This window comes from Methylobacterium sp. E-016 (assembly GCF_022829745.1).
Classification (GTDB): domain Bacteria; phylum Pseudomonadota; class Alphaproteobacteria; order Rhizobiales; family Beijerinckiaceae; genus Methylobacterium.
The window spans coordinates 1-56094 of the sequence record NZ_JAKSYF010000103.1; the positions used below are offsets into that span (position 1 = coordinate 1).

Annotated in this window: 50 protein-coding genes and 1 pseudogene (1 of these 51 only partly in view); 28 read left to right on the forward strand and 23 right to left on the reverse strand. The window is 73.3% G+C overall.

Features of this window, described 5'->3' with window-relative positions:
* From MKK68_RS12510 to MKK68_RS12535, 6 genes and pseudogenes are all read right to left on the reverse strand, one after another.
* A pseudogene (locus MKK68_RS12510) lies at positions 1-198 on the reverse strand (hypothetical protein); the annotation flags it as partial.
* On the reverse strand, positions 188-655 hold the full coding sequence (cueR, locus tag MKK68_RS12515; protein WP_244030614.1) for a Cu(I)-responsive transcriptional regulator: 468 nt from the start codon (positions 653-655) through the stop codon (positions 188-190). The gene cueR and the pseudogene MKK68_RS12510, both read right to left, overlap by 11 nt.
* The gene (locus MKK68_RS12520; protein WP_279605329.1) at positions 655-3147 is read right to left on the reverse strand and encodes a heavy metal translocating P-type ATPase; all 2493 of its coding nucleotides are present in this window, start codon (positions 3145-3147) and stop codon (positions 655-657) included. Before MKK68_RS12520 ends, cueR begins: the two co-directional genes overlap by 1 nt.
* Positions 3148-4032: 885 nt before the next feature.
* Positions 4033-5010 carry a transporter gene (locus MKK68_RS12525; RefSeq protein ID WP_147842835.1) on the reverse strand — a complete coding sequence of 326 codons (978 nt, stop codon included), beginning with the start codon at positions 5008-5010 and terminating at the stop codon, positions 4033-4035.
* A gap of 560 nt (positions 5011-5570) precedes the next feature.
* Positions 5571-6314, reverse strand: a complete 744-nt coding sequence (locus MKK68_RS12530; protein WP_244030546.1) for a dienelactone hydrolase family protein — start codon at positions 6312-6314, stop codon at positions 5571-5573.
* A 202-nt stretch (positions 6315-6516) separates the two neighbouring features.
* Positions 6517-6936: a hypothetical protein gene (locus MKK68_RS12535; RefSeq protein ID WP_244030619.1), complete on the reverse strand. Its 420-nt coding sequence runs from the start codon at positions 6934-6936 to the stop codon at positions 6517-6519.
* 271 nt (positions 6937-7207) lie between these two features.
* Here MKK68_RS12535 and MKK68_RS12540 point away from each other — a divergent pair, with 271 nt between their 5' ends.
* A complete protein-coding gene (locus MKK68_RS12540; protein ID WP_313899228.1) occupies positions 7208-7678 on the forward strand; it encodes a DUF302 domain-containing protein in 471 nt (156 codons plus the stop codon).
* A 154-nt stretch (positions 7679-7832) separates the two neighbouring features.
* On the opposite strand, the gene MKK68_RS12545 is transcribed toward MKK68_RS12540, so the two are convergent.
* Complete coding sequence (locus MKK68_RS12545) at positions 7833-9431, reverse strand: gamma-glutamyltransferase family protein (protein ID WP_147860061.1); 1599 nt, start codon at positions 9429-9431, stop codon at positions 7833-7835.
* Between the two features lie 463 nt (positions 9432-9894).
* Between MKK68_RS12545 and MKK68_RS12550 the strand changes: the two genes are divergently transcribed.
* The gene (locus tag MKK68_RS12550) at positions 9895-11328 is read left to right on the forward strand and encodes a carbohydrate porin (RefSeq protein WP_147842845.1); all 1434 of its coding nucleotides are present in this window, start codon (positions 9895-9897) and stop codon (positions 11326-11328) included.
* Between the two features lie 41 nt (positions 11329-11369).
* Here the strand turns inward: MKK68_RS12550 and MKK68_RS12555 are convergent, their stop codons facing one another.
* Together MKK68_RS12555 and MKK68_RS12560 are read right to left on the reverse strand one after the other, a co-directional pair.
* Positions 11370-11630 carry a DUF6894 family protein gene (locus MKK68_RS12555; RefSeq protein WP_147728908.1) on the reverse strand — a complete coding sequence of 87 codons (261 nt, stop codon included), beginning with the start codon at positions 11628-11630 and terminating at the stop codon, positions 11370-11372.
* Positions 11630-12340 (reverse strand): Crp/Fnr family transcriptional regulator, encoded by a 711-nt coding sequence (locus MKK68_RS12560; protein ID WP_147728909.1) that lies wholly within the window; start codon positions 12338-12340, stop codon positions 11630-11632. Before MKK68_RS12560 ends, MKK68_RS12555 begins: the two co-directional genes overlap by 1 nt.
* Positions 12341-12617: 277 nt before the next feature.
* Between MKK68_RS12560 and MKK68_RS12565 the strand changes: the two genes are divergently transcribed.
* From MKK68_RS12565 to MKK68_RS12575, 3 genes are all read left to right on the forward strand, one after another.
* Positions 12618-13877, forward strand: a complete 1260-nt coding sequence (locus tag MKK68_RS12565; RefSeq protein WP_244030550.1) for a helix-turn-helix domain-containing protein — start codon at positions 12618-12620, stop codon at positions 13875-13877.
* A complete protein-coding gene (locus tag MKK68_RS12570; RefSeq protein WP_244030552.1) occupies positions 13874-14116 on the forward strand; it encodes a hypothetical protein in 243 nt (80 codons plus the stop codon). The genes MKK68_RS12565 and MKK68_RS12570 overlap by 4 nt, the downstream gene beginning before the upstream one ends.
* Before the next feature lie 140 nt (positions 14117-14256).
* The gene (locus MKK68_RS12575) at positions 14257-15789 is read left to right on the forward strand and encodes a cation:proton antiporter (RefSeq protein WP_147860059.1); all 1533 of its coding nucleotides are present in this window, start codon (positions 14257-14259) and stop codon (positions 15787-15789) included.
* A gap of 127 nt (positions 15790-15916) precedes the next feature.
* Here the strand turns inward: MKK68_RS12575 and MKK68_RS12580 are convergent, their stop codons facing one another.
* The 4 genes from MKK68_RS12580 to MKK68_RS12595 form a co-directional block, all read right to left on the reverse strand.
* A complete protein-coding gene (locus MKK68_RS12580; RefSeq protein ID WP_244030554.1) occupies positions 15917-16216 on the reverse strand; it encodes a helix-turn-helix domain-containing protein in 300 nt (99 codons plus the stop codon).
* Position 16217: 1 nt separating this feature from the next.
* On the reverse strand, positions 16218-16556 hold the full coding sequence (locus tag MKK68_RS12585; protein ID WP_244030556.1) for a type II toxin-antitoxin system RelE/ParE family toxin: 339 nt from the start codon (positions 16554-16556) through the stop codon (positions 16218-16220).
* 154 nt (positions 16557-16710) lie between these two features.
* Positions 16711-17655, reverse strand: a complete 945-nt coding sequence (gene gshB / locus MKK68_RS12590) for a glutathione synthase (protein ID WP_147729325.1) — start codon at positions 17653-17655, stop codon at positions 16711-16713.
* A 123-nt stretch (positions 17656-17778) separates the two neighbouring features.
* Positions 17779-18042 carry a hypothetical protein gene (locus tag MKK68_RS12595; protein ID WP_147729324.1) on the reverse strand — a complete coding sequence of 88 codons (264 nt, stop codon included), beginning with the start codon at positions 18040-18042 and terminating at the stop codon, positions 17779-17781.
* Positions 18043-18583: 541 nt separating this feature from the next.
* On the opposite strand from MKK68_RS12595, the gene MKK68_RS12600 reads away from it, so the two are divergent.
* From MKK68_RS12600 to metB, 3 genes are all read left to right on the forward strand, one after another.
* Positions 18584-18775 (forward strand): hypothetical protein, encoded by a 192-nt coding sequence (locus MKK68_RS12600; RefSeq protein ID WP_244030558.1) that lies wholly within the window; start codon positions 18584-18586, stop codon positions 18773-18775.
* 133 nt (positions 18776-18908) lie between these two features.
* A complete protein-coding gene (locus MKK68_RS12605; protein ID WP_409567235.1) occupies positions 18909-19733 on the forward strand; it encodes a hypothetical protein in 825 nt (274 codons plus the stop codon).
* 114 nt (positions 19734-19847) lie between these two features.
* Complete coding sequence (metB, locus tag MKK68_RS12610; protein ID WP_244030563.1) at positions 19848-21011, forward strand: cystathionine gamma-synthase; 1164 nt, start codon at positions 19848-19850, stop codon at positions 21009-21011.
* Between the two features lie 29 nt (positions 21012-21040).
* Here metB and MKK68_RS12615 read toward each other — a convergent pair whose 3' ends face one another.
* The 3 genes from MKK68_RS12615 to MKK68_RS12625 form a co-directional block, all read right to left on the reverse strand.
* Complete coding sequence (locus MKK68_RS12615; RefSeq protein WP_244030564.1) at positions 21041-21298, reverse strand: hypothetical protein; 258 nt, start codon at positions 21296-21298, stop codon at positions 21041-21043.
* 121 nt (positions 21299-21419) lie between these two features.
* On the reverse strand, positions 21420-23309 hold the full coding sequence (locus MKK68_RS12620; protein ID WP_244030566.1) for an alpha/beta hydrolase family protein: 1890 nt from the start codon (positions 23307-23309) through the stop codon (positions 21420-21422).
* A gap of 87 nt (positions 23310-23396) precedes the next feature.
* The gene (locus tag MKK68_RS12625; protein WP_244030569.1) at positions 23397-23846 is read right to left on the reverse strand and encodes a MarR family winged helix-turn-helix transcriptional regulator; all 450 of its coding nucleotides are present in this window, start codon (positions 23844-23846) and stop codon (positions 23397-23399) included.
* Between the two features lie 82 nt (positions 23847-23928).
* On the opposite strand from MKK68_RS12625, the gene MKK68_RS12630 reads away from it, so the two are divergent.
* The gene (locus tag MKK68_RS12630; protein WP_244030570.1) at positions 23929-25719 is read left to right on the forward strand and encodes a chloride channel protein; all 1791 of its coding nucleotides are present in this window, start codon (positions 23929-23931) and stop codon (positions 25717-25719) included.
* A 21-nt stretch (positions 25720-25740) separates the two neighbouring features.
* On the opposite strand, the gene MKK68_RS12635 is transcribed toward MKK68_RS12630, so the two are convergent.
* From MKK68_RS12635 to MKK68_RS12645, 3 genes are read right to left on the reverse strand one after another with little or no spacing between them, the layout of a single operon-like run.
* Entirely contained in the window at positions 25741-26430 is a 690-nt protein-coding gene (locus MKK68_RS12635; RefSeq protein WP_244030571.1) for a hypothetical protein, read from the reverse strand.
* Complete coding sequence (locus MKK68_RS12640; RefSeq protein ID WP_147859939.1) at positions 26418-27152, reverse strand: DUF1214 domain-containing protein; 735 nt, start codon at positions 27150-27152, stop codon at positions 26418-26420. The genes MKK68_RS12635 and MKK68_RS12640 overlap by 13 nt, the downstream gene beginning before the upstream one ends.
* A 5-nt stretch (positions 27153-27157) precedes the next feature.
* On the reverse strand, positions 27158-29425 hold the full coding sequence (locus MKK68_RS12645) for a transglycosylase domain-containing protein (RefSeq protein WP_244030572.1): 2268 nt from the start codon (positions 29423-29425) through the stop codon (positions 27158-27160).
* Between the two features lie 250 nt (positions 29426-29675).
* Between MKK68_RS12645 and MKK68_RS12650 the strand changes: the two genes are divergently transcribed.
* From MKK68_RS12650 to MKK68_RS12705, 12 genes are all read left to right on the forward strand, one after another.
* Complete coding sequence (locus MKK68_RS12650; protein ID WP_147728252.1) at positions 29676-30170, forward strand: YcgN family cysteine cluster protein; 495 nt, start codon at positions 29676-29678, stop codon at positions 30168-30170.
* Positions 30171-30335: 165 nt separating this feature from the next.
* Entirely contained in the window at positions 30336-32282 is a 1947-nt protein-coding gene (locus MKK68_RS12655; protein ID WP_405044261.1) for a YgiQ family radical SAM protein, read from the forward strand.
* A gap of 125 nt (positions 32283-32407) precedes the next feature.
* Complete coding sequence (locus MKK68_RS12660; RefSeq protein ID WP_244030574.1) at positions 32408-33967, forward strand: alpha/beta hydrolase domain-containing protein; 1560 nt, start codon at positions 32408-32410, stop codon at positions 33965-33967.
* Positions 33968-34070: 103 nt separating this feature from the next.
* Positions 34071-39395, forward strand: coding sequence for an alpha-2-macroglobulin family protein (locus tag MKK68_RS12665; protein ID WP_244030575.1), 5325 nt, complete (start codon positions 34071-34073; stop codon positions 39393-39395).
* A gap of 2 nt (positions 39396-39397) precedes the next feature.
* Complete coding sequence (pbpC, locus tag MKK68_RS12670; RefSeq protein ID WP_244030577.1) at positions 39398-41629, forward strand: penicillin-binding protein 1C; 2232 nt, start codon at positions 39398-39400, stop codon at positions 41627-41629.
* Between the two features lie 179 nt (positions 41630-41808).
* A complete protein-coding gene (locus tag MKK68_RS12675) occupies positions 41809-42081 on the forward strand; it encodes a hypothetical protein (protein ID WP_243933694.1) in 273 nt (90 codons plus the stop codon).
* A 3-nt stretch (positions 42082-42084) separates the two neighbouring features.
* A complete protein-coding gene (locus tag MKK68_RS12680) occupies positions 42085-42645 on the forward strand; it encodes a type II toxin-antitoxin system VapC family toxin (RefSeq protein ID WP_244030578.1) in 561 nt (186 codons plus the stop codon).
* A 248-nt stretch (positions 42646-42893) separates the two neighbouring features.
* Positions 42894-43628, forward strand: coding sequence for a histidine phosphotransferase ChpT (gene chpT, locus MKK68_RS12685; protein WP_147728838.1), 735 nt, complete (start codon positions 42894-42896; stop codon positions 43626-43628).
* Between the two features lie 256 nt (positions 43629-43884).
* Positions 43885-44394 carry a ferritin-like domain-containing protein gene (locus MKK68_RS12690; RefSeq protein WP_244030579.1) on the forward strand — a complete coding sequence of 170 codons (510 nt, stop codon included), beginning with the start codon at positions 43885-43887 and terminating at the stop codon, positions 44392-44394.
* Positions 44395-44602: 208 nt separating this feature from the next.
* Positions 44603-45454: an AAA family ATPase gene (locus tag MKK68_RS12695; protein WP_147843516.1), complete on the forward strand. Its 852-nt coding sequence runs from the start codon at positions 44603-44605 to the stop codon at positions 45452-45454.
* Positions 45455-45674: 220 nt separating this feature from the next.
* Positions 45675-46655: an aldo/keto reductase gene (locus tag MKK68_RS12700; protein ID WP_147728841.1), complete on the forward strand. Its 981-nt coding sequence runs from the start codon at positions 45675-45677 to the stop codon at positions 46653-46655.
* Positions 46655-47176 carry a histidine phosphatase family protein gene (locus MKK68_RS12705; RefSeq protein WP_147860067.1) on the forward strand — a complete coding sequence of 174 codons (522 nt, stop codon included), beginning with the start codon at positions 46655-46657 and terminating at the stop codon, positions 47174-47176. The genes MKK68_RS12700 and MKK68_RS12705 overlap by 1 nt, the downstream gene beginning before the upstream one ends.
* Before the next feature lie 60 nt (positions 47177-47236).
* Here MKK68_RS12705 and MKK68_RS12710 read toward each other — a convergent pair whose 3' ends face one another.
* On the reverse strand, positions 47237-47692 hold the full coding sequence (locus tag MKK68_RS12710) for an RNA polymerase subunit sigma-70 (RefSeq protein ID WP_243933690.1): 456 nt from the start codon (positions 47690-47692) through the stop codon (positions 47237-47239).
* A gap of 218 nt (positions 47693-47910) precedes the next feature.
* On the opposite strand from MKK68_RS12710, the gene MKK68_RS12715 reads away from it, so the two are divergent.
* From MKK68_RS12715 to hemC, 3 genes are all read left to right on the forward strand, one after another.
* Positions 47911-48774 carry a Kdo hydroxylase family protein gene (locus MKK68_RS12715; RefSeq protein ID WP_147729053.1) on the forward strand — a complete coding sequence of 288 codons (864 nt, stop codon included), beginning with the start codon at positions 47911-47913 and terminating at the stop codon, positions 48772-48774.
* A gap of 28 nt (positions 48775-48802) precedes the next feature.
* On the forward strand, positions 48803-49102 hold the full coding sequence (locus tag MKK68_RS12720) for an antibiotic biosynthesis monooxygenase family protein (RefSeq protein WP_147729054.1): 300 nt from the start codon (positions 48803-48805) through the stop codon (positions 49100-49102).
* Between the two features lie 225 nt (positions 49103-49327).
* On the forward strand, positions 49328-50251 hold the full coding sequence (hemC, locus tag MKK68_RS12725) for a hydroxymethylbilane synthase (protein WP_147729055.1): 924 nt from the start codon (positions 49328-49330) through the stop codon (positions 50249-50251).
* A 69-nt stretch (positions 50252-50320) separates the two neighbouring features.
* Here the strand turns inward: hemC and MKK68_RS12730 are convergent, their stop codons facing one another.
* Positions 50321-51388 (reverse strand): GSCFA domain-containing protein, encoded by a 1068-nt coding sequence (locus MKK68_RS12730; RefSeq protein ID WP_147860066.1) that lies wholly within the window; start codon positions 51386-51388, stop codon positions 50321-50323.
* 90 nt (positions 51389-51478) lie between these two features.
* On the opposite strand from MKK68_RS12730, the gene MKK68_RS12735 reads away from it, so the two are divergent.
* Positions 51479-52507 carry a WcbI family polysaccharide biosynthesis putative acetyltransferase gene (locus MKK68_RS12735; protein ID WP_244030581.1) on the forward strand — a complete coding sequence of 343 codons (1029 nt, stop codon included), beginning with the start codon at positions 51479-51481 and terminating at the stop codon, positions 52505-52507.
* A gap of 43 nt (positions 52508-52550) precedes the next feature.
* On the opposite strand, the gene MKK68_RS12740 is transcribed toward MKK68_RS12735, so the two are convergent.
* Positions 52551-52946 carry a response regulator gene (locus MKK68_RS12740; RefSeq protein WP_147729566.1) on the reverse strand — a complete coding sequence of 132 codons (396 nt, stop codon included), beginning with the start codon at positions 52944-52946 and terminating at the stop codon, positions 52551-52553.
* A 422-nt stretch (positions 52947-53368) separates the two neighbouring features.
* Here MKK68_RS12740 and pal point away from each other — a divergent pair, with 422 nt between their 5' ends.
* Positions 53369-53884, forward strand: a complete 516-nt coding sequence (gene pal, locus MKK68_RS12745; protein WP_147729567.1) for a peptidoglycan-associated lipoprotein Pal — start codon at positions 53369-53371, stop codon at positions 53882-53884.
* Here pal and MKK68_RS29745 read toward each other — a convergent pair.
* Positions 53785-54483, reverse strand: coding sequence for an SRPBCC domain-containing protein (locus MKK68_RS29745; protein WP_313899229.1), 699 nt, complete (start codon positions 54481-54483; stop codon positions 53785-53787). The genes pal and MKK68_RS29745 overlap by 100 nt on opposite strands.
* Before the next feature lie 188 nt (positions 54484-54671).
* On the opposite strand from MKK68_RS29745, the gene ybgF reads away from it, so the two are divergent.
* Together ybgF and tilS are read left to right on the forward strand one after the other, a co-directional pair.
* A complete protein-coding gene (gene ybgF / locus MKK68_RS12755) occupies positions 54672-55661 on the forward strand; it encodes a tol-pal system protein YbgF (RefSeq protein ID WP_244030582.1) in 990 nt (329 codons plus the stop codon).
* Positions 55658-56094: the 5' portion of a tRNA lysidine(34) synthetase TilS gene (gene tilS, locus MKK68_RS12760; protein WP_409567233.1), read on the forward strand. It continues 778 nt past the right edge of the window; the window shows 437 of its 1215 coding nt (coding positions 1-437); the start codon lies at positions 55658-55660; its stop codon lies off the right edge, out of view. Before ybgF ends, tilS begins: the two co-directional genes overlap by 4 nt.

The window sequence follows — 56094 nt, forward strand, 5'->3', positions numbered from 1 at the left end:
CATGCCTTCCACCGGCGGCTTGCGACGGGGACGGGGCGTCGCTGCGGGCGTGGCCGTGGTGGTGACGGTGACGCCGAGGCGGGTGGCCAGCGCAAGGGCGCGGTTCTCGGTCACCCGGAGATGGCAGAAGCCGTGGGCGCCTCGGGTATTGCCTTCGGCAGCGGCTCCCGATGCGGCGTCCGCCTCGTCATCCCTCATCGCGCCGATGCGCCGACCGACTGAGCCCGAACCGGGCGGGGCCGCCCGGTGCGCCTTCCGGAACAGGTCCGGCCTCCGCCAGATCCTCCATGATCGGGCAGTCCGGGCGGTCGTCGCCGTGGCAGCGTGCGGCGAGCGCGGTCAGCGTCCGGCTCATCGCGTGGAGCTCGGCCGCCTTCCGCTCCAGCGCGTCGACGTGCTCGTACGCGATGCGCTTCACGTCGGCGCTGGCCCGGCCCCGGTCGCGCCACAGCGCCAGCAGCACGCCGATCTGCTCCACGGTGAAGCCGAGGTCGCGCGCCCGGCGGATGAAGCGCAACGTGTGGATCTCCGCTTCGGTGTAGTGCCGGTAGCCGGCTTCCGATCGCGCCGCCCGGTCGATCAGGCCGGTGCTCTCGTAGTAGCGGATCATCTTGGCCGAGACGCCGGAGGCCCGTGCGGCCTCGCCGATGGTCATCATCGCCGCGCCTCCGCGGCCGGGCGCCAGCGGCGCAGCAGCAGCGCGTTGCCGACGACGCTGACGCTGGAGAACGCCATCGCGGCGCCGGCGACCATCGGGCTGAGCAGGCCGGCGGCCGCGAGCGGAATGCCGACGACGTTGTAGGCCAGCGCCCAGAACAGGTTCTGCCGGATCTTGGCGTAGGTCCGCCGGGCGATGTCGACGGCGTCGGCGACCAGCACGGGATCGCCGCGCATCAGCGTGACGCCGGCGGCGTGCATCGCGACGTCGGTCCCGCTGCTCAGGGCGATGCCGACATCGGCGGCCGCGAGCGCCGGCGCGTCGTTGACGCCGTCGCCGACCATGGCGACCCGACGCCCGCCGGCCTTCAGGCGCAGGATCGCCGCCGCCTTGTCCTCCGGCAGAAGCTCGGCCGTGACCGCGTCGAGGCCGAGCGCCTCGGCCGCCCGGGCGGCGCTGCCGCGATTGTCGCCGGTCAGCATCACGATGCGCAGGCCGCGCCGGCGGAGCGCGGCCACGGCCGCGGCCGCCGAGGGCTTCATCGCATCGCCGAACGCGATCAGGCCGAGGAGCCGCGGCGCCTGGTCCGGGTCGCGACCCGCCTCGGCGAGCCACGAGACGGTGCGGCCGTCCCGCGCCAACGCCTCGGCCCGCGCGGCGAGCGCCGTGAGGTCGACGCCGTCCTCGTCCATCAGCCGGCGGCTGCCGAGGCGCAGCGTGCGGCCCTCCACCACGGCGGCGACGCCGCGGCCGGGCAACGCCCGCAGGTCGGATGCGGCCGGCGGCGACACGCCCTCGGCGGCGGCCAGCGCCGCGACGGCGCGGGCGAGGGGATGCTCGCTGCCGGCCTGCAGCGCCGCGGCGCGGCGCAGGAGGTCGGCCCGCGCGATGCCCGGTGCGGGCTCGAGCTCGGTCACCGTCGGGCGCCCCTCCGTCAGCGTGCCGGTCTTGTCGAAGGCGACCGTGTCGAGGGCATGGGCCACCTCCAGCGCCTCCGCGTCCTTGATCAGGATGCCGTGGCGCGCCGCGACGCCAGTGCCGGCCATGATCGCCGTGGGCGTCGCCAGGCCGAGCGCGCAGGGGCAGGCGATCACGAGCACCGCCACCGCGTCGATCAGCGCGGCCTCGACGCCGACGCCGGCCACGAGCCACCAGCCGAGGAAGGTGAGAAGCGCCAGCCCGAGCACCACCGGCACGAACACCGCGCTGACCCGGTCGACCAGGCGCTGGATCGGGGCCTTGGCCGCCTGCGCGTCCTCGACCAGGCGGATGATCCGCGCCAGGGTCGCCTCCGCGCCGACCGCGACGGCCTCGACCACGAGCAGGCCGTCGCCGTTGATCGCGCCGCCGACGACCCGGTCGCCGGCCGCCTTGGCGACCGGCACGCTCTCGCCGGTGATCAGCGCCTCGTTGACCTGGCTCGCGCCGGCGCGGACGGTGCCGTCGGCGGGCAGCCGCTCGCCGGGGCGGACCACGACCATGTCGCCGACCCGGAGCGCCCCGACGTCGATCTCGGCCTCGCTGCCGTCCGGCCGGCGCAGGCGCGCACGCTCGGGGCGCAACGCCGTCAGCGCGCGGATCGCCGACGCGGTGCGCCGCTTGGCGCGGCTTTCCAGGCGCTTGCCGAACAGCACCAGGGTGATCACCACCGCCGAGGCCTCGAAATACAGGTGCGGCGCCGCGTGGCCGTGCGCCTCGGCCCGGACCAGCTCGACCAGGCTGAGGCCGTAGGCCGCCGAGGTGCCGAGCGCGACGAGCAGGTCCATGTTGCCGGCGCCGGCCCGCAGCGCGCGCCAGCCGGCCCGGTAGAATCGGGCGCCGAGCCAGAGCTGGATCGGGGTGGCGAGCGCCAGCTGCAGCCAGCCGGGCGGCATCCACGCGATCCCGAACGGCATCAGCAGCATCGGCGCGACCAGCGGCGCCGCAAGCAGGCCTGCGACGAGGAGGTGGAGCCCGTCGCGGCGCGCGGCGGCGTCCCGCTGGACGTCCGCGGCCTCGGCCCCGCCCGCGGTCGCCGCCGGGGCCGCCTCGTAGCCGGCCGCCTCGATCGCCGCGACGAGCGCGTCGGCGGTGACGGTGCCGGCCGCGACCGTCACCCGCGCCCGCTCGGTGGCGAGGTTGACCGCGGCCGCGGAGACGCCGGGCACGGCCCGCAACGCCGCCTCCACCCGCCCGGCGCAGGACGCGCAGGTCATGCCCGTGACCGCGAGATCGACGGTCTCGGCCGCGACGTCGTAGCCGGCATCCGTCACCGCCTGCGCGAGGGCGGCGGTCGGCACCCCGGCCGCGACGGTGACGCTGGCGCGCTCGGTGGCGAGGTTCACGGAGGCGCTCGCGACGCCCGGCACCGCCCGCAACGCCGTCTCGATGCGGCCGGCGCAGGACGCGCAGGTCATGCCCGAGACGGGCAGGGCGACGGTGCGGGTGGCGGCGGGCGCGTGCGGGTCTGTCGCGGTCGGGGTGAGCGTGTCGGCGTCTGCATTCAGCATGGAGCCGAGATGGGGCTTCCAACGGTGGGAAGGTCAAGGCCGGATGGTGAAGGCTGGAACGGCGCCGGATGCGGGGATCGGCTTTCAGCCGTCGGCGGTCAGGGGCGCGGCCGGCTCCGGTCGTCGCGGAGCCGCGGGCCCGCGCCGACAACGGCAGCGAGCCAGGTTCGGCGCTGCGCGATCAGCCGCGGCAGCGGACGCTCGACCCGCACGCTCGCGGACCGGGTCGCGCCGGCCCCCGGAGCGGCGCCCGATCGATCCGTCACCGCCCCTGCGATCCGAGGCGCTGTGGACCCTGCATGGCCGCCAGCCTGGCGCCGGCCGGCGGGCCGGTCGACCTCCGCCGCTTCAGGCCGTGCGGGGGCCGTCCGTTTCAGAGGTCGGGGGCGCCGATGCGCGCGCTGGGCCCGGGGAGCGCCGGATCAGTGCCGCGCATGCCGGCACCATGCCGATGCCGAGCGGAGCATGCTGCCGGGCTGCTGCCGATCCTTCGAGGGATTGCGAGGTCAGTATCCGGTTCGTTTTTCTCACTGAACGGATCGTCAAAACTGTAATTCCGTGCCAGAATCCGTGACTTATGAAATCAGACCTTGCTGTCGGGTCGGCGATCGATATGCTGTCGATCCTGAGAAGGCGAAGCTTCCGTTTCCCCTTTGCTTCGATTCTCACACTCAGCCCCGCCGGCTCGAGCCGCGCGGGGCTTTTCGTCGTGCCTCGCGGGCGACCGATCCGCCGTGATCGCTCCGCATCGGCCGATGGACGCGGTTCGCGACGATCGCGGCCACCCGACATGACGATGCCGGCTCACGGGGAGCCGGCATCGTCGGTCGATCGGTCGTTGGCGATCGGTGTTCGCGATCGGTCGTTGGCGATCGGTCTTGGCGATCAGTACTTGCGGACGAGCGGGGTGGGCGCGGCGACCGCGGCGGCGGCGGTGGTGTAGAGCGGCGCGATGAAGCGGACCCAGCCGCGGGTCTCGTCGGCGAACGGGCCGACGCCGCGGTCGGCGACGGTGCGGGTCACCATGAGCTGCGTCTTGAAGATGCCGAAGTCGTAGCCGATCAGGCCGCCGGCCGCGAACGTGCCCTGCTTCTGGTAGTTCGCGTAGATCGCCCGGTTCCGGTTCACCGGCAGGTCGGTGTAGCCGTAGGCCACGGCGCCGATCTCGAACTTGCCGAAGGTCTTGGTCGCGGTCAGGTCGATGTAGAGGCCGTCGGAATTCGGGATCGGGCCGAGGGCGGCGCCGACCTGGCCGCCGAAGCGCGGCGCGTCGTCCACCTGCAGGATGTGGGTGAGCGCGGCGGTCAGGTTCCAGCCTTCGCCGGTGTAGGAGATGCCGCCGGTGTTGCGGATCGAGGTGCCGGCGACCTGCGGCAGCACCGGGGTGGCACCGCCGGCGATGCAGGCGGCGCCGGGAGCGCCGTTGCAGAGCGAGCCGCGGTCGCCGACGCCGACATAGGCGCCGACGAGGTAGGCGGCGCTGATCTTGTTGCCGAGATCCCAAGCGAAGATGTTGCCGATGAAGGGGTTGTAGAAGTAGCTCTGGTCCTGGTTGGCGACGCCGGCCGGGTTGTTCGTGCCCACGAACACCGACGGGACCGCGATCACCGGCATGATGGTCGCGCCGAGCACCTTGTAGCCGGTCGACCAGACCAGGATCGGCACGTTGACGCCGACGTCCGGGCTGTTGCGCGCGTCGCCGCGGCCGGTGCTGAAGGTGTTGATCGCGTAGACGCCTTGCGGCAGCGGGCCGTAGGCGAGGCCGACCTGCTCGCCGGGCTGCGTGACCGGACCGGCCTGAACGGTGGTGCTCATGCCGACGGTGAGGGCGACCGCACCTGCGGCAAGCCAGGTCTTCATCATGTTCTCGTTCCTACCCCAGGGATCTCGAATGTCGGGCACGTCGCCTCGAGACCATCGTGCCGAAGCTCGCTTGTCCGGTGCGAGTTCTGTTCGGCGATGGCCCAAGCGCCGTCTTGCGGTCCGACCTCTTCCGTCTCAACCTGGAGAATTATTCTACAGCGTCGCCCAAAAAAATAGCGGTTTCAGGCACCTTAGTGCCAAGATTGGGCCGCCGTTGCACAAAGGCTGCACTTTCCGGGGGCGGCGGCCGGAGCCTCATCAGCACCGCCCGGACCTGAGCCCCCGATGTGATGCACATCGCCTCGACGCGCGGGCCCGCGACGGCTCGAATAGGATCGCGGACGGCCGATCGATCGGGGTTCGTCCGGGACGTCCGCACGAATAGGGCGGCAATAGGCGGACCCCGCGCGCCCGAGGGATCCGAACACGGGGGGGACCCGGCTCGCGGCCCGCGTCCGAGAGCGGGGCATCGATCCCCGGCGCAGGGGCCGGACCGCGCCTCGGGCGGGGGAGGGCGGCCGGTCTTTTCGGAAGGGCCCCGGGCGATCCGCGGCGCGCCGTTATCCGCCGCCGTGCAGCGTGCGGCCGAAGAGGGCGCGCATCGCGTGCCAGCCCTGCTCGGCGGCGTCGGGATCGTGGACGGGGAAATCCGGCATCATCCAGCCATGCGCGGCGGGATAGGTCCGCGCCGTGTAGCGCACGCCGGCCTGCGCCAGGGCGTGCTCCAGGCGCGCGGCCATCGCGGGCGGATAGCTGTCGTCGTTCTCGGCCGCGGCGATGTGGATCTCCGCCGTCAGCGCGGGCGCGAGCCTGTGGGGGCTCGTCGTCGCATCGGTGGCGAGGTTGCCGCCGTGGAAGCTCACCGCGGCGGCGAATCGGTCGGGGTAGGTGCCCGCCGCGGCGAGCGCCATGCCGCCCCCCATGCAGAAGCCGACCGCACCGACCCTGCGTCCCGCGACGTCGTCGCGCGTGTCGAGATAGGTCAGGACGGCACCGGTATCGTCCGCGGCCTTGATCGGGTCGGTCGTCGCCATCAGCGGGCCGAGGATGGCGCGGAAGCCGGCCGCCAGGACGTCGCGCGGCACGAACGGCCCGTAGGGGCCGTAGCGGTAGAACAGATCCGGGACGAGGACGACGTAGCCGGCATCGGCGAGCCGCCGCGCCATATCGAGCATCGCCGGGCGGATGCCGCCGGAGTCCATGTAGAGGATCACCGCCGGCCACGGCCCGCCACCGGCAGGCGTCACGACATGCGTCGGGCAGGCGCCGTCGCGTGTCCGGATCGTGGTCTGCTCGGTCGCCATCGAAGCCTCCTCGGCAGGACATCGGCGATGTCCGCGCCGGACCATCTACGGCCGCGGGCGGACCGGCCGCAAACCCGTCGACCCGGTCGAGTGAAAGGCGCGCGGCGCGGCGGCGCATCGGGCGGATCTGCAGTCCTGGCCGATGCGCGCGATCGGCCAGGGCTTCGCAGGGTTGAGGCTCGCTCCGCGGACCGGTCCCCGCTCACAGGGCCCCGAGCGTCACGGTGCTTGCGCCGACCTCGGCCGAGGCGGGGACATCGGGCAGCCAGCGCACGGCGCCGGCGGTCGCGAACCCGCCCTGCTTGAGGACCTGGGCGGCATTCGTGGCGATGCCGCGGGTTCGGTAGGCGACGGTGAAGGCGGCCGGCGCCTGGAAGCGCTCGGCCAACGCCTCGGCAACGGATGCGGGCCGCCACCGCGTCAGGTTCGGCACGAGAAGGCCGCCCTGCGCGCGGACGTCGGCGGCGCCGAGCGCCACGCCCGGCACGTGATAGCCCGCACCGAGCACGGCGGGCACGGCGACGGCGTTTCCGGTGGCGGTCGCCTCGGAGGCGGGGGCCGCGGCGAGGGTCCCGATGGTCAGGGCCAGGGCGGCGGCGAGGGTGATGGTGCGGTGGGTCATCCGTCGATCCTCAACTGTGACGGGGCTGCCCGTCGTTCGATGAGGCGAAGATGCGAACGGCCACTCTATCGATCAAACAGATGCGATCGATGCCAAGTATCGATGGCGTAAATATCGCTACCATCTTGCGGACGCCGTTCCGCGCCCTTCTTCAACCCGACGGCGACCGGTCGGCCGCAGCGAACGCAAGCGACGCGTCCGGCGCGCGTGATCGAGCCGGAACCCGAGGCCGGAAACCCGAGGCATCGATCCCATGAACGACCCGATATCCGTGACCCAGGTTACGATCGAGCACGTGACGCTGCGCTCCCCCAAGTCCTTCGAGGCGGTGCGGTCCGCCCTGGAGGCGTCGGTGCCGCGCCTCGACCACGCCTATGCCGAGCTGCTGCTGGACGGGCAGGTGGACGCGGCGCGCGACCTCCTCGAGCGCCAGGCGCCGCTCTCGATCTTCGGCGCCCGCGACCATGGCGGGCTGCTCCGCACCGCCGGGCTCGTGCGCAAGGCCGTCCAGTACGACATCGGCAACCCGCTGACGGCCGCGCGGATGACCCGGCACGTCCTCTCGGCCGCCCTGTACGCGCCGGTCCGGGTGCTCCTGCGCGAGGATGCCGAGGGCCGCGTCGCGTTCGAGTACGACCGCCCGGCCACCACCTTCGGCCAGTTCGGCAACCCCGAGGTCGACGGCGTCGCGCGCGACCTGGACGAGCAGCTCCGCTGCGTCCTCGCCGCGGCGGCCGCCTGATCTCGCCGGACGGGCACGGCGGCCGGCGCGGCCGGATCCTCGCCATCCGGCCGCCCCCGAGGGAGCGGCCGATCGCGGCCCGTGGGCCGACCCATCCGATCGCGCCCGGGTCCGCCGCGGAGGCGTCGCGGCGCGCCTCCGGCCGCCCGTTCCCTCACAACCCCAGCGCGCCGCCGTCCGAGCGCGGGTCGTGCGTCGCCTCGATCCGCCCGTTCCTGGCGTGGCGCACCAGCATGCCGGCGTGGCCGAGCGAGTCGATGTAGGCGCCGCCGAGCTCCTCGATCCGGTGGCCCATGCGCTCGAGGGCGCGGATGCAGGCCGGGTCGAAGCGGTCCTCGACCTTCACCGTCAGCGATTCCGCGCCCCAGGTGCGGCCGTAGAGCAGGCGCGGGGCGTCGACCGCGTCGGCGGGGCCGCGGCCGTAATCGGCGTAGCGGGTAAAGATCTGCGCCTGGAACTGCGGCTGGCCGTCGCCGCCCATCGAGCCGTAGGCCATCACCCGGCCGTCGTCGAAGCAGGCGAGCGCCGGGATCAGGGTGTGGAACGGGCGCCGTCCCGGCTCCAGCGGGTTCACGGCGTCGGCGTCGAGCGAGAACGACGTGCCGCGGTTCTGCCAGTGGATGCCGGTCTTCGGCAGCACGCAGCCCGAGCCGTATTCCCAGTAGATCGACTGGATGTAGGACACGGCCAGGCCGTCGGCGTCGATCGCGCCCATCCACACGGTGTCGCCCTCGCCGGGGTTCCGCAGCGGGATCGCGGCGGCGCGCGCCATGTCCACCTGCGCCGCTTCGCGGGCGAGGCTTTCGGGCGTGAGGTAGGTCGCCGGGTCCGAGGTCAGGCGGTCGTGGTCGGTCACCACCCGGTCGCGGATCGCGAAGGCGCGCTTCGTCGCCTCGATCAGCCCGTGGTAATGCGCCGTGGTCTCCGCCTGGCGGATGTCGAGGCGGTCGACGATGCCGAGGATCAGCAGCGCCGCCAGGCCCTGCGTCGGCGGCGGGAAGTTGTAGAGCGTCGCGTCGCGGCGGCGGATCGAGAGCGGCGCGCGCTCGCGCGGCTGGTAGGCCTTGAGGTCGGCCCGCGTCACCGGCGCGCCGAGGCGCTCGAGGTCGGCGGCGATCTCGCGGCCGACGTCGCCGCGGTAGAAGTCGTCGAGCCCGGCATGGGCGAGCTGCTCCAGGGTCGCGGCCAGCGCCGGCAACCTCCGCACGTCGCCCACCGGCCACGGCTTGCCCGCCTTGAGGAACGTCGCGGAAAAGTTCGGGGCGTCGTGGAGGGTGTCGAGCTCCTTCGGCACGTAGCGCCCCTCCGAGGGCGAGACCGGGCAGCCCTCGCGGGCGTGGCGGATCGCGTCGGCGAGCAGCGTCTCCAGCGGCAGCCTGCCGCCGAGCGCCCGCGACAGCTCCAGCGCCAGCCGCCAGCCGCCGACGGCGCCCGCGACCGTGACGCAGGCGTCGGGGCCGCGGGACGGGATCGCGTCGAGCTCGCGCTCTCGGTAGCGCGCCCGGGTGGCGAGCGCGCCGGCCGGCCCGCAGGCCTCGATGCCGCGCACCCGGCCGCCCTTCTCGCGCACCAGCCAGAACCCGTCGCCGCCGATGCCGTTCATGTGCGGGTAGACCACGGCGATCGTCGCGGCCATCGCGGTCATCGCCTCGATCGCGTTGCCGCCCTGCGCCAGCACGGTCTGCCCGGCCTGCGCGGCGCGGTGGTGCGGGGCGGCGACGGCGCCGTGGGAGAAGACGGGTGTCTCGGGCATGGTCTCGCTCACGGCTGGCGACGGATCGGCCGGCTGTACGAAAACCGTGCCGCGGGCGCAAAGCCGTGGGTCTCGACGAAGGGATCGCGCGAAGCGCCGACGCGGCCCCCGCTCCCGTCCGGGAGAGGTCGGGGTGCGACCTGTCCGGAAAGACCTGTCCCCTCACCGTGTCCCTCTCCCGCATCCAAGTCGGGTCTCTCCGACTTGGACACACGACGAGCAGGTTTGGGCACACGACGTGCAGATCTCGGGCAAGCCCCAGATCTGTGAGAGCGAGGAGATCCGCGCTTCACCGGCCCTCCGAAGCATCCCTTCGGCCCGGAACCCGGCCGGTGTGCTTAACCTGCACGGGACAGCCCCGTTCGGTGGGGCTAGGATCGGGCCACGAAGGCTTCAGGGTTCAGTCGTGTCGCGTCCAGCCCCCCTTCCGCGCAGCCGCCTGCTCCCTTGCCTCGTCGCCGCGATGCTCGGCCTCCCGACGCTTGCGCAAGCGCAGCAGGCATCGCCGGCGCCCCCGGTCATTCCGGTGATCCGCGAAGGCGCCGGCGGCGACGTGCGGACCTCGGTGGCGCAGCCCGAGACCACGAGCCAGACCTCGGGCGGCTATGCCCGCTCGGTCGAGCCCTATCTCGGGCCGCTCGGCGATCCGTTCGGCCTGCGCCCGGTCCTGAAGGAGCGGGGCATCCAGTACAGCCTCACCTACATCACCGACGTGCTCGGCAACCCGACCGGCGGGATGCGGCAGGGGGCGGTGGTCGAGGACCGGCTGAACCTGCGGCTCTACCTCGACCTCGACAAGCTCGCCGGCTGGCAGGGTGCGAGCGTGCACGCCAACGCCTACTTCATCCACGGCACCGGCCTGTCGCGCTACTACGTCGGCAACCTGCTCGACGTCAGCGTGATCGGGGCGCTGCCCGCGACCCGGCTCTACGTGCTGTGGTTCGACCAGCAGTTCCTCGACGGCAAGCTCGGCCTGCGCATCGGCCAGCAGGCCGCCGACACCGAGTTCTTCGTCAGCCAGACCGCGACGCTGTTCGTGAACTCGAGCTTCGGCTGGCCGGCGATCACCAGCGCCAACCTGCCTTCCGGCGGCCCGGCCTATCCCGTGGCGGCGCCGGCCGTTCGCGTAAAATTCGAGCCCGGCGGCGGCCTGTCGTTCCAGGCCGGGATCTACGACGGCGATCCGGCCGGCGCCAACCGCCCCGGCGACGACGCGGAGGAGCAGCGCCTCAACCGCACCGGCACGAACTTCCGCACGAACGACCCGGCCCTGATCGTGGCCGAGGCGGCCTATTCCTACAACACCGAGAAGGGCTCGACGGCGCTGCCGGGCACGGTGACGTTCGGCGGCTGGCAGCATTTCGGCCGCTTCGACGACCTGCGCCGCGACACGCTCGGCCTGTCCCTCGCCGACCCGGCCTCGTCCGGCGTGCCGCGCCAGCGCCGGGGCAATGCCGGCCTCTACGCGATGATCGACCAGAGCCTGCTGATCGAGCCCGAGAAGGACGACGAGGGCCTGTCGGTGTTCGTGCGCGCCTCGCTCTCGCCGACGCGCTCCAGCCTGATCTCGGCCTACGTCGATGCCGGCCTGGCCTACAAGGGCCTGATCCCGGGGCGCGACGACGACACGATCGGCGCCGGCATCGCCTATGCCCGCTACGCCGACGACGCCCGCCGGGCCGACACCGACACCATCCTGTTCACCGGCACCGCGATCCCGCGGCGGCGGGCCGAGACCGCGCTGGAGGCGACCTACCAGGCGCTGGTGGTGCCGGGCTTCACCGTGCAGCCGGACGTGCAGTACATCATCCGCCCGAGCGGCGGCGTCGCCGACGCGGACGGGCGCCGGCTGAAGAACGCCACCGTGCTCGGGGTGCGGGCGACCGTGCAGTATTGAGCCCGGGCGGCGCGCCGGCCCGCGGCCGCGAGGCCTGCGGGTCAGCCCGGGCCGTCCTCGTCCGGGACGGTGTCGCCGAACGGCACCGTGAGCACGCGCTCGCCGGCCTCGTCGGCGATCTCGAAGCTGCACACCATCCAGTCGCGGATCAGCGTCAGGCGGTCCTGCGCGATCATCCGGCGGGCGACGGCGAGCGCCCGCGCGCGGGCGGCCTCCACGTCGGCGAGCTCGTCGCCCTCCTCGTCGATCGCCAGCCCCGCCGGGCCTTCGCGGTGCCGGACATGGAAGAAGTACCGCGGCATCACAGGCTCCCGATCAACCGGGCGTACTCGCGCTCGGGCAGGCCGTAGCCGTCGTCCACGACCGCCTCCAGCCCTTCGCGGCTCAGGATCGTGATGCGGCCGCGCCGCGCGCGGATCAGGCCGTGCCCCTCCAGGGCCTGGACCGCCAGGGTCGTGCTGCTGCGCTGCGCGCCCAGCATCAGGGACAGGAACTCGTGGGTGAGCACGAGGTCGTCGCCCTCCAGCCGGTCGTGGCACATCAGCAGCCAGCGGGCGAGGCGCACGTCGATGTTGTAGGCCGCGTTGACGAAGGCGGTCTGCGCCGTCTGCAGCATCAGGATCTGGACGAAGCGCAGCAGCAGCCCGCGCAGGGTCGGGCTCTCGTCGACCGCGGCCAGCAGGTCCGCGGTGGCGATGGACAGCATCCCGCCCGGGCTCTGGACGAAGTGGTGGAACGGCGACCGGTCGACGGCGAGCAGCACCGGCGCGGCCCCGACCAGGCCCTCCCGCCCGATCACGCCGATCTCGACCCTGCCGGCGGCCCCGCTGACGATCGAGGCAAGGCTGTCCTCGGGGAAGTACAGCGTCCGGATCGGCTCGTCGGGCGTGATCAGGGTCTGTCGCAGCTCGGTCGCGACCGGCTGCAGGGCCGGCTGGAGCAACGCGAAGTCGGCGGGCGAGAGCGCCCTCAACAAGCGGTTGCGGACGCTGGATCGCTGCGGTGCCGGCATCGCTCGGTCCCGATCGGGCAAGAGCACGCGCTGTCTCCCAGGCGCCCGCGCCTCGTCTCCCCGGCAGGCGATGGGCCAGATGAGCGCTCGCCCGCGGCGAGGTCAATCGAAAAGTTTCGCGCCTCGATGTTTGTATGATTGCAGACAGACCCAAGTGTTGGCTATCGTACTGAAGCTCCCGTGCCTCTTCCGGGCGGCATTCGCGTATGTCTAGAATTCGAAACCTTGCTCTCTGCGCTGCCCGAAGGGGCGGCCGCCTTCGCGTCCGGAGATCCGAATGAAAGACGTGGCCCAGCAACCGGCGGTGCTGGTCGCCGAAGCCGACGCGATCGTCGCCATGGATCTGAGCGACGCCCTGGAGGGGGCGGGCTACCGGGTGATCGGGCCGTTCGCGACGGCGGCCGAGGCGCTGCTGTCACTGGAGCGGGAGGCGCCGAGCGTGGCGGTCGTCGACCTGGTGCTCAAGGAAGGACCCTCCGACGCCCTGATCGCGCGGCTGCGCCAGTGCCGGCTGCCCTTCCTCGTCCATTCCGGCCTCGAGCGCGACGACCCCGCCGCCCGCGACGTCCGGGACGAGCCCTGGCTGCGCAAGCCGGCGCTGCCCTGGGACGTGGTGGCCCTGCTCGATGCGCTGACCTTCGACGAGCCGGCCATCGACCAGCCCGCCCTCGACGAGCCGGCTTTGGCCGCCGCCGGATCGGCGCCGGCGCATGAGGGGGCGGTCCATGCGCCCCCGACCCACGTCGAGCCCGTCGGCCGCGCGCCCGCCGGCGATGCGCCGACCGCACCGGTCCGGCGGCTTCGGGCGGCGAGGGGCCGCAACCCGCTCGTGCGCAAGCTCGAGGGCTTCGCGGCCCTGTCGGAGGCCGACGAGGCGCTGCTGGAGCGGATCAGCGCCCCGTCGCGGATCGTCCCGTCGCAGACCGACCTCGCCCGCGAGGGCGACGCGCCGCAGGGCGTGTTCCTGATCCTGGAGGGCATCGCCTGCCGCCACAAGGTGCGCGCCACCGGCACCCGCCAGATCACCGCCTACCTGGTCCCGGGCGACCTCTGCGACCTCGACGTGGCGTTGCTGGACGCGATGGACCACTCGATCACCACGCTGTCGGCCTGCCGCGTGGTCCTGATCCCGCCGAGGACGGTGGTCGAGGTGATGGAGAGCCATCCCCGGATCGCCCGCGCGCTCCGGATGACCACGCTGGTGGACGAGGCGACGCTGCGCGAATGGCTGGTGAACGTCGGCTGCCGCTCGGCCCTGGAGCGGCTCGCGCACCTGTTCTGCGAGCTTCGCATCCGGCTGCAGGTGGTGGGGCTGGCCGAGGACGACAGCTACGACCTGCCGCTCACGCAGCTGGATCTCGCCGACACCACCGGCCTGTCGAACGTGCACCTCAACCGCACGCTGCAGGAGCTGCGCCGGTCCGGGCTCATCGAGTTCCGGGGCAAGCGGGTGCGGATCCTCGACCTGCCCCGGCTGAGGGCGCTGGCCGAATTCAAGCCCAACTACCTCCATCTCGGCGAGCGGGCCGCCGCATGAGCCTGTTCCTGCAGCCCGTGCAGGTCGCCACGGGAAGCGACGACCACGAGAGCCGGCTCGTCTTCTCCGACGGCTTCCTCGTCGCCGTGCTGGTGCGCCTGTCCAACCAGCACGAGGACGGGGCGGGCCGCTGGTTCCTGGAGGCCGGCTTCGGGCCGCTCGACGACCCGCGGGCCCCCGTCTTCGTCGACCTCGACGCGGCACAGGCCTGGATCCGCGACCGGCTCGGCAAATCCTGAGCTGGGCAAATCCTGGGTTCGACAAGCCCTGGGTTCGGCAAATCCCGAGCTTGCTCCGCCGGGGCGTGCGGGTCGCGGCGCGTTGCCGGACGGCTCGCCGTTTCGGCGCCGCGCCGCCCGCAGCGCCCTATCTCCGATCCATGATCATCTTCGATTGGGTCGTCGGCGTCCTGTTCGGCGCGGTGCTTCTGGCCGCTTTCGCGCGGCGGATCGGGGCGCCGTATCCGGCCTTCCTGGCGCTCGGCGGCGTCGGGCTGGCCTTCGTGCCGGGCGTGCCGAACCTCGAGCTCGACCCCGAGCTGGCGCTGGCGCTGTTCCTCGCCCCCGTGCTGATGGATGCCGGCTACGCCACCTCGCTGCGCGACCTGCGGGTGAACTGGCGCCCGATCGCCGGCCTCGCCTTCGGCGCGGTGGCGGTGACGACGATCGCCGTCGCCGTCGTCGCCAAGCTGCTGGTGCCGGGCATGCCGCTCGCCGCCTGCATCGTGCTCGGCGCGATCGTCGCGCCGCCCGACGCGGTGGCCGCGCTCTCGGTGCTGCGCCACGTCTCGCTGCCGCACCGCCTCACCACCATCCTGCGCGGCGAGAGCCTGCTCAACGATGCCGGCTCGCTGCTGATCTACCGGCTCGGCGTCGCGGCCGCCGCGAGCGGCGCCTTCCACGCCTCCGAGGTCGGCCCGACCTTCCTCGTCGGCGTGGTCGCGAGCCTGGTCGTCGGGCCGCTCGCGGGGTTCGCCTTCGTCGCCGGGATGCGGCGGGTGCAGGATGCGGCCAGCACCATCGTGCTGCAGTTCGTGGCCGCCTTCGGCATCTGGATCGCGGCCGAGCGCCTGGAGATGTCCGGGGTGCTGACGCTGGTCGCCTTCGCGATCACCGTGGCGCGCGGCACCCCCGGCATCACCGCGCCGCGCACCCGCATCATCTCCTACGCGGTCTGGAACACCGCGGTGTTCGTGCTCAACGTGCTGGCCTTCGTGCTGATCGGCATCCAGATCGGCCCGATCCTGCAGCGCCTCGCCGGCGCCGACCAGCTCGGCGCGCTCGCGCTCGCCGGCGCGGTCTTCGCCACGGTGGTGCTGGTGCGGATCGCCTGGGTGCTGCCGGCCTCCGCCCTGCCCGGCCTCGCCTTCGCCGAGCCCGGCCGCCACGCCTTCCGCGGCGCGATCGCGGTGTCGTGGGCGGGGATGCGCGGCATCCTCACCATCGCCACGGCGCTCGCCCTGCCGCAGGGCTTCCCCCAGCGCGACCTCATCGTGTTCGCCGCCTTCGGCACGGTGCTCGGCACCCTCGTGGTCCAGGGCCTGACCCTGAACCCGCTGCTCGCCCGGCTCGGCCTCGAGGACGACGACCCGGTCGGCCGCGAGGTGGGCCGCGCCCGGGCCGAAGCCTACCGCGCGGCGCTCGACAGCCTCGAGGGGGCCGAGGACGACGCCGGCACCGAGGCCCTGCGCGAGGAGCTTCGCGGCGCGCTCGCGGCGGCCGAGGACCACGACGAGGGCCGCGCCCCGGAATCGCTGCCCACCGACGGCCTGCGCCGCCGCGCCATCGGCGCCGCCCGCGACACGGTCATGCGCCTGCGCCGCGAGGGCGCGATCGGCGACGACGCCTACTTCGTGCTGGAGGAGGAGTTCGATTGGGCCGAGTTGAACGCGACGCCGAAATCGGAGACGTGAGACCTGAGGCTTCGTCCGCAGACGCCCGGCGTCGAGGAGCGCCAAACGATCCGGCCATCGCCGATCGACCGGATGCACGCCGGACCACGGACGTCGCGCGGGGACCTGGACGTCCCGGGGCGGTGCCTCACGCCTGGCGGCCCAGCGTCTCCTCCACCAAGCGCGGGTTCGTCGCGATCATCGCCAGAAGGACGAGCGCAGCGCCCCGCGGCTGCCGGCGCCGGGTCTCCCACTGACGCAACGTACCGACGGGGACGCCGATGCTCGCGGCGAAGGCCGGCTGGGCCTTGCCCGTACGCCGCCGGATCTCGGCGACGTCGATCGCATCGGGAACGTGGACGACCATGCCGGATACGGCCTCGCCCCCCCCATGCGCCGCCGCCTGCTCGAGCCCGGCGACGATATCGCCGAACACGTCGTTCGTCACGTCAATCATCGGCACGCCCTTCCTTGAGCTTCAGGCTCCACTGGCGCTTCAGGCTCTTGGTCAGGCCGTGCATGACCTCGATCTGCGCCTTGGTGAAATTGGCCTGCTGTCCTTTCGACAGGATCGACAGAAGATAGGCCGGCACCCTGTCGCCGAGATAGGCCACCATCACGCGGTACCCGCCCGAGCCGCCGAAGCGGACCTTCCGCACGCCGCCCGAGCCGCGAACCACATCGCCGCCGCTTGGATCGGCTGCGACCTGATCGACGATGCGCGCGCGTTCGTCCGGCGTGAGCCCGAGCCTGTCGCAGCGTGCGAGGTACGACGCCGTCTCGGACACGGTGTGCGGCGGCCTTGGCATGGTGCGATATAGGTCATTGACACCGTCAGTCAATGGCGCAGTCGCGGGCGGCAGCATCCGCTTCCGCGACAGTCCTTCGCGCCGGAATACGGCGAGGCTCCGCGACGGACGCGCCCCGCCGAGCCGCTTCGCCTCAGCCCGCCACGCGCGCCTCGATCGCGTCCCACACGCTCACGGCGAGGTCCGGGCCGCCCAGGCGCTTGATCGCGCGGATGCCGGTCGGGGAGGTGACGTTGATCTCGGTGAGGTGCCCGTCGATCACGTCGATGCCGACGAGGATCAGGCCGCGGCGGCGCAGCTCCGGGCCGATCGTGGCGCAGATCTCGCGCTCCCGCTCGGTCAGGTCGGAGGGCCGGGCGGCGCCGCCGCGGACCATGTTGGAGCGGATGTCGTTCAGGGCCGGCACGCGGTTGATCGCGCCCATCGGCTCGCCGTCGACCAGGATGATGCGCTTGTCGCCCTCGGTGATCTTCTCGAGGAAGCGCTGCACCACCCACGCCTCGCGGAAGGTGACCGAGAACAGGTCGAACATCGAGCCGAAGTTCGGGTCGGTCTCGGAGACGCGGAACACCGCCGCGCCGCCGTGGCCGTGCAGCGGCTTCATCGCCACGGTGCCGTGCTCGCGGCGAAAATCCTCGATCTCCGCCTTGTCGCGGGAGATCAGCGTCGGCGGCATCAGGTCGGGGAAGTCGAGGACGAAGAGCTTTTCCGGCGCGTTGCGGACTTCGGCCGGGTTGTTCACCACCAGCGTCTGCGGGTGGATCTTCTCCAGCATGTGGGTCGCGGTGATGTAGGCCATGTCGAAGGGCGGGTCCTGGCGCATCAGCACCACGTCGGCCTCCGACAGGTCGATCCGCTCGATCTCGCCGAGCGTCGCGTGCGCGCCCTCCACGTCCTGCACGGTCAGCGCCTGCACCCGCGCGGTGACGCGGCGGCCCTGCATCGAGAGCCGGTCGGGGGTGTAGTAGATCAGCCGGTGGCCGCGCGCCTGCGCCTCGAGCAGCAGGGCGAAGGTGGTGTCGCCGGCGATGCGGATCGCCTGGATCGGGTCCATCTGGACCGCAACGGTCAAAGCCATGTCGTCGGGCTCCACTCATGACGCGGCCGGCTCCCTGGGGAATCGCCGCATCCCCCCGGACCGAGCCGGCCGCTCGTCGTCCCCATCGTCGCTTCGGGCGCGTCGCGGACGCGCCCGGACCGCTCAATCCTCCGGCATCGACTTGCCGCCGGTGCGCTTGTCGTAGTCGCCGATGGCGTTGCGGCACTCGGGCGAGAGGCGCTTGCGGTTGCGCGTCATGCAGGCCTCGGCCGCCGGGCTGTTCGGGTCGACGCCCGCGCAGAGGCGGAAATAGTCGTTGGCGCAGCCGAGCTGCAGCCCCTGGTCCTCGCGCTGGGCCTGCGCCGGGCTGCCGGCGAGCGCCAGCAGGGCGAGCGGGAGGGCCGCCAGCGCCACGGGGCGGAGCATCCGGGGCAGCTTTGCGCCACGGGCGTGTCGAAACGTGTCCAGTCGCATCCAGCGTGGTCCTTGCTTGTCGGTCATGGAATCCCGGGCGGCGGGTCCGCGAGGGGCGCATCCGCGAATGGCACGGCATATCGGGCCCGACGGTCGCTAGGCAAGCGCCCTGACCGTGCGACGGTTCCGCTTCGGCCGCTCCGCCACCGCAACGCAGCATCGGCCGCGATCCCCCGGGCGACGGCGTCCGCCGGCACGGATCGGCCCGGCGCAGAAGAAGGGCCCCGCCCGGGTCGCGAGCAGGGCCCAGTCGTTGGGAGGAAACGCCCGCCATGGGCGGATCCGATCCTGCAAGGGGCAGGCCAACGGCGTGCCGGGGCCGGCACGCGCCGCGCGACGAGGCTCCGCACGCCGTTCTTGCGAGCGCGTCTCGGGGAAACGATGCATTAACCATGGCGTGCTGATCTGCCGGCCATCGACACGCCGTCGCCCTTGCCGACGCCCCGCCCCGGGGCCCGGGCGCGATGCCCGGATCAGCCGACAGGTGCCCCCCATGACCGTCTCCCGACCCGCCGCCCTCCGTTCCGACCCGCCGGCCGTCGACGACGTCGCGCCGCGCGTGCCGGCCGGCCGCGTGGTGCCGTTCCCCGTCGCGCCCCGGCCCCCCCGGCGTCCCGAGGCCGGCGAGCGCCGCGGCGAGATCCTGCTGTTCCTCGGCGTGCGCTACGAGCGCCTCGCCTCCTGATCCGGCCCCCGGCGGGCGACCCGCCGGCCCGACGATCCCCGCGTCCCACCCCATCGACACCCGAACGAGGCGGACCATGCCAAGTCAGGGCCGGCCGAGTCAGCCCCGGCCGAGTCAGGCCCGGCGCGTGCCGATTCCGATCGCCGGCGCCCGGCGCCGCGCGAGCCCGGTCGCGACCTGCGCGCTCACCGCCGCGCTCCTCACCGCGCTGCTGGCCGCCTGCGCCCAGGAGGGCGATTTCGGCCGCCCGAAGGCCGGCGCCTGGAACAGCCTGGTCGAGACCACCGGGACGCTGGCCGCCCGCGAGCGCGAGGAGCCGGCCTCCGCCTTCCCGCTGACCGACGAGGAGCAGACGCTGCGCGCGCGCGCCTGGCGCTTCCTGATGCCGGCGGCCCCCGAGGCCGCGTTCGTCGACGTGCTCGCCAACCTCACCCGCGCCCGCGTGCTGCCGCCCTCGTGGCGCCCGGGGGACGTCGCCGCCTATCACGACGCCCTCGTCGCCGAGCCCGCCCGCTCGCCGGTCTCGCGCTACCGCCGGCTGTCCGAGGACGCGACCGCCGACGCCCGGCTGATCCCGCCCTTCGTCGCGATCGCCGCGCGGGTGATCGACGCCGACGCCCTGCGGCTGCGCAGCCTTCCCTTCGCCCGGGCGCTGGACGATTTCGACGTGCGCAACGCCGCCATGCGGGTGGCCGAGAACCGATGCCTGATCGCCTGGGTCCGGCTCGAACTGGCCGAGCGCACCGCGCGCTACCGCTACGCGGTCGAGCACCTCGTCGTCGCGCTGCCCGGCCCGGAGGCCGTGGGGGCGGAACGCAGCATCGGCGTGCTCGCCGCCCGCCGCGCGCTGCTCGACCCGCTGCTCCCGCGCGAGGCCGCCTTCCGCTGCGGCCTCGTGCCCGGTGAGGAGGGGGCCGCGGCGTTGCCGCCGGTGCGCCCGCTGGTCGTGAAGGACTGAAAGGCGGCGCGCGACGCCACGTTCCGTTGTAAGATCGTTTCGTCCTCTATAAAGAACGCCTCGGCGGGGCCGTCGGATCGCACCGCGGACCGATTCCCGGGAGGAGGGGAAGCGATGACCGAACCGAAAGCAGCGCGCACGATCGCGGCCACCAACGGCGTGGCCGAGGACACCGCGTACGGCGCCGTCATCGCCCCGATCCATCTCTCGACGACCTACAAGTTCCCGGCCTTCGAGAAGCCGGGGCCGTACGACTACTCGCGGCTGGGCAACCCGACGCGCGACCAGCTCGCCGACACCATCGCCAAGCTCGAGGGCGGCGCCCGCGCGGTCGTGGTGTCGAGCGGCATGGCGGCCCTCGACCTGGCGCTGTCGAGCCTGCGGCCGGGCGACCTCCTGATCGCCCCGCACGATTGCTACGGCGGCACGCACCGCCTGCTCAGCCTGCGCAGCGCGCGCGGGCACTACACGGTCGCCTTCGTCGACCAGAACGACCCGGCGGCTTTGGCCGCGGCCTTCGCGAGAAGGCCCAAGGTCGTGCTGATCGAGACGCCGAGCAACCCGCTGATGCGCGTCGTCGACGTCCGCCGCGTCACCGGGCTCGCCCGCGAGGCCGGCGCGCTCTCGGTGGTCGACAACACCTTCCTGTCGCCGGCCCTGCAGCGGCCCCTGGCGCTCGGGGCCGACCTCGTCGTGCACGCGACGACCAAGTTCCTCAACGGGCATTCCGACGTGGTCGGGGGCGCGGTGGTCGCGGCCGACGCCAAGGTCGGCGACGAGCTCGCCGCCTGGGCCAACACCATCGGCGTCACCGGCTCGCCGTTCGACGCCTACCTCACGCTGCGGGGCGTGCGCACCCTGTTCGTGCGGATCGAGCAGCAGCAGAAGACCGCCAGGCGTCTCGCCGCGTTCCTGGCCGGCCACCCGGCCGTCGCCGCGGTGTACTATCCCGGCCTTGAGACCCATCCGGGCCACGCCCTCGCCAAGGCGCAGCAGAGCGGCTTCGGCGCCATGCTGAGCTTCGAGCTCGCGGGCGGGCGCGAGGCGGTGCGGCGGTTCGTGGCGGTGCTGCGGGTGTTCACGCTGGCCGAGTCCCTCGGCGGGGTCGAGAGCCTGATCTCGCACGCCGAGACCATGACCCATGCGGCGATGGATCCCGACGCGCGCGCGATCGCCGGCATCACCGGCGGGCTGCTGCGGCTGTCGATCGGGCTCGAGGCGGAGGACGACCTCCTGGCCGACCTGTCCCGCGCGCTCGACGCCCTCCCGCCCGCCTGAAGGTCCGCGCGGCGGCCGCCCGCGCCGGCTCAGCCGCCGCTGCCCGGGCGTTCCGCTTCGCCGCGCATCGCGTTGAGGACGCGGCGCCGGGCCTGGGGATCGCGGACCGAGAGCCAGAGCTGCAGCAGGGACGCCAGCTCGCCGAGCTCGCCGGCCGACTGTGCCCCGGCCTCTCGCTCTCCGGCCCCTTGCGCTCGGTCCCCTTGCGCTCCGGCCGCGAAGGCTTCCACGGGCAGCCCGAGGGCGTCGGCGATCGCTTGCAGGGAATGCACGTTGTCGTTGACCATGCCATCGGTACGAACGTACCGGTCGGAAGGTTGCCGGTTTGAATACAAAATCCATACAATTCGGCCGCGGATCGCCACACGCTTTCGTGAGGGGATCGCGTCGCGGCGCAGGCGACCGTTCTCAGGCCGGCGGATCGTCGCGCAGGATCCGCATCGCGCGTCCCTCGGCCTTGTGCCGGTGGATCGGCTCGACGCGGCCGCCGAGGTGGCGGCCGAGGAAGGCTTCGGCCCGGGCGTGGAAGGAGAGGCTGTTCTCCGGCCGGGCGAAGCCGTGGCCCTCGTCGGGGAACAGCAGGTAGGTGACCGGGATGCGCTTGGCGACGAGCGCCGCGACCATCTGGTCGGATTCCGCCTGCCGCACCCGCGGATCGTTCGCGCCCTGCGCGATCAGCAGCGGCACCTTGATCCGGTCGGCGACGTGGACCGGCGAGCGCGCGCGGATCAGCGCAAGGCCGTCGGCGGTGTCGGGGTCGCCCACCGCCCGGTACAACTGCGCCCGGAAGGATTCCCAGTAGGGCGGGATCGTCCGCACCAGCGTCTCGAGGTTGGCCGGGCCGACCACGTCGATCCCGCAGGCATAGGTCCCGGGGTTGCGGGCGAGCGCGGCCAGCACCGCGTATCCGCCGTAGCTCGCGCCCAGGATCGCGACGCGGCTCGGGTCGGCGACGCCGGCCTCGACCGCCCAGGCGACGGCGTCGAGGAGGTCGTCGTCCATGCGCCGGCCCCATTCGCGGTCGCCGGCGTTGACGAAGGCCTTCCCGAAGCCGGTCGAGCCGCGGAAGTTCACGTCGAGCACGGCGTAGCCTCGGTTGGCCAGCCACTGGTGGTAGATGTTGCAGCCGAACCGGTTGCGAGCCCACGGGCCTCCGTGGACGACGAGCACCATCGCGCCCGGCGCCTCGGCGCCGGCGGGCCGGGTCAGGTAGCAGACGAGGTCGAGCCCGTCGCGCGCGCGGATCGTCAGCGGCGCCATCGGCCGGAGCGGTGCCGCGTCGAGCTCCGGCTTGGCGCTGCCGAGCGCGTCGAGCCGGCCTGCCGCGCGGTCGTACAGGTAGGTCGCCCAGGGGCGGAGGTCGGATTCGGCGGCGATGAGCCAGATCCGGTCGTCCTCGCTGCGGCTCGTGACGTGCCAGTCGCCGATCGCCCGCGCCTCGAGGAAGGCGAAATCCGCCGCGACCCGGGGATCGAGGACGTGCCAGCGCCGGCGCGCGCGGTCGACCGCGTAGGCCAGCGGCTCGTGGCTGTCGACGTCGGTGAGCACCGCGCCGATGTCGGCCTCGGGGTGGTGGGCGAGGACCGTGGCGGCGCCGGTCGCGAGGTCGACGCGGGTGAGGGCCGCGGTGTCCCGCCCGCGGCTGTCGCGGCAGAACACGGCGCTAGCGGCGGCGTCGAGATGGGTCGCCCCCGAGACGCGGCTGTCCTCGGCCGGGAAGGTCAGCCACGGGGTCCAAGCGTCGCCGTCGGGTCGCATCAGGGTGCTCGCCCCGTCGGGCTCGGTCCGGATCGCCAGGCGCGCGGAGAAATCCTCGCCCACCAGGAAGCCGGCGAAGCCCGGGTTCTCCTGGACCAGCCTGCGCGCGCCGCTCGCGACGTCGATCGCGTAGAGGTCGTGGAAGCGCGGGTCGCGGGCGTTGATCCCGACGAGGACGCTGCCGTGCACGGCCTTGCTCCGCTTGGCCAGGTAGGCGGCCACGCCGGCGATCGGCGTCAGGTCGCGGCTGGTTCCGGTCAGCGGGTCGACCGCGTGGAGGTGGTGGTTCTCGTCGCCGTCCGTGTCCTGCAGGTAGAGCAGGTGGCGCCCGTCATAGGCCCATTCGTAGTCGCGGATGCCGCGGTGGCGGTCCGCGGTCACCGGCGCGCCGGAAGCCGGGTCGCCGGCCGGCCCGACCCAGAGGTTCAGCACGCCCTCGACCGGCGCGAGCCAGGCCAGCCGCGTCCCGTCGCGGCTGATCCGGTAGGCGGTCCGCAGCGGGTTGCCGAACAGGTGCGCCCGCGGGATCAGCTCGATCATCGAGGTCGTCCTCCCGCGCCGCCGGCCCGCGGCCGCTCCGCCCGGCATTCAGACCGGAGCGCCCCGGTTCCGCAAGCCCGGCGCTCCTCAAGGGCACCCGGCGTCGGGCCGGCCGTGCACGCGGTCGAGGGCCGTGGCCAGGGCGGTGGCCAGCGCCGGCTCCAGCGTCTGCAGCTCGGCGAGGTGGGCCGTCGTCAGCTGCTGCAGCACCGCCATCGCCTTCGGCGTCAGCGACAGCGCCATGCGGCGCCGGTCCCGGGCCTCAGCGGCCTTGGTCAGGAAGCCCTTGTCGACCATGCGCGCGACCAGCTCCGCCGCGGTCTGCGGCGCGATCAGCAGCTGCTCGGCCACGAACCCGACGGTGGGCGGCCCGTCATGCCCGGCGATCGCCAGCAGCGCCTGATGCTGCTGCGCCGGCAGGCCGACCTTGCCGGCCGCCGCCTCGCTGAAGGCGAGGAAGCGCCGCAGCTCCAGCCGGAAGCGCGCGATCGCGGCATAGGCCTCCCGCGAGAGGACGGGCCCCGCATCCGAATCCATCGGGCATCTCCGGTCAGGGGTTTAATATATCGTATTACGATATATATCGGGCGTCACCGCATCCTACAGGAGGTTCGACCGCATGCAGGCCACCCAGCCAGCCGCGCCCGCCGGGCGTCGGGCTCTCGGCGATTTCCGGACCGACCGACGCCTCGTCCGCCTCTGCGCCATGGCCGTGATCATCGGCCTCGGCAGCACGGTCGCGGCCTGGGCCCTGCTCGCGCTGATCGCCTTCGTGACGAACCTCGTCTGGTTCGGCCGGGTCGACGCGACGGCGACCTCGCTGGCGTGGGCGACGCCGTCGCTCTGGATGGTCTGCGTGCCGCCGCTCGGCGGATTGGTCATCGGCCTGATGGCGCGGTTCGGCTCCGAGAAGATCCGCGGCCACGGCATTCCCGAGGCGATCGAGGCGATCCTGATCGGCGGCAGCCGCATGTCGCCGAAGGTCGCCGTGCTGAAGCCGGTCTCGTCCGCGATCTCGATCGGCACCGGCGGCCCGTTCGGCGCCGAGGGGCCGATCATCATGACCGGCGGCGCCATCGGCTCGCTGTTCGCGCAGTTCTTCCACTTGAGCGCCGCCGAGCGGAAGACGCTCCTCGTCGCCGGCGCCGCCGCCGGCATGACCGCGATCTTCGGCACGCCGGTCGCCGCGGTGCTGCTCGCGGTGGAGCTGCTGCTGTTCGAGTGGCGCCCGCGCAGCTTCATCCCGGTGGTGGCCGCCGCCGTCACCGCCACGATGCTGCGGCCGGCGCTGTTCGGGTCCGGCCCGCTCTTCCCCTTCGCCGCCGACCCGGTGCTGCCGTGGTGGGGGCTCGCTGCCTGCGTCGCCGTCGGCGTCGTCGCGGGGCTGCTCTCGGGCGTGCTGACGACGCTGCTCTACGCGATCGAGGACGCGTTCGAGCGCCTGCCGATCCACTGGATGTGGTGGCCGGCGCTCGGCGGCCTCGCCGTCGGCCTCGGCGGGCTGGTCGAGCCGCGCGCCCTCGGCGTCGGCTACGACGTCATCGCCGACCTGCTCGGCGGGCACATGCTGGTCCGGGCCGTCCTGCTGATCCTGCTGGTCAAGGCGGCGATCTGGCTCGTCGCGCTCTCGTCCGGCACCTCGGGCGGCGTGCTCGCGCCGCTGCTGATCCTCGGCGGGACGATGGGCTGGCTCGTCGGGTCGGTGCTGCCGGGCGAGCCCGGGTTCTGGGCCCTGCTTGGCATGGCGGCGATGCTCGGCGGCACGATGCGGGCGCCGCTCACCGGCACGCTGTTCGCCGTCGAGCTGACCGGCGACGTCCACGCGCTGCCGGCGCTGCTGGCGGCGTCGGCGGCCGCCTACGGGGTGACGGTGCTGCTGCTCAAGCGCTCGATCCTGACGGAGAAGATCGCGCGGCGCGGCCAGCACATCACCCGCGAATACGGCATCGACCCCTACGAGCTCACCCGCGTCGCCGCGGTGATGGTGCCCGCGGTCGAGACGCTCGACGCCGGCCTGACGCTCGCCGAGGCGGTCGCGGCGGTGGAGGCGGGGCGCCACGACGCCTACCCGGTGGTGGACGGCGCGCACCGCCCCGTCGGCCTCGTCACCCGCGGCGACGCGCTGCTGTGGCGGGCGGAGGGGAACCGCGCGGGCGAGCGGCTGAGCGAGCGGGTCTCGGATGGGTCGCTGGCCGTCGTCCATCCGGGCGACGTCGCGGCGCACGCCGTCGACCTGATGCTGACGACCGGCCAGGGCCGCCTGCCGGTGACCGATGCGGAGACCGGCGCGCTGGTCGGGCTCGTCACGCGCAAGGACCTGCTGCAGGTCCGCGCCGCCGTGAACCGGTCGGAGGCCGAGCGCCGGGCCTACTTCGCGCGAAAGCGGCCGGCGCCGGCGCCGACGGCGTGACGTCGGCCGTTCGGCTCCACGTCAGCCGTTCGGCTTGGCGCGGCCGGCCGGCGGCGGGCTTGTCGGCGAGGGACTTGCGGGCGGCGGGCTCGCCGGCGGCGGGCTGGCCGGCGCCGGGTCGGGATCCGGCTCGTCCGGGCTGTCGGTGGTGCAGGAGACCGCCTGCACCGCGTCGTTGGCGGCCTGCCGCTGGCTCGGCAGGGCGGCGATGACGCGGACCACGACGAATCCCTGGTCGCTTGGGGCGACGATGCGCACGTCGCGGCTCGGCTCGTTCTCGTCGTCGCTGGCGAGCGCCGCGTCGTACTGCGCCCGGGTCAGCACCACGAGGTCGAGGGCGCCGCGCACCGCCGCCTGGTCGGTCACCGCGTAGAAGGCGCCCTTCCGCCCGTGCACCGCCAGCGACAGCATCATCGCGCCGGTGCGGGCCGAGACCCGCATCGGGCCGTCGTCCAGGTCGTAGGCGCAGACGCCGACCGCGACCGACGGGTCGGGGATCGGCAGCCACGCCTCGGCCGGCGCCGCCTCGCCGTGGGTCGCCAGCGTGTAGACCCGCTGCGGGTGCTCCAGGCTCTCGCTGGAGCGGGCGCGGGTGAGGGCGTCGGTCTCCGACAGGGCGGGAATCGCGAGCACCGTCGCCACGTGGACGATGCCGGCGAGCGCCAGCCCGCAGGCGGTGGCGTAGATGACGCGCAGGTTCACGAGGCGCATCCCGTCCGGGTGATGGCCGGGACGGCGTCGCGGTCGAGCGTCCCGGCGCTGGCGGCCACGGGGGTGTCGTAGAGGCGCAGCGCCAGCCGGATCGGCCCGCTGGCGCGCGGGCTCGGCAGCCAGTTGCCGGGCTCGACCTCGGGGCCGAGGAGGATCGCGAAGCGCCCGTCGGCCTCGCGCAGGATCTCGGTGGCGGTGAAGCCCTCGCGCACCGGCTGGCGGCCGGGCTCGGGCGCGCCGCGGCCGGCCACCGTCAGCGTCCAGGCGCGGGCCGGCGGGGTGACGCCGGCGATGCGGTAGGTGCAGGTCGCGTCGAGCGCCCGCCCGGCATCGTCGACCGCGGCGGTGAGCAGCAGACCCTCGCCGACGGCGAGCGGCACCTCGCCCCGGCGGGCGTTGACGGCGCGGGTATAGGGGTCGGCTGCGGTCGAGCCGGCCCGCGGCCACGCGGTCCAGGCCCCCACCGTGACGCCGCCGAACGGGTAGCCGCCCCGCGTCGCCCAGTCGGCGCTGGCGAGCCCGAGGCCGGCGCCGAGCGCGAGCGCGTACAGGGCGAGCGCGGCCGGCGAGGCGCCGGAGGCGAGCTTCCGCAGGCGGCCGGCGGCCGTGCCGGTGCCCCTGTCCGTGCCCCTGTCGGTGCCTTGCCGCGGGCTCGGCTCGCGCCGCGCGTCCGCGGCCTGCGGCGCGACCGCCGTCGCGGCCGGATCGATGCCCGACGCCATGGCCGTCACCGGGTCTCGAAGCGGCCGCCGACGGAGCGGGTGCCTTCGGCGACGTCGCGGGTCGTGGCGGCCGGCGCCAGGCTCGCGCCCGGGCGCGGCTCGCCGGCGGCGGGCTTGGCCTCGCCCGCATCGGGCCGGGCCCGCTCGACGGTGCGGAACAGGCCGTTGAGGCCGCCGATCACCTCGAAGCTCCGGCGCGAGAGCTTGCCGTAGCTGGTCGCGGCCGGATCGGTCGGGGCGGCGGCGGCGGCCTGGGCGGCGGCGGCGTTCGGGGCCTTAAGCCCCGGCAGGGGCTTGAGCTCGATGCCCTGGTGGGCGACCTCGAGCACGTCGTGCCAGGCGGAGGCGGGGAGCGAGCCGCCGGTCATCTTGTTGGTCGAGGTGTGGTCGTCGTTGCCGAACCAGACCGCGGCGACGTAGTTGCCGGTGTAGCCGACGAACCACGCGTCGCGGTAGGCGTTCGTGGTGCCGGACTTGCCCGCGACCTTCATGCCCTCGAGCTGCGCGCGGCGGCCGGTGCCCTCCTCGACCACCTTGTTCAGCATGTAGTTCATGTCGGCCACGACCTGGGTCGAGAGCACCTGCTCGGGCTTCTCGTCGTCGTGCCGGTAGATCACCTCGCCGCTGGAGTTCTTCACCTCGGAGGCCGCGTAGGGCTTCGCCTTGCGCCCGCCGTTGGCGAACACCGCGTAGGCCGCGGCCTGGTCGATCACCGTGACCTCGGCCGAGCCGATCGGCAGCGAGACGGAATCGACCAGCGGCGTGGTGATGCCCATGCGGTGGGCCGTGTCGATGATCTTGGCGCGGCCCGCCTTCGCCGCCGGGAAGTCGCCCTTGATCCCGAGGCCCTTGCCGATGGCGATCGAGACCTTGATCGGGATCGTGTTGATCGATTTGGCCACCGCGAGCCACATCGGCTGGCGCCCGGAATAGGAGCGGCCGTAATTCTGCGGGCACCAGTTGCCGAGGCAGACGGGGCTGTCGACCACCACCGTGTCCGGCCGGAACAGGCCCGAGCTCAGCGCCGCCGCGTAGACGTAGGGCTTGAACGACGAGCCGGGCTGGCGCAGCGCGTCGGTGGCGCGGTTGAACTGGCTCTCGCCGTAATCGGCGCCGCCGACCATCGCGCGCAGGGCGCCATCGGGATCGAGGATCACCATCGCCGCCTCGTCGACGTCGTAGGCCTCGCCGGACTTGCGCAGGATGTCGGCCACCACCTGGTCGGCGCGCTTCTGGATGCCGAGGTCGAGCGGCGTCTTCACCGTCAGCACCCGGTCGCTCTTGAACTTGCCCGCGTCGGCCATGGCCTTGATCTCGCCGAAGGCCCAGTCGAGGTAGTAGTCGGCGGTGATGTCGCGGGTGCGCGTCACCGGCGTCGCCGGGTTGCGCAGCGCCGTCTGGATCTGCCCCTCGGTGACGAAGCCGGCCTCGACCATGTTGTGCAGCACGTCGACGGCGCGCGCGCGGGCCGCCGGAAGGTTGACGCTCGGCGCGTACTTGCTCGGCGCCTTGAACAGGCCGGCCAGCATCGCGGCCTCGGCCAGGCTGATGTCCTTCAGCGGCTTGCCGAAATAGTAGTCCGCCGCCGCCACCGCGCCGAAGGTGCCGCCGCCCATGTAGGCGCGGTCGAGGTAGAGCTTCAGGATCTCGTTCTTGGTCAGGTGGCTCTCGAGCCACAGGGCCAGGAAGGCCTCGTTGATCTTGCGCTCCAGCGAGCGCTCGTTGGTGAGGAACAGGTTCTTGGCGAGCTGCTGCGTGATCGACGAGCCGCCCTGGGTGTTGCCGCCGCCGCGCGAGTTGTTGACCAGCGCCCGCATCGTGCCGATCGGGTCGATGCCCCAGTGCTCGTAGAAGCGCCGGTCCTCGGTCGAGACCAGGGCCTTGATCATGATGTCGGGGAATTCGTCGAGCTTGAGCGAGTCGTCGTGCTTGATCCCGCGCCGCCCGACCTCGGTGCCGTAGCGGTCGAGGAAGGTGACCGCGAGGTCCTGCTGCTTCAGCCAGTTGTCGCTGGTGAGGTTGAAGGCGGGCTGCGCCATCGCCAGCATCAGGATCGCCGCCCCGGTGCCGAGCGTCGTGGCTTCGCTCGTCAGGTCGAGCGCGACTCGCTTCCAGCCGCGGAAGGCGAAGACCTTCATCCGCTCCTGGAAGCGGCCGTAGGCCGCGCCGCCGGAGACGCCGCTGTCGTAGAGGCCCGCATTGACCCACGCGTCGAAGGCCAGCGACGCGTGCCCGATGCGGGTGAGGAGACGAGAGACGTTCGGCAGGCGCACGACGGGGTTCCGGCTCCTAGAGACGCCTCAACGGACCCGCGGACGACGGGGCCGTGCCCCTCTCTACCAAGCCGCGGGGCCTTTCGCGAGATGGAACGCGGCCCTCGCGGCGATGGGTCCGGCGGGCGCCCGAGAAAGGTCGCGTCAACCTTGATGCGGGATTGGGGCGGCCCCGGGGCGAGGTTGCGCGGCCGGCGCCCATGCGGCACAGGAGAGCGCTTCAGCCCTTGAGACACGAGAGGTGTTCCCGATGGGGAACCCCAAGCCCGCCCCCGCGGGTGCCGCCCTGCCGTTCTGGCGGGAGAAATCCCTCGATGCGATGACGCCGGCCGAGTGGGAGAGCCTGTGCGACGGCTGCGGCCGCTGCTGCCTGCTCAAGCTCGAGGACGACGACACCGGCGAGGTCCACCACACCGACGTCGGCTGCACGCTGCTCGACGGCCACCATTGCCGCTGCCGCGACTACGCCAAGCGCCAGGTCCGCGTGCCGGACTGCGTCCGCCTCACGCCGGAGGCGGTGCGCACGATCCCGTGGCTGCCGCCCACCTGCGCCTACCGCCTGGTCCGCGACGGCGAGCCGCTGTTCGACTGGCACCCGCTGATCTCGGGCTCGCGCAACAGCGTCCACGACGCCGGCATCTCGATCCGCGGCCGGATGGCCGGCAACGAGGAGGAGTTCTCCGACGACGAGCTCCCGGACCGGATCGTCGACTGGCCGACGGCGATGCCGGGCGAGGAGGGGTAGGGGCCGGGCTGGTCCGTGATGACCCGCCGCGCCGTTCGTTGAGGTCGCGGCCCCGGCGGTCTATGCACGGGCCCCATGGACCTCCTCCAAGCTTCCGCGAGTCGATCCCCGGCTCCCCTCGCCTGCAAGCGGCCGTCTTCCAAGGCGGCGGCGCCGTTCCTGCCCATGAGCCGCGCCGAGATGGACGCGCTCGGGTGGGAATCCTGCGACATCGTCCTGGTGACGGGCGACGCCTATGTCGACCATCCCAGCTTCGGCATGGCCATCATCGGCCGGCTGCTCGAGGCGCAGGGATTCCGGGTCGGCATCATCGCGCAGCCCGACTGGCAATCGGCGGAGCCGTTCAAGGCCCTGGGCCGGCCGGCGCTGTTCTTCGGCGTCACCGGCGGCAATCTCGACTCGATGGTGAACCGCTACACGGCGGACCGTCGCCTGCGCCACGACGACGCCTACACCGCGGGCGGGGAGGGCGGCCGGCGCCCGGACCGCTCGACCATCGTCTACACGCAGCGCTGCCGCGAGGCGTACAAGGACGTGCCGATCATCCTCGGCGGCATCGAGGCCTCGCTCCGCCGCATCGCCCATTACGATTACTGGTCCGACAAGGTGCGCCGCTCGATCCTTGCGGATGCGAAGGCCGACCTGCTGCTCTACGGCAATGCCGAGCGCGCCGTGGTCGAGGTGGCGAACCGCCTCGCGGCCGGCGCGGCGCCGCACGAGCTCGACTCCGTCCGGGGCGTCGCCCTGTTCCGCCGCGTGCCCGCGCACTACGCCGAGCTGCCCGCCGACGATCTCGATTCGGCCGACGAGGCCGCCAGCCGCCGCCCCGGCGAGACCGTGATCCGGCTCCCCGCCTACGACGAGGTCAAGGACGACAAGGAGGCCTATGCCCGCGCCTCGCGGGTGCTGCACCGGGAGGCCAACCCCGGCAACGCCCGCCCCCTCGTCCAGCGCCACGGCGACCGCGACCTGTGGCTGAACCCGCCGCCGATCCCGCTCTCCAGCGAGGAGATGGATGCGGTCTACGACCTGCCCTACGCCCGCGCCCCCCATCCCGCCTACGGCGACGCGAAGATCCCCGCCTGGGACATGATCAAGTTCTCCGTGACGATCATGCGCGGCTGCTTCGGCGGCTGCACCTTCTGCTCGATCACCGAGCACGAGGGCCGCGTCATCCAGAACCGGTCGGAAGGCTCGATCCTGCGCGAGATCGAGCGGATCCGCGACAAGACCCCGGGCTTCACCGGCGTGATCTCGGATGTCGGCGGGCCGACGGCGAACATGTACCGGATGGCCTGCAAGGACCCGAAGATCGAGGCGGCGTGCCGGCTGCCGTCCTGCGTCTTCCCGGACATCTGCCCGAACCTGAACACCTCGCACGACGACCTGATCCGGCTCTATCGCAAGGTCCGCGAGGTCAAGGGCGTCAAAAAGGTGATGGTGGCCTCCGGCGTGCGCTACGACCTCGCGGTCCGCAGCCCCGAATACGTCGAGGAGCTCGTGACCCATCACGTCGGCGGCCGGCTGAAGATCGCTCCCGAGCACACCGAGCGCGGCCCCCTCGACCTGATGATGAAGCCGGGGATCGGCACCTACGACCGCTTCAAGGAGATGTTCGACGCGGCCGCCGAGAAGGCCGGCAAGAAATACTACCTGATCCCGTACTTCATCGCGGCCCATCCGGGCACGACCGACCAGGACATGATGAACCTCGCCGTCTGGCTCAAGAAGAACGACTACCGCGCCGATCAGGTGCAGACGTTCCTGCCCTCGCCGATGGCGACCGCCACGACGATGTACCACACCGAGATCAATCCGTTGCAGGGCGTGCGGCGCGGCGGCAGCGAGCCGGTCGACGCGATCAAGGGGATGCGCCAGCGCCGGCTGCACAAGGCGTTCCTGCGCTACCACGACCCCGAGAACTGGCCCCTGCTGCGCGAGGCGCTGCGGGCGATGGGCCGCGCGGATCTCATCGGGCCGCGGCCGGACCAGCTCGTCCCGCTCTCGCAGCCGCCGGGAACGGGCCTGGGCAAGGCGGGCGGCCAGCCGCGACCCGGGCGCCATCCGGGCGCGCCGCGTTTCACCACGAAGGGCGTGCCGCTGCGGAAGTGACGGCCGCGCGCATCGGGCGTTCCATGTCGGGATCGAGCGCCGAGCGCGGTTCCATCCGCCCCCGGATCGTCCCCCCGGCCGGCACGCCGCGACGGCGTCAGGCTCTGCCGAAACGAGGGGTTCCCATGCCACACATCCTCCACGCCGCAGCCCTCCTCCTCGCCCTCGGCGCGGGCGCGGCCGAGGCCAGGGTCGTCCGCCTGGAGATCGCGTCCAAGCAGCCCTACGGCACGTTCGCGGCGGGGGCCTATGCGCGCTGGGAGGGGCGCGTCGTCGGCGATCTGGCGCCCGGCGAGGCCGGCATTCCCGATCTCGACAGGGCGACGCGCAACGCCGCCGGCAGGGTCGAGTACGCGGCGCGGGTGATCCTGTTCCTGCCGGTCGATGCGGCCGCCGGCAACGGCGCGCTGCTGGTCGACGTGCCCAATCGCGGCAAGGCCTACGCCCACGCGCTCTACAACAGCCCGCGGGCGCTGCCGATGGCGTCGGGCAACCTCGATGCCGGCACCGGCTTCCTGGAGGATCGCGGCTACCGGGTCGCCGAGGTGTACTGGGAGCTCGGCCAGGGCGCCGACCTGCCGTCCTTCACCGACGGCGAGGGACAGCGGCGCTTCGTCGAGGGGGTCGGCTTCGCCATCGTGCGCGATACGGCCGACTTCCTCGCCCACGCGGCGGCCGATGCCGCGGGCACGCCGAACCCGCTCGCCGGCAGCGTGAGCCGGACGCTCGCCACCGGCAAGTCGCAGGACGGGCGCTTCCTGAAGACCTTCCTGCTGCACGGCTTCAACCGCGCCGACGGCCGGCGCGTCTTCGACGGGATGCACGTCTTCGTCTCGGGCGCGGGGCTGCTGCCGATCCTGCGATCGGGCACCGGGCCGGGATCGAGCGCCGACGGCGCGCCGAATTTTGCCGATCCGGAGTTTCCCGGCGTCCACGACGGGCCGCTGACCATCGGCGCGATCGTCGCCGCGGCCGAGGCGCGGGGCGAGGTGGCGCCGAAGGCGATGCTCCTGAATTCGACCACGGATTACGCGTCGCTGCGCGCCTCGCTCGGCCGCACCGGCGCCACCGGCACCGAAGACCTCGCGCTGCCGGCCAACGTCCGGATGTACGACGTCGCCGGCGCCTCGCACGTCACCGTGGTCCGGGCCGAGGCCTGCAGCCTGCCGCCGGGCCGCCTCGACTGGGCTCCCGTGGCCCGGGCCACGCTCCAGCGCCTCGACGGCTGGGTCGCGCAAAACCTCGCCCCGCCCGGGACCCGGCTGATGCCGCTGGTGCCGGCCACCGGCGACGCGAGCGTGCTGCAGGCGCCCAGGACCCTGCAGGAGGCGGTCGTCCAGGTGCCGCGGCGCGACGCCGACGGCAATCCCGTCGGCGGCGTGCGCCTGCCCGACATCGCGGCGCCGCTCGGCGTCCACGGCCTGCAGAACGCGCCGCTGTCCACCTTCACCTGCTCGCTCGTCGGCGCCTACCGGCCCTTCCCGCGACGGGCGACCGAGGGCGGCCCGCCGTCGCTGGCCGAGCGCTACCGGAGCCAGGCCGACTACGTGAACCGGGTGCGCGAGGCCGCCCGGGAGGCCGAGGCCCAGGGCTTCCTGCTGCCGGAGGATGCGGCGGTCATCGTCGACGCCGCCGCCGCGGACCCGATTTTTGGCGGGACGGGGCCGACGGCGGCCCCGCGCTGATTGCGGCCGGCGGGGCGGGTGCTACGGTCCGCCCGGCATTTGCGCCACGCGAATCGCCGGTCGGCCCCGAGGGGCCGACCGGCGCGACAGGGCGAGGACGATCATGCTGGGATCGGGGTTCGGGCGTCGGATCGGCCTGCTGGCCGGGCTCCTGATCGCGGCGCCGTCGACGACGCCGTCCTTCGCGCAGGCGCCGGCGCCCGCCGCCCGTGCCGTCCCCAGGCCGGCGCCCGCGGCCCGGCCCGCACCGGCGATCGCAAGGACCTTCGTGCGCGAGGGGCTGGCGAGCGCGGCCGTGCGGCTCGAAACGTCGCTGAAGGGCGAGGCCGCCGGCGCGCTCAAGGGGCCCGGTCAATCCCGCCGCGCCGCCGAGGCGCTGCTCGCCGACGAGAAGGCCGCCGAGGCGCTGCCGCCCTTCGCCGCCGCGGTGGCGGCCGACCCGTCCGACGTCCAGGCCTGGCTCGGCTACGCGCGGGCGGCCGACGCGGTCGCCGGCGACGACGAGAACAAGGATTACGAGGGCCGCGCGCGCCTGCGCGGCCGGGCCCCGGCCGCCGCCTACCAGGCCTACCAGCGCGCGCGGACCGCGCCCGAGGCGGCCGAGGCCCTGGCGCTGCTCGCCGAGATCCAGGGCGGCCGGGCGGAGTGGCGCCCGGCGCTCGAAGCCTACGGGGCGAGCCTGGCCCTGAACGACGTGGCGTCCGTGCGCGAGGCCTACGAGACGATGCGCGCCGAGCACGGTTTCCGCATCCTCGACTACAAGGTCGACGCCGACGCCGCCGCCCCGCGGGTGTGCTTCACCTTCTCCGAGCCGCTGGCGGCCAAGGCCGACTTCGCCCCCTTCGTCGCGGTGTCGGGCGCGACCAACGCCGCGGTCACGGCCGAAGGCTCCCAGGTCTGCGTCGACGGGCTGAAGCACGGCGGCTCCTACGCCTTCGTCGTGCGCCAGGGCCTGCCCTCCGCGGTGGGCGAGAGCCTGCTGAAGTCGGCCGACTACGAGGTCTACGTCCGCGACCGCGCCCCCCAGGTGCGCTTCACCGGCCGCAACTACGTCCTGCCCCGCACCGGGCAGGCGGGGGTGCCGCTGGTCTCGGTCAACGCGCCGAAGGTCGACGTCGAGGTGCTGCGCATCGGCGACCGCGGCCTGCTGCCGTCGCTGCGGTCGGAGGAGTTCCTGGGCCAGCTCAACGGCGCCACCGCCCGGACCATCGCCGCGCAGAAGGGCGTCCAGGTCTGGAAGGGCACGCTCGACACGGCCAAGGCCGAGGTCAACCAGGAATCGGTCACCGCCTTCCCGGTGCTCCAGGCCGTGGGCCGGCTCGAGCCCGGCCTCTACGTGATGCTGGCGCAGGCCTCGGGCACCGCCGCGACCGCGGAGGGCGAGGATGGCGGCTACGAGGCCAAGGCGACGCAGTGGTTCGTGGTCTCCGATCTCGGGCTCACCGCCTTCAAGGGCCGCGACGGCGTCCACGTCTTCGCGCGCTCGCTCGCCAGCGCGACGGTGGTCGCGAACGCCGAGATCCGCCTGATCGCCCGCAACAACGAGGTGCTGGCCGCGCGCCGGACCGACGCGAGCGGCCACGCCGCCTTCGATCCGGGGCTCGCCCGCGGCGAGGGCGGCGTCGCCCCGAGCCTGGTGGTGGCGCAGGTCGGCGACGATTACGGCTTCCTCGACCTCGACCTCGCCGCCTTCGACCTCACCGACCGCGGCGTGAAGGGCCGGGCCGACGCCGGCTCGATCGAGGCCTACGTCTTCCCCGAGCGCGGGGTCTACCGCTCCGGCGAGACCGTGCAGATCACCGCGCTCCTCCGCGACGGGCAGGGCAAGGCGGTGCCGAGCCTGCCGCTGACCCTGGTGGTCAAGCGCCCCGACGGCGTCGAGTACCGCCGCGTCTCGGTGGCCGACCAGGGCCTCGGCGGGCGCGCCCTGCCGCTGCCGCTGCTCTCGGGCGCGATGCACGGCACCTGGCTGATCCAGGCCTTCACCGATCCGAAGGCGCCCGCCGTCGGCGAGGCCTCGTTCCTGCTCGAGGACTACGTCCCCGAGCGGCTCGAGGTGACGCTGAAGCCCGAGCAGCCGAGCCTGCGCCGGGGCGAGGCCGCCCGGGTCGCTGTGGCGGCGCGCTACCTCTACGGCGCGCCGGGCTCGGGCCTCGACGTCTCGGGCAGCGTCACCGTGCAGGCGGCGGCCGCGAGCGGCATCAAGGGCCTGGACGGCTTCTCGGTCGGGCTCGACGACGAGGCGATCGAGGCCTCGACCCAGGAGATCGAGGCGCGCGCCGCCACCGACGCCAAGGGCGAGGCCGTGGTCGCGGTGCCGGTGCAGGCGCTGGCCGCGCCGCGCCCGGTCGAGGCCAAGATCACGCTCGCGGTCGGCGAGCCCGGCGGGCGGGCGCTGTCGCGCAGCCTCACCCTGCCGATCCTGCCCGAGGGCCCGGTTCTGGCGATCCGCAAGGGCTTTGGCGACGACCTGCCCGTCGGCGGCACCGCCGGCTTCGACGTGGTGATGGCCGCGCCCGACGGCACGCGCCTGGCGCAGGCCGGCGCGACCTGGACGCTGTCGCGGCTGGAGCAGACCTACCAATGGTATCGCGCCGACGGCCGCTGGTCGTTCGAGCCGGTGAAGTCCGTGCGCCGGGTCGCCGACGGCACCCTCGACCTGAAGGCCGACGCGCCGGCCAAGGTGGCCCGGGCGCTCGGCTTCGGGAAGTACCGCCTCGAGGTCAGCGCGCCGGGCCGGCCGGGGGCTGCGGCCTCCGTCAGCTTCAGCGTCGGCTGGAGCGGCTCGGAGACGGCCGAGGTGCCCGACCTCCTCGACCTCACCCTCGACAAGGCGGCCTACACGGCCGGCGACACCCTCCAGGCGCGGCTGAACCCGCGCTTCAAGGGCCGCGCCACCGTCACGGTGGTCGGCGACCGGCTGCAGGCGGTGCTCGACGTGGACGTGCCGGAGGGCGGCGTCACGGTGTCGATCCCGGTCAAGGCCGAGTGGGGCGCCGGCGCCTATCTCGTCGCCACCGCCTACCGGCCGCTTGACCAGGCCGCCAAGCGCCTGCCGGGCCGGGCGCTGGGGCTGGCGTGGTTCTCGGTCGACCGGGCCGAGCGGGCGCTGACGGTCTCGGTCGAGGCCCCGGAGAAGACGCGCCCGCGCCAGGACCTGACCCTGCCGATCCGGCTCGCGGGGCTCAAGGCCGGCGAGGCGGCCCGCGTCACCGTGGCGATGGTCGACGTCGGCATCCTCAACCTCACCCGCTACGAGGCGCCGAACCCGGTCGCCTACTTCCTCGGCCAGAAGGCGCTCGGACCCGAGATCCGCGACCTCTACGGGTACCTGATCGACGGGATGCAGGGCACGCTGGGCGCGATCCGCTCCGGCGGCGACGGCGCCGGCGGGGAGCTGGCCGACGCGCCGCCGACCCAGGCGCCGCTCGCGCTCTATTCCGGCGTGGTGACGGTGGCCCCCGACGGCAGCGCCAGCGTCACCTTCCCGGTGCCGGCCTTCAACGGCACCGCGCGGGTGATGGTCACCGCCTGGAGCGGCAGCCGCGTCGGCCAGGCCTCGGCCGACGTGATCGTGCGCGATCCCGTGGTCGTCACCGGCACGCTGCCGCGCTTCCTCAATGCCGGCGACCGCTCCCGCGTCTTCCTGGCGCTCGACAACGTCGAGGGGCAGGGCGGCGACTACACCCTCGACCTCGACCTGTCGGGGCCGGTGCTGGTCGGGGCGCAGGCGGTGCGCACGACGATGCGGCTGGAGGCGGGCGCCAAGGGGCAGCTCGTGGTGCAGATCACCGCGGCCGGGCCCGGCACCGCGAGCCTCGACCTGACGCTCTCCGGCCCGGGCCTCGCCGCGGGCGTCGGCCAGCGCTTCACGCTTCCCGTCTCGCCCGGCACCGGCGCGCTGGTGCGGCGCGAGGTGCGCACGCTGGCGCCCGGCGCGAGCCTACAGCTCTCCGGGGACCTGCTCGCCGACATCCTGCCCGGCACCGGCACCGTCTCGGTGGCGGCCGGCGCGCTGCCGGGCATCGACGTGCCGGCGCTGCTGCTGGCGCTGGACCGCTACCCCTACGGCTGCTCCGAGCAGGTGGTGAGTCGGGCGATGCCGCTGCTCTACGTCAACGCGCTCGCGGCCAAGGACAGGCTGGCCCTCGACGACACCGTCGACGCCCGCATCCGCGAGGCGATCGAGCGGGTGCTGTCGCGCCAGGATGCGAGCGGCGATTTCGGGCTGTGGTCGGCGCAGGGGTCGAACGACCTCTGGCTGTCGGCCTACGTCACCGACTTCCTGACGCGGGCCCGCGAGCGCGGCTTCGCCGTGCCGCAGGTGGCGTTCGGCCAAGCCCTCGACCGCCTGCGCAACGCGGTCGCCAACACCACGGAGGTGCGCGACGGCGGCACCGACCTCGCCTACGCGGCCTACGTGCTGGCCCGGAACGGCCGCCCGGTGATGGGGGACCTCCGCTACCTCGCCGACACCAAGCTCGCCGACTTCGCCACCCCCCTCGGGCGGGCGCAGATCGCGGCGGCCCTGGCGCTCCTCGGCGACCGCGGCCGCGCCGCCAAGGCGATGGAGTCCGCGTTGACGGCGCTCCGGTCCGAGCGCGACAGGCAGAGCTACCGCGCCGATTACGGCTCGCGCCTGCGCGACGGCGCCGGCCTGCTGGCGCTCGCCGCCGAGACCGGTTTCTCGCAGGCCGCGCTGACCCCGGTCTCCGCGGTGCTTGTCGAGGAGCGCGCCTCCGGGCGGGTCACCAGCACGCAGGAGAACACCTGGATGGTGCTGGCGGCCCAGGGCCTGACGCAGGAAGCCGACGCGCTGTCCTTCACCGTCGACGGCGCGCCCCAGGCCGGCCCGCTGGCGCGGAGCTACCGGGCGGCGGCGCTGGAGCGGCCGGTGGCGATCGCCAACACCGGCCGGGCGCCGGTGCAGGTGGTGGTCGGCGTCTCGGGCAATCCCGTGTCGCCCGAGCCGGCCGACGCGCGCGGCTACGCCATCGAGCGGAGCTATCACCGCCTCGACGGCAGCGTCGTCGACCCCGCCCGCGGCATCCGCCAGAACGACCGCCTCGTGGTGGTGCTGAAGGTGACGGAGGCCAAGGCCAGCGCCGGCCGCCTGCTGCTGGTCGACCACCTGCCCGCGGGCCTCGAGATCGACAACCCGAAGCTCCTCGACGCCGACGCGCTCACCGGCCTCGCCTTCGCGAAGTCCGACGTGCAGCCGGTCCACACCGAGTTCCGCGACGACCGCTTCGTGGCCGCCTACGACCGCTCGCCCGAGCAGTCGGCCTTCTTCATCGCCGCCTACACCGTGCGCGCGGTCTCGCCCGGCACCTACGTCCATCCCGGCGCGACCATCGAGGACATGTACCGCCCCGAACGCTTCGGCCGCACCGCGTTCGGCTCGGTCGAGATCGGGGCGGCGAAGTAGGGATGGGCGGCCGCCCGCGCGTCCCTCCCCCCTCTGCGGGGGAGGGGACCCTGCGGAGCAGGGGGGGAGAGGGGACCGCGTCGTCCGGAGACAGCGCTCCCCTCTCCCGACCCCTGCTCACGAAGGGGCCAACCTCCCCCGCAGAGGGGGGAGGGAGGTGGCGCGTGTTTGTCGCCCTCGTCGCGATCCTCGTCGCCATCCCCCCCCTCGCCCTCTGGCGCTTCGCCGCCGCGCTGCCGCCCCTCGACCTGGCGCAGGCGGACCTGCGCTCCACCATCGTGGTCGACGCCCGCGGGACCCTGCTGCGCCCGTTCGCGACGCCGGACGGGCGCTGGCGGCTGCCGGTGACGGCGGCGTCCGTCGACCCGCGCTATCTCGCGATGCTCACGGCCTACGAGGACCGGCGCTTCGCCGACCATCCCGGCATCGACCCGGCGGCGACGCTGCGCGCCGCGTGGCAATGGCTGGCGCACGGACGGATCGTCTCCGGCGGCTCGACCCTGTCGATGCAGGTCGCCCGCCTGGTCGAGCCGCGCGCCGAACGCTCGCTCGCCGCAAAGCTGCGGCAGATGGTCCGCGCGGTCGCGCTCGAGCGGCGCTTCGGCAAGGCCGGCGTGCTCGACCTCTACCTCGCGCTCGCGCCCTATGGCGGCCCGGTCGAGGGCGTGCGGGCGGCGGCGCTCGCCTATTTCGGCCGCGAGCCGGCCCGGCTCTCGTTCGCCGAAGCCGCCCTCCTCGTCGCCCTGCCGCAGGCGCCCGAGACCCGCCGGCCGGACCGCTTTCCCGCCAACGCCCGCCGGGCGCGGGACCGGGTGCTCGACATCGTCGCCGCCCGCGGCGCGATCACGCGCAGCGAGGCCGCCGCCGCCAAGGCCGAGCCGGTGCCGGACCTGCGACGGCCGTTCCCGATGGCGGCGGCGCACGCGGCGGAGGCGGCCGTCGCCGTCGACCCGTCGGCGAGCGTGCTGCGCCTGACCCTCGACGGCCGGCTCCAGGCGAGCCTCGAGCAGCTGGCGACGGAGCGCGCGCAGGCCGCGGGGCCCGGCCTGTCGGCGGCGATCCTGGCGATCGACAACCGCACCGGCGCGGTGCTCGCCCAGGTCGGCAGCGCCGGCTACCGCGACGCCGCGCGCCGCGGCGCCATCGACATGACGCTGGCGGTGCGCTCGCCGGGCTCGGCGCTCAAGCCCTTCATCTACGCGCAGGCCTTCGAGAGCGGGCTTGCCCATCCCGAGACGCTGCTCGACGACCGCCCGGCCCGGTACGCGGCCGCCTACGCGCCCGAGAACTTCGACCTCACGTATCAAGGCACCGTCACCGCCCGCCGCGCCCTGCAGCTCTCGCTCAACGTGCCCGCCGTCGCGTTGATGGAGGCGGTCGGCCCGGCCCGCTTCATCGCCCGCCTCAGGGCCGCCGGCGCCGCGATCCTGCTGCCGCGCGACGCCGCGCCGGGCCTACCCGTGGCGCTGGGCGGCCTCGGGATCACGCTGACCGACCTCGCCCGGCTCTATGCCGGCCTCGCCCGCGGCGGCGCGATGCCCGACCTGATCCGCCGCGCCGACCGGCCGGCGCCGCCCGACTCCGCGCGCCGCGTCGCCGAGCCGGTGGCGGCCTGGTACGTCGCCGACATCCTGCGCGGCGCACCGCCCCCCGAGAACGCGCTGCCCGGCCGCATCGCCTACAAGACCGGCACCTCGTTCGGCTATCGCGACGCGTGGGCCGCCGGGTTCGACCGGCGGGTGACGATCGCGGTCTGGGTCGGGCGGCCGGACGGCGCCGCGGTGCCGGGCCTCGTCGGGCGCGCGGTCGCCGCGCCGATCCTGTTCGACGCGTTCGCGCGGTTCGGCGGCGAGCCGGAGCCGGTGGCGCAGCCGCGCGACGCGCTGGTCACCACGTCGGCCGGCCTGCCGCCGCCACTCCGCCACATCCGCCGCGACGCCCCCAAGACGCTGGCCGCCGCCGACACCGCGCCCCTGAAGATCGCCTACCCGCCCGACGGCGCCCGGATCGATCTCGGGCTTCAGGATCACCCGGGCGAGGCGGCGCAGCAGGCGCGCCTCGCCCTGAAGGCGCTGGGCGGCGTGCCGCCGCTGACCTGGATGGTCGGCGGCCGCCCGGTGGCCGATTCCCCCCGCCGCCAGTCCGAATGGGTCCCGGACGGCGCCGGCTTCGCCCGCATCTCGGTCCTCGACGCGACCGGCGCGAGCGACAGCGTCGTGGTGCGGCTGGAATAGGCGCGCCGGCATCCCGGTGCCGATCGTGCGCGTCGCACGCCTCCAGAGGTTTGCCGGGTCTGCGGGCGTGCTCGCCGAGCCGGGCGCATGGGACGGGCGCAGACCGCCTTCGCGACGAGCCTCCACGCGGAGGACCGAGCGGATCGGGCGCCCGATTGCACCGCGTGTCGCCCGATCCTATGGCGATCGTGGCGGCGGCCTCGTCCAAGGCGAAGGTTCAGGCCGTGCTGGCGCGGGCGCAGGAGAGCGGCCTGATCGCGAAGAAAGGCGGGCGGATTTCCGGGCGCGTGTCGCCGGAACTGATCGAGCGCGCGAAAGCCCGCACCGGCATCCGGTCGGACACCGAGCTGGTGGAGTTCGCCCTGGCCAACCTGGCGATCGAAGACGATTTCGCCGACGTGTTTCGAGCGTTGAGAGGCACGGTCGATCCCGGGCTGGACCTCGGATTCTAGCGCGTGGCGTTCGACTTCCGGTCCGCCGAGCGGGTTCGGAGGCAGGCTCCGGTCAGGACCCTGGGACGCCGACCCGACGACCGTCTTCCGTTTCTCGGGACGGAGGCATCGGCCGGGAACGGCCTTCTCCTCGATACCTGCGTCTACATCGACCAGATGCAGGGCAGGGCGCCCGCGATCGTCGCGGATCTGCTCGCGATCCGGCTGGTGAACCACAGCACCGTCGCCGTCCAGGAGCTGATGCATACGGTCGGCGTGCTGGATCCGGGCGTCGCCCGGACCGAGGGCGCCGTCGCGGCGATCGAAGCGGCGATCGATGCCATGCCGGCGCATCGCCTGTTCGTGCCGGATGCCGACATCCTCGCCCAGGCCGCCGTGTATGCGGGCATGCTCGCGCGGGTTCAGGGCTACGGCCGCGACGAGCGGATGAAGGCCCTCCACGACTGCGTGCTGTTCGTGCAGGCGATGAAGCACGGGTTCGCCGTGCTGACCCGCAACGTGCGCGAGTTCGACGCCCTGCTTCAGATGCGGGCGGACGGGCGGGTGCTGTTCTGCCGGACCTGAGGGGGCGCGCGGGGCGGCGGACCGAGCCGGGCGCCTGCCGCTCCGGTCCGAGGGCCGGCCGGCGATCGGCTTGCCGCGTCGCGCCTCCCCCGTAACCCTTTGCAAAGGCGGATGTGGCGTCTATCCGTTCGGGCAGGGCCGCCCCGCGGCCGAGTTCCGCGTCGCCAAGCCCGCGGCCGAGTTCCGCGTCGCCAAGCCGGACGACCAAGTCCGAAGACCAAGTCCGAAGAAAACGCCCGGAGCGTGCCATGAATGCCGTGACCCTCGACGCCCTCGACCTCTCCGCGCTGCTGTGCTCCCGCGTCTGCCACGACGTGATCAGCCCCGTGGGCGCGATCGTGAACGGGCTCGAGGTGCTGGAGGACGACCAGGACGAGTCGATGCGCGAGTTCGCCCTCGACCTGATCCGCAAGAGCGCGCGCCACGCCTCCGCCCGCCTGCAATTCGCCCGGATCGCCTTCGGCGCGGCGGGCTCGGCCGGCGCCTCGATCGACCTCGCCGACGCGGAGAAGGTCTCCCGCGGCATGTTCTCCGACGAGAAGACCCAGCTCAGCTGGAGCGCGCCGGTGGCGCTCTACCCGAAGAACAAGGTCAAGCTGCTCCTCAACCTCGTGATGATCGCCACCGGCGCGATCCCGCGCGGCGGCCTGCTCGACGTGACGGTGACCGGCGACGGCGAGGCGCCGACCCTGGTGCTGGTCGCCAAGGGCTCGCATGCCCGCATCCCGCCCCATGTCGAGGCGCTGATCGCCGGCACGCCCGAGAACGGCGTCGTCGATGCCCACGGCATCCTGCCCTACTATGCCGGCCTCGTCGCCCGCGCCGCCGCCATGAACGTCCGCTTCTCCATCGAGGGCGACACCGTGACGATCCGCTCGGAGCCGGTCGCCGCCGCGGTCGAGCCGGTGATCGAGACCGCCCCGGAAAGCTCCGAGGACGACCGCCCCTCCGACAGCGAGCCGTCCGACACCCTGCTCGCCTGAGGAGCACCGGCTTTTCCCTCCCCCGACGGATCTCGGGCCCGCCCGAGATCCGCACCCCGTGTGCCCGAGGCGGGCGAGCCCGGCTTGGGTGCGGGGGAGGCTTGGGTGCGCCGTCCACGCGCGAGACGCACGCGGGAGATCCGCCGCGCTGCGTCACATTGAGCGCGTGCGCGACTCCCGGGAAACTTGGCCGGCGGGCGCCGGGTCTCTCCCATAGGCGCGGCCGGGCTCCGGCCGCCGATCAGGAGATCCGAACATGGCCCACGACACGCGCGACATCTACGTCACGGCGCTGAAGAACACGCATGCCCTGGAGATGCAGGCGCTCCAGATCATGGAGCGTCAGGTCGAACGGCTGCAGAACTATCCCGAGATGGAGGCGGCGCTCCGCCGCCACATCGACGAGACCCATGGCCAGCGCACCCGCCTGGAGGAGGCGCTGCACGGCCTCTCCGAGAGCCCCTCGGCGCTCAAGGAGGGCTTTCTCGGCTTCGTCGGCAACATGATGGCGCTGGGGCATGCCCCGGCCCAGGACGAGATCCTGAAGAACGCCTACGCCAACCACGCCTTCGAGAACTTCGAGGTCGCCGCCTACACCTCGCTGCTGGCGATCGGCGAGGCGGCGGGCCAGCAGGGCCATGCCGCGGCCTTCCAGCAATCGCTGAAGGAGGAGGAGGGCATGGCCGCCAAGGTGCGCGAGCTCGTGCGCCCGACGACCCTGCGCTACATCGAGCTGACCACCGCAGGCGCCAAGGCCGACCGCTAGGCCGGGCGAAGACCGGACCGCGACGCGGTCGATCGCGTCGCGGTCCGGCTCCCCGCGACGGCGGGGCGGCGGCCCGCCGGACCTCATGGGTCCCGACCCACGGGCCTCGGGATGAGCGGGCCGCGTCCCTGGGGCGTTGCCCGCGACCGGCTTTGCGCCCTATGTCGGACGGGTCGGGCGTGCCGGCCCGCCAGGACGAAACAGCCCGATGCGCTTCACCGGAACCGAGTCCTACGTCGCGACGCCCGACCTCACAGCGGCCGTCAACGCCGCCATCGTGCTGGAGCGGCCGCTGCTGGTGAAGGGCGAGCCCGGCACCGGCAAGACGGTGCTGGCCGAGGAGATCGCCAAGGGGCTCGGCGCCGACCTGCTCACCTGGAACGTCAAGTCGACCACCAAGGCGCAGCAGGGCCTGTACGAGTACGACGCCGTCTCGCGGCTGCGCGACTCGCAGCTCGGCGATCCCCGCGTCTCGGAGATTTCCCACTACATCCGCCGCGGCAAGCTGTGGGAGGCCTTCACGGCCGACGCGCGCCCGGTGCTGCTGATCGACGAGATCGACAAGGCCGATATCGAGTTCCCGAACGACCTGCTGACCGAGCTCGATCGCATGGAGTTCTTCGTCTACGAGACCGGCGAGACGGTGAAGGCGGCTCGCCGCCCGGTGGTGATCATCACCTCGAACAACGAGAAGGAGCTGCCGGACGCGTTCCTGCGCCGGTGCTTCTTCCACTACATCAAGTTCCCGGACGCGCAGACGCTGGGGCGAATCGTCGAGGTGCACTATCCCGGCATCAAGCACCGCCTCGTCGAGGAGGCGTTGCGGGTGTTCCTCGAGACCCGCGAGGTGCCGGGCCTCAAGAAGAAGCCCTCGACCTCCGAGCTGCTCGACTGGCTCAAGCTCCTGGTCTCGGAGGACGTCGACCCCGAGACCCTGCGCGAGACCAACGCCCGCAAGCTGATCCCGCCGCTGCACGGCGCGCTGCTCAAGAACGAGCAGGACGTGAGCCTGTTCGAGAAGCTGGCCTTCATGATGCGGCGCGAGGGGCGGGGGGGCTGAGCCTTCCGCTCTTCCCCTCCACCCCCTCATCCTGAGGTGCCGGCAGCGAAGCGGAGGCCTCGAAGGAGGGTTCCAGGGACCGCGCGACCTCGGGAGGGCTCCTTCGAGGCCCGCTCGCGCGGGCACCTCAGGATGAGGCGATGAATTGGGGGCAGCGGAACGCCGCCTGCTACCTTGGCCAAAACGCGGCCGTCAGATCGAGAGAACCAAGAGCCGCCGCATGAAGATGAAGAAACTCGGCCGCACCGGCCTCGACGTGTCCGCCCTCTGCCTCGGCTGCATGACCTACGGCATCCCCGAGCGCGGCCCCCATCCCTGGACGCTGCCGGAGGACGAGAGCCGCCCGCTGATCCACCAGGCGCTCGACCTCGGCATCAACTTCTTCGACACGGCCAACTACTATTCCGACGGCACCAGCGAGGAGATCGTCGGCCGGGCGCTGCGCGATTACGGCGACCGCGACAGCCTCGTCGTCGCGACCAAGTGCTTCTACCCGCTGACGGACCGGCCCAATGCCGGCGGGCTGTCGCGAAAGGCGATCTTCGCGGCGATCGACGCCAGCCTGAAGCGGCTCGGCATGGACCACGTCGACCTGTTCCAGATCCACCGCTGGGACTACGAGACCCCGATCGAGGTGACGCTGGAGGCGCTGCACGACGTGGTGAAGGCCGGCAAGGCGCGGTATCTCGGCGCCTCGTCGATGTATGCGTGGCAGTTCTCGAAGGCGCTCTACACCGCCGATCTCCACGGCTGGACCCGGTTCGCGACCATGCAGAACCACGTCAACCTGCTGCATCGCGAGGAGGAGCGCGAGATGCTGCCGCTCTGCCGCGACCAGGGGATCGCCGTGCTGCCGTGGAGCCCGCTCGCCCGCGGGCGGCTGACCCGCGACGCCGACGCCACCAGCGCGCGCCAGGACAGCGACGCCGTCGGCAAGGGCCTCTACGACGCGGCGGCCGACGCCGACTGGGCGATCATCGCCAAGGTCGCCGAGATCGCCGAGGCCCGCGGCGTGCCGCGCGCGCAGGTGGCCCTGGCCTGGGTCGCGGCCAAGCCCGAGGTCGCCGCGCCGATCATCGGCGCCGCGAAGCCCGGCCACCTGACCGATGCGGTCGCGGCCCTCGACCTCGTGCTCACGGACGACGAGATCGCGGCGCTGGAGTCGCTCTACACCCCGCATCCGATCGTCGGGTTCGCCTGATGCGCCGCCTGCTGCTCCTGCGCCACGCCAAGTCGGACCGGCCGGCGGGCGTCCCCGACATCGACCGGCCCCTCGACGCCCGGGGGCGCGAGGCCGCGCCGCGGATGGGCGCCTACCTCGCGAGCGAGGGCCTGCAGCCCGACCTCGCCCTGGTCTCGCCCGCAAAGCGCACGCGGGAAACCTGGGAGGCGGTGGCCGCCTCGCTCGGCGCGGTTCCCGCGCAGATCGTCGAGACGATCTACGAGGCGCCGCCGGCATCGCTGCTCGAGGCGGTCCGCGCCGCCCCCGATTCCGCCGAGACGCTGATCCTGGTCGGCCACAATCCCGGCATGGAGGCGCTGGCCGACCGGCTGGTCGGCGCCGGCCCGCGCGCGGCGCGAAGCCGCCTCGCGCAGGGCTTCCCCACGGCGGCGCTGGCGGTGATCGAATTCGATGCGGATAGCTGGGGCGCGATCGACGGCGACGGCCGCCTGGAGCGGTTCGTGCGGCCGAAGGACCTCAGCCCGGACCTGACGGATTAAGTCATCGTCCTGAAGCCGGTTGCAGGCTCTCGGACGAATCTGATGCCTGCGCCCGGCGCCTCAGAGATCGCCGAAAGCCAATTGCCCCTGGTTGCGCCGGGGCGCCGGGACGGTCTTCGCCTTGGCCGGGGTGCTCTTTCCCGCGGCGCGCTTCGCCGCGGGGGCCTTGCGCGCCGTCGGCTCGCCGCGCAGGCGGGCCAGGGCCTTGTCGCGGGCCACGGCCTCGGGGGCGTGCGGATCGCCGTCGAGCCACTTGCCGCGCTTGATCACCTCGTTGACCCGGCCCTGGTTCACGCCGACCTTGAAGGCGATCTCCTGCTGCGTCATGCCGGTGGAGGCGTGCAGGTCGAGGATGGCGTGGGCCAGCTCCGGCGTCATCTTCTGGCCGGTCAGGCGCCGGGCGGGCTTCACGGTGCGGATCGCGCGGTCGCGCTCGCGCAGGCGCTCCAGCAGGGCGAGCGCCATGTTCATGCCGTGCTCGCGCAGCGACTCCTCGAATTCCTTCAACGTCGCCATCGGCGAATGATCCTTGTGCGGGCGAGACCGCCCGGAACAGGGGGAGAACGTGCCGCCTTCGCATCGGTTGCGCAAGGCTTCGCGGCTGCGGCATCCCGGGATGACAGGATGCCGGCGCCGTCATCCACCGGTAAAACCGCCGCGCTGGCCCTCGCCCCGAGCCTCGGCTAAACCCGCGGACCCGCGACGCCGGCCCCGCGACAGGACACGCGACCCGCATGATCAGCCCGATCCTCACCGTTCCCGCCTCGGGGCCCGCCTCGAACGGCTCGCTCGCCGCGGCCCTGGAAGGCGGCGCGGTGCTGATGTTCCCCGATCTCGACTTCCCGTTCAGCGACTTCGAGCGGCGCTTCACCGAGCGCCCCTTCGCCGACGGCAAGGCCAAGAACGTCAACATCCGGGGCGAGGCCGCGACCCTCCGGGGCGCCGCCGGCACGCCGGAGGAGCAGGAGGCGCTGCGCCAGCTGCTGGTGCGCTACCGGGCGTTCTCCAAGGACCTGATCGCGCGCCACCTGCCGGAATACGCGAGCGGGATCAGCCTCGCCGGCACGTCGTACCGGCCCTTCGACGTCGACCGGCGCAAGATGAGCTGGCGCCGCGACGACACCCGGCTGCACGTCGACGCCTTCCCCTCCAACCCGATCGGCGAGAAGCGCATCCTGCGGGTGTTCCGCAACATCAACCCGAGCGGCCAGCCGCGCCTGTGGCGGGTGGGCGAGGATTTCGGCTCGATGGCCGACAAGTTCCTGCCGAAGCTCCCGGGCTACTCGGCCCTCTCGGCGCGGCTGCTCGCCGCCCTGCGCATCACCAAGGCGCGGCGCTCGGAATACGACCACCTGATGCTGCACCTGCACGACGCGCTCAAGCAGGACGCCGACTACCAGGCCGGCGCGCCCCAGGCCGACGTGGAGTTCCTGCCGGGCCAGACCTGGGTCACCTTCTCCGACCTCGTGATGCACGGCGCCATGGGCGGCCGCTACATGCTGGAGCAGACCGCCTACCTGCCGGTCTCCGCCCAGGCCGACCCGGACAAGAGCCCGCAGCGGATCCTGGCGCGCAAGCTCGGCCGCCCGCTCCAGTAGGCCTCCGGCCGCAAAGGACACGACACCGATGATCCTCGAAATCGCACAGGTCGAGATCAAGCCCGGGATGGAGGCGGCGTTCGAGGCCGGCATCGCCGAGGCCGCGGAGATCTTCCGGGTCGCCGCCGGCTGCCGCAGCTTCGACGTGCGGCGCTCGGTCGAGCATCCGCAGCGCTACCGCCTGCTGATCGAGTGGGACACGCTCGAGGCCCACACCCGGGACTTCACCGGCTCGCAGCCGTGGCAGGATTACCGCGCCCTGGTCTCCCCCTGCTTCGCGAGCCCGCCGGCCGTGGAGCACACGGAACGGGTGCTGAAGGCGTTCTGAGGACGCGCGCGACGCCGACGGCCCCTTCCACCGTCATTCCGGGGCGCCGCAGGCGAGCCCGGAGTCCGGACACGCCGACGCGAAAGTCATGGGCATTGTCGGCGGCTCTGGATCCCGGGCTCTGCTTCGCAGCCCCGGAATGACGGGGTCGGAGCGGATCGAGCGCTTGCGTCGCCCGCCGCCGCCGACGATGCTCGCGCAAAGCTCGGGCGAGACAAGAAGCACATGATCCAGCGTCCCCTCCGCATCGGCACCCGCGGCAGCCCGATGGCGCTGGCCCAGACCGGCATGGTCCGCGACCGGATCGTGGCGGCCAACCCGGGCCTGGAGACCGAGCTCGTCGTCGTCACCACGGTGGCCGACAAGATCCTCGACCGGCCGCTCTCCGAGATCGGCGGCAAGGGGCTGTTCACCAAGGAGCTGGAGCAGGCGCTGTTTTCCGACGAGGTCGACGTGGCGGTCCACTCGATGAAGGACGTCGAGACCTGGCTGCCCGAGGGGCTGGTCATCGCCTGCATCCTCGCCCGCGACGACCCGCGCGACGCCTTCCTGTCGCCGCGGGCCGCCGGGCTCTCGGAATTGCCCGCGGGCGCGCGGGTCGGCACCTCGTCGCTCCGGCGCGCGGCGCAGGTGCTGATGCGGCGCCCCGACCTGCGCATCGTGCCGCTCCGCGGCAACGCCAACACCCGGATGCGCAAGCTCGAGGCCGGCGAGTGCGACGCGACGCTGCTGGCGCTCGCCGGCCTCGAGCGCCTCGGGCTGGAGGGCATGGCCCGCTCGGTGCTCTCGGTCGAGGAGATGCTGCCGGCGGTCGCGCAGGGGGCGCTCGGCATCGAGGCCCGCGCGGGCGATGCCGAGATCCACGCGCTGCTGGCGCCGCTCGCCTGCGCCCGCACCACCACGGCGATCGGCGCCGAGCGCGCGCTCCTGGCCGAGCTCGACGGCTCCTGCCGCACGCCGATCGCGGCGCTGGCGCGGATCGAGGGCGACACGCTCAGCCTCGACGGCCTGCTCTTCCTCCCCGACGGCAGCCGCCACTGGGCCGCCTCGCGCTCGGGCCCGGTCGCCGACGCCGAGCGGATCGGGCGCGACTGCGGCGCGGCGATCAAGGCGGCGGCGGGCGAGGTCTACACGAAGCACCTGCAGTAGGGGCTATCCGCGACGCGCGCTTCCCTCCCCCCTCTGCGGGGGAGGGAAGGGACGGGTCGCGTCGTCCCCTCACGCCACGCTGCGCTCGATCTGCTCCTCGTCGCAGATCACGCCCGCCGTGCCCTCGTATTCGGCGGCGAAGTCGTGGGCGGCCTGCACCGGGGCCGGGGCGGTGCGGTCGGCGGCGAAGGTGGCGAGGAACGAGCGCATCACGTGGCGCACGCCGGCGTCGTTGATGGTGCGCAGGTCGTCGTTGTAGTAGCGGCCGGCATTCACGTTGCTGGTGACGATGTCGTAGGCCGGGAAGTACACCGCCCGCGGGTCGCCGGAGGCGCAGGCCTCGCCGGCCGCCACCCGCAGCACCGACTTCGAGTAGCTGTTCGACTCCATCACGTGCCGGTCCATGTAGGTGGCGATCATCGGCACCGGCGAGACCGTGAGGATGATGCGGGCGGTCGGGTTCACGCTCCAGAGCCGCTCGAGGAAGCCCTGCAGGTCGGCGAGCACCTCGGCCGCGCCGGCGTTGACGCATTCGTAGAGCGCCGGATCGTAGCTGCCGCCGGCGACGCCGGGCGCGAGCGGCAGGGCGGCGCCGTCGGCGCGCCAGCGCCAGCCCTCGGTCAGGCCCAGCGTCAGCACGAACACGTCGAGGGTCTCGAACAGGCGGCGCACCTCGGCCAGATGCGCGTCGCGCGCGGCGACCACCGCGGCCTCGTCCGCGAAGCCGGCGGGCTCGACGGTGGGGCGGAACGGGTCGACGTAGCGGCCGTCCTCGCGCAGCCACGCCTTCAGCTCGGGCTCGAACCGGCCGTAGGCCCGGTCGAACAGCTGCACGAACTGGCGCGTGTAATAGAGGTTGCCGTACCGGGCCGAGAAGGTGCCGAACTGGCGTGCGTCGGCCTCCGCCGGCGCGGTGCCCTCCGGGGCGGCTTCCGTCACGTAGTAGTTGAAGCCTTCCGCCCGAAGCGCCTCGGCGACGCGCTGGGCGAAGCACGATCCGCCGGTGGCGACCTTGTCGGCCTGGCCGATCGCGAAGGGCGCGCGCGGCCGCGGATCGACGGCGAAGGGGGCGACGTTGGTCACGACCTTGCGCCAGAAACGCTCGGCCGGTAGACCGCTATAGGGGTTGGACGTCATCTTGTAGACCCTTCCTCCGACCTCCGGCGCAACCGCCTCGGCGACGCGCCCCGAGCTTCTTCGCCCCACCCGATGCACCCGGCGCGTAACGTGGCCCTGTCCGATCTGCCTAGGCGCGCCCGCGGCGCGTTCTCGTTGTCGCCGCCATCCTGGGCGACACCGTGGCGCGCCAAGCCCGCTGCCGATGCGGGTCGGCGCGGCCCGCGCATCGCGGTGCTCGGCAACTGCCAAGCGCGCGGCGTGGCCCAGGCGATGCGGCTGCTGGCGCCCAACAGCCCGGTGCGCTTCCTGCCGATGGGGACGCTCGGGCGCGACCTCGGCGACATCGACGGGCTGGTGTCGACGCTCGCCGCCTCCGACCACGTGTTCTCGCAGCTGTTCCCGGCCGGGCTGCTCCCCGGCGGCGACATCGCGGTCCTGCGCCGGCGCGACCCGCGCACCAAGCTGTTTCCGACGATCGTGTTCTCGGCCTTCCATCCGGACATGGTCTATGCCGGCCGGGTCGAGGACCTCGCGGCGCTGAAGCTCGCGCGCTCGCCGCTCGGGCAGTACCATTCGGCGATCGCCCTGTGCGCCCACCGCCTCGGCCTCACCGCGACCCAGGCCGGGCGGCTGTTCCGCGAGGACGTGTTCCGGCGGCTCGGCTATCTCGACCAGTGGGAGCCGGCGGTCCGCGAGCTGATCGGCGGCGGGGCCACGGTCGCCTTCGGGCTCGAGCGCGAGATGAGCCGCTGGAGCCGGCGCGGCGCCTTCATGCACGTGATCAACCACCCGAAGGTCTTCGTCGTCGCCGACATCGCCCGGCGCCTGCTGGTCGAGAGCGGCTTCGCGCCGGAGCCGGTGGAGATCGAGGACTACCTCGGCGACGAGCTCGCCCGCGACGTGGTCTGGCCGGTCTATCCGCCGATCGCCGAGATCTACGGGCTCACCGGCTCGTACCTGTTCAAGACCAAGCCCCGCGGCGACGCCTTCCCGGTCCTGTACGACCTGCCCGGCTTCCTGGCGGCGAGCTTCGCCCTGTACGACGCCGCGGAGCCGAGCGACCTCGCCTGCGCGCGGGTCGAGGCCTGGATCGGCGCGCCGGAGATCGTCGCGATGTTCCGCTCCGCGGCCGCGTGAGCCGGGGCGGGTCGCGTGACGCCCCGGCGCGACCGGGCGACGATCACATCGCGGCGCGGAGCGGCTCGTCGGTGACGCCCTGCGCCATCATCCGCACCACCTGCTCGATGTCGCGGATCTGGAACGGCTTGCGCAGGTAGAGGCCGCCGCGGACGGCGCGCGGCGGCAGGCCGGGGGCGGTCGAGGTGTAGACCACCGGCCGGTCGGGATGCATCGCGCGGAAGGCCTCGGCCACGCTCCAGCCGTCGATCAGGCCGGGCAGGCGGATGTCGGTGAACAGCCAGTCGATCGTGCGGCCGCGCTCGCGCAGGATCGTCAGCGCGGCCTCGCCGCTCGACGCCTCGATGACGCGGATGCCCTGCGTCTCGCACAGCGACGCGACGATCTCGAGGAGCAGGTAGCTGTCCTCGACAATGAGCACGCTCTGGGCGGGATGCATCGGGGTGGATCCGGTCGGCAGGTTTCGCCCCAGTGGAGGCCGCGAGCGTTAACGCTTCCCTAACGCGCGCCGCCCCCGGCCCCGCATGCCCACGCGGGCTCGCCCGCGACGCGCCGTTGTTGCGCCGCCGCAACGCTCCAGTCGAATCGACGCTTGCGCGAGGCCGGGCCGCGCGGCCGCCGCAATGCGGGTGCCTGACGGGGCCCGCGACGTCGGTCCTAGCGCCGCGAGTCCTGCGTGCGCCACGACACATCGGCGGCGGGCCGGCTCCGTTGGAAACCCGGCGTCAAGCTTGATGGAACCTTCGCTTAACCCGACAGGCTTAAAGCCCAATCTCGTTTGATCGCGCGGACATCAACGCGCCGACCTGCCGCGACCCGGGACCGGGCCGGCGCACACCGTCCGCTCGTGGAGTGACAGACATGCCCCGATCCGCGCGCTTCCGCGCCGCCACCTTCCGCGCCGCCTCCCTGAGCTTCGCCCTCTGCGCCGGCCTCGCCGTCTCGGCCTGCAGCAGCGACAAGGACCTCGCCGACGCCTCCGCCTTCGGCGGCGGCGCCTCCACCCCCGGCAGCGCGCAGGACTTCGTCGTCAACGTCGGCGACCGGGTGTTCTTCGAATCCGACTCGACCGACCTGACGCCCACCGCGACCGGCACCCTCGACAAGCAGGCGGCCTGGCTGCAGCGCTACCCGCGCTACAGCTTCCTCATCGAGGGCCATGCCGACGAGCGCGGCACCCGCGAGTACAACTTCTCGCTGGGTGCCCGCCGCGCCCAGGCGGTGAACGACTACCTCGCCTCGCGCGGCATCGCCGCCGGGCGGATGCGCACCGTCTCCTACGGCAAGGAACGCCCGGTCGCGGTCTGCAACGACATCTCGTGCTGGTCGCAGAACCGCCGCGCCGTGACGGTGCTCGACCGCGGCGCCGGAAGCTGACCGCAGGCGCGACCTTCGTCGCCCGACGACCCCGCCATCCTGCCTCCACCACAACGCGGCCTCCTCGGGCGGGCGTATCGGGGCAGGGGCGAGCGGGGGACGGCACCCGCCGCGACGCGTCCGGCCGACGCGTCCGGCGCGGCTCGCCCTCTCGCCACGTGTCGGCAGAGGTTGCCGAGGATGGCGGCCCAGCCGCTGCGCTGCTGCGCGATGGGGACATCGGTCTCGGGATCGAACGCGACCGTCACGCCGGTCCGGTCGCCCAACGCGGTGAACTCGACCACCGCATGACGGTCGCCGAAGGCGTATTCGATCCGTTCGTTCGGGACGATCCTGGTGTCGGTGCCCGCGACATCGAAGCCCATGCTGCCGTCCTTCGCCGCCATGCGCGCCGTGAACGTGCCGCCTTCCCGAAGGTCGACGGTCGCCGTCGGACAATGCCAATCGTCGGACGCGAAATTCCACTGCGTGATCCGATCCGGCATCGTGTAGGCGTCCCGGACGACATCGACCGGTGCGGACGCCGTCGCTTCCACGATGATTCGTTCCTGCGGCATGGGGGCTTCGCATCCGGCCGTTCGGGACTTCGCGGCGGGCATCTCACACTAGGCCGGTCGTGGCGGCAACCTCCGCGGCGCCGCCGCATGCGGCCGGCCCCCTAGGCCCGCCCTCGCCGTGCGGCTCGAGGGGCCCCGAGCCGGCATCGCCTTAACTTTGCCGTGCTGGAGCGCATCTGCTACCGGCCTCGCGCCGACCTTGCGCGCTCCCTGTCACGACCGGTGCCACCATGCTCCGCCGCCTGCTTCTCGCCTCCTGCGCCGTCCTCAGCCTCGCCGCCCCGGCCGCGGCGCAGGACGCCTCCGAATTCGTCGTGCGCCTCAACCGGATCGAGAACCAGTCCCGGATGATGGCCGGGCAGATCGAGACGCTGCAATACGAGAACCGGCAGCTCAAGGAGCAGCTTCGGAAGTTCCAGGAGGACGTCGAGTTCCGCCTCAACGAGAAAGGCGGCGGCAAGGCCGCGCCCGCGCCGAGCCGCGAGCCGGCCGGCGCCGTCAACGGCGGCAATCCGGGCGCCGCCCGCCCGCAGAAGCGCGGCGACGCCTTCGACCCCGAGCAGAGCCCCGGCCGCCCCGGTGCGCCGATGCAGCTCGGCGCGACCCAGCCCTCCGCCCCGGCCGCGGCGCCTGCGCCGGCCGCCGCCGCCCCGATGGCCCAGACCCGGCGCCTGCCGGAGCCGGCGATCGACGACGGCGAGGATGCTGAGACCCGCGGCGCCCCCGGCTACGACGAGCCCGTCGACCTGTCGCCGCCCGCCCGCGTCGGCACCACCGGCGCGCTCCCGAGCCCGGCCCGCGCCCCGGCCAGCGTCGCCGCCACCGGCAGCGGGGACGCGACGAGCGACTACGAGGCCGCCGTCGGCCACATCCGCGAGAAGCGCTACGAGCAGGCCGAGATGGCCTTCCGCCAGTTCATCCAGTCGCACCCGCGCGACGGCCACGTCCCGGCCGCGACCTACTGGCTCGGCGAGAGCTACCTGCAGCGCAACCGCAACCGCGAGGCGGCCGAGCAGTTCCTGAAGGTCTCGACCGACTACGCCCGCTCGCCCCAGGCGCCGGAGGCGATGCTGAAGCTCGGCGTGTCGCTCAACGCGCTGGGCGCGCGCGAGCAGGCCTGCGCGACCTTGGCCGAGCTCGACCGCAAGTTCCCCGCCGCCGGCTCGAACGTGCGCCAGAGCGTGGCGCGCGAGCAGAAGCGCGCGCGCTGCACCGCGTGAGCGACCCGCGCGACGATCCCGGTGACCGGATCCGTCGCGCCCTCGCCAACGCCCTCGCACCTTGGCTCGCCGGGGACGCGCCCGTGGTGCTCGCCGTCTCCGGGGGCCCCGATTCCACCGCCCTGATGCACGCCGCCGCCGCGTGCCGGGCCGGCGCGCTCTTCGTCGCGACGGTGGACCACGGCCTGCGCCCCGAATCCGCTGACGAGGCCCGCGCCGTCGCCCGCGCCGCCGCGACGCTCGGCCTGCCCCACGCGACCCTGCCCTGGGAGGGCGTCCGTCCCAGAGCCGCGATCCAGGCGGAGGCGCGGGCCGCCCGCTACCGCCTGCTCGCCGCGCATGCGCGCACGGTCGGCGCACGCCTCGTGCTCACCGGCCACACCCGCGACGACCAGGCCGAAACGGTGCTGATGCGCCTGATCGCCGGCAGCGG

What these genes read in the sequence shown, in the direction of transcription:
- chpT (WP_147728838.1), top strand. Translation starts at nt 42,894, where the DNA reads ATGAATGCCGTGACCCTCGACGCCCTCGACCTCTCCGCGCTGCTGTGC.
- MKK68_RS12595 (WP_147729324.1), bottom strand. Translation starts at nt 18,042, where the DNA reads ATGCTCCGCCCCGTGGCGCTGGCGGCCCTCCCGCTCGCCCTGCTGGCG.
- MKK68_RS12525 (WP_147842835.1), bottom strand. Translation starts at nt 5,010, where the DNA reads ATGATGAAGACCTGGCTTGCCGCAGGTGCGGTCGCCCTCACCGTCGGC.
- MKK68_RS12720 (WP_147729054.1), top strand. Translation starts at nt 48,803, where the DNA reads ATGATCCTCGAAATCGCACAGGTCGAGATCAAGCCCGGGATGGAGGCG.
- metB (WP_244030563.1), top strand. Translation starts at nt 19,848, where the DNA reads ATGACCGAACCGAAAGCAGCGCGCACGATCGCGGCCACCAACGGCGTG.
- MKK68_RS12715 (WP_147729053.1), top strand. Translation starts at nt 47,911, where the DNA reads ATGATCAGCCCGATCCTCACCGTTCCCGCCTCGGGGCCCGCCTCGAAC.
- MKK68_RS12740 (WP_147729566.1), bottom strand. Translation starts at nt 52,946, where the DNA reads ATGCATCCCGCCCAGAGCGTGCTCATTGTCGAGGACAGCTACCTGCTC.
- cueR (WP_244030614.1), bottom strand. Translation starts at nt 655, where the DNA reads ATGACCATCGGCGAGGCCGCACGGGCCTCCGGCGTCTCGGCCAAGATG.
- MKK68_RS12520 (WP_279605329.1), bottom strand. Translation starts at nt 3,147, where the DNA reads ATGCTGAATGCAGACGCCGACACGCTCACCCCGACCGCGACAGACCCG.
- MKK68_RS12615 (WP_244030564.1), bottom strand. Translation starts at nt 21,298, where the DNA reads ATGGTCAACGACAACGTGCATTCCCTGCAAGCGATCGCCGACGCCCTC.
- MKK68_RS12630 (WP_244030570.1), top strand. Translation starts at nt 23,929, where the DNA reads ATGCAGGCCACCCAGCCAGCCGCGCCCGCCGGGCGTCGGGCTCTCGGC.
- MKK68_RS12635 (WP_244030571.1), bottom strand. Translation starts at nt 26,430, where the DNA reads ATGCGCCTCGTGAACCTGCGCGTCATCTACGCCACCGCCTGCGGGCTG.
- MKK68_RS12535 (WP_244030619.1), bottom strand. Translation starts at nt 6,936, where the DNA reads ATGACCCACCGCACCATCACCCTCGCCGCCGCCCTGGCCCTGACCATC.
- hemC (WP_147729055.1), top strand. Translation starts at nt 49,328, where the DNA reads ATGATCCAGCGTCCCCTCCGCATCGGCACCCGCGGCAGCCCGATGGCG.
- MKK68_RS12690 (WP_244030579.1), top strand. Translation starts at nt 43,885, where the DNA reads ATGGCCCACGACACGCGCGACATCTACGTCACGGCGCTGAAGAACACG.
- MKK68_RS12625 (WP_244030569.1), bottom strand. Translation starts at nt 23,846, where the DNA reads ATGGATTCGGATGCGGGGCCCGTCCTCTCGCGGGAGGCCTATGCCGCG.
- MKK68_RS12650 (WP_147728252.1), top strand. Translation starts at nt 29,676, where the DNA reads ATGGGGAACCCCAAGCCCGCCCCCGCGGGTGCCGCCCTGCCGTTCTGG.
- pal (WP_147729567.1), top strand. Translation starts at nt 53,369, where the DNA reads ATGCCCCGATCCGCGCGCTTCCGCGCCGCCACCTTCCGCGCCGCCTCC.
- MKK68_RS12640 (WP_147859939.1), bottom strand. Translation starts at nt 27,152, where the DNA reads ATGGCGTCGGGCATCGATCCGGCCGCGACGGCGGTCGCGCCGCAGGCC.
- MKK68_RS12655 (WP_405044261.1), top strand. Translation starts at nt 30,336, where the DNA reads ATGAGCCGCGCCGAGATGGACGCGCTCGGGTGGGAATCCTGCGACATC.
- MKK68_RS12665 (WP_244030575.1), top strand. Translation starts at nt 34,071, where the DNA reads ATGCTGGGATCGGGGTTCGGGCGTCGGATCGGCCTGCTGGCCGGGCTC.
- ybgF (WP_244030582.1), top strand. Translation starts at nt 54,672, where the DNA reads ATGCTCCGCCGCCTGCTTCTCGCCTCCTGCGCCGTCCTCAGCCTCGCC.
- MKK68_RS12705 (WP_147860067.1), top strand. Translation starts at nt 46,655, where the DNA reads ATGCGCCGCCTGCTGCTCCTGCGCCACGCCAAGTCGGACCGGCCGGCG.
- MKK68_RS12695 (WP_147843516.1), top strand. Translation starts at nt 44,603, where the DNA reads ATGCGCTTCACCGGAACCGAGTCCTACGTCGCGACGCCCGACCTCACA.
- MKK68_RS12700 (WP_147728841.1), top strand. Translation starts at nt 45,675, where the DNA reads ATGAAGATGAAGAAACTCGGCCGCACCGGCCTCGACGTGTCCGCCCTC.
- MKK68_RS12600 (WP_244030558.1), top strand. Translation starts at nt 18,584, where the DNA reads ATGACCGTCTCCCGACCCGCCGCCCTCCGTTCCGACCCGCCGGCCGTC.
- MKK68_RS12675 (WP_243933694.1), top strand. Translation starts at nt 41,809, where the DNA reads ATGGCGATCGTGGCGGCGGCCTCGTCCAAGGCGAAGGTTCAGGCCGTG.
- MKK68_RS12545 (WP_147860061.1), bottom strand. Translation starts at nt 9,431, where the DNA reads ATGCCCGAGACACCCGTCTTCTCCCACGGCGCCGTCGCCGCCCCGCAC.
- pbpC (WP_244030577.1), top strand. Translation starts at nt 39,398, where the DNA reads ATGGGCGGCCGCCCGCGCGTCCCTCCCCCCTCTGCGGGGGAGGGGACC.
- MKK68_RS12575 (WP_147860059.1), top strand. Translation starts at nt 14,257, where the DNA reads ATGATCATCTTCGATTGGGTCGTCGGCGTCCTGTTCGGCGCGGTGCTT.
- MKK68_RS12555 (WP_147728908.1), bottom strand. Translation starts at nt 11,630, where the DNA reads ATGCCGCGGTACTTCTTCCATGTCCGGCACCGCGAAGGCCCGGCGGGG.
- MKK68_RS12710 (WP_243933690.1), bottom strand. Translation starts at nt 47,692, where the DNA reads ATGGCGACGTTGAAGGAATTCGAGGAGTCGCTGCGCGAGCACGGCATG.
- MKK68_RS12730 (WP_147860066.1), bottom strand. Translation starts at nt 51,388, where the DNA reads ATGACGTCCAACCCCTATAGCGGTCTACCGGCCGAGCGTTTCTGGCGC.
- MKK68_RS29745 (WP_313899229.1), bottom strand. Translation starts at nt 54,483, where the DNA reads ATGCCCGCCGCGAAGTCCCGAACGGCCGGATGCGAAGCCCCCATGCCG.
- MKK68_RS12570 (WP_244030552.1), top strand. Translation starts at nt 13,874, where the DNA reads ATGAGCCTGTTCCTGCAGCCCGTGCAGGTCGCCACGGGAAGCGACGAC.
- MKK68_RS12620 (WP_244030566.1), bottom strand. Translation starts at nt 23,309, where the DNA reads ATGATCGAGCTGATCCCGCGGGCGCACCTGTTCGGCAACCCGCTGCGG.
- MKK68_RS12560 (WP_147728909.1), bottom strand. Translation starts at nt 12,340, where the DNA reads ATGCCGGCACCGCAGCGATCCAGCGTCCGCAACCGCTTGTTGAGGGCG.
- MKK68_RS12530 (WP_244030546.1), bottom strand. Translation starts at nt 6,314, where the DNA reads ATGGCGACCGAGCAGACCACGATCCGGACACGCGACGGCGCCTGCCCG.
- MKK68_RS12550 (WP_147842845.1), top strand. Translation starts at nt 9,895, where the DNA reads ATGCTCGGCCTCCCGACGCTTGCGCAAGCGCAGCAGGCATCGCCGGCG.
- MKK68_RS12565 (WP_244030550.1), top strand. Translation starts at nt 12,618, where the DNA reads ATGAAAGACGTGGCCCAGCAACCGGCGGTGCTGGTCGCCGAAGCCGAC.
- gshB (WP_147729325.1), bottom strand. Translation starts at nt 17,655, where the DNA reads ATGGCTTTGACCGTTGCGGTCCAGATGGACCCGATCCAGGCGATCCGC.
- MKK68_RS12660 (WP_244030574.1), top strand. Translation starts at nt 32,408, where the DNA reads ATGCCACACATCCTCCACGCCGCAGCCCTCCTCCTCGCCCTCGGCGCG.